Source organism: Bacillus sp. 01N45, assembly GCF_056399205.1.
This window is the reverse complement of the sequence record NZ_JBFTQW010000012.1, coordinates 57,672-113,825: the sequence shown is the minus strand read 5'-3', so window position 1 is coordinate 113,825 and position 56,154 is coordinate 57,672. Positions and strand designations below refer to the sequence as shown.

The following is a 56,154-nucleotide window of genomic DNA, read 5'->3' as shown; positions in this document are numbered from 1 at the left end:
ATAAGTATGTAACATATCCAACAATCGTTTGGTCATGTCTTGCAATAATGAGACGAGCTTCTGGTAATTTAGAAATTTCGACAATTGCTTTATATTGCTGCTCGGCAGGACGAAACGCAACTAAATCCGGATGAAATTCATACATTTCTAAGTTATGTGTAGAGACAGGACCTTCAATAATTAAAGTGCCTTTCGCTGTTTTTAAGTTTCTAGCATTATATATTTTTTTATGAATCAATGTATTACTCACCACCTTGAGGGTTTGTGAATCTATTAATATCGTACTTTATAATATATGCGATGTGAATCGAAATTTGTCATTAAAAATTTGTCTAAAAATCAACAAATATACTGAAAATTTTAAATAATATCATTATAATAGATAATAGAATACATAGGAGGGGGATGTAAAGTATGAAAGTAGAAACGCTTCCTGTCATTAAAGGAGAAAATAATTTGCCGAATTATGATGAGGCATACGCGAATTTTAACTGGGAAGAGGTTAATAAAAACTTTACTTGGAATGAAACAGGCCGAGTAAATATGGCGTATGAGGCAATTGATAAGCATGCGAAATCCGATCGTAAAAATAAAGTAGCCCTTTATTATCAAGATGGATCGCGAAAAGAGAAATATACATTTAAGGAAATGAAGGATTTTTCTAATAAAGCAGGAAACGTCCTGAAAAATTATGGCGATGTAGAAAAAGGCGATCGCGTTTTTATTTTTATGCCGCGTTCTCCAGAATTATATTTTGCACTTTTAGGTGCAGTGAAATTAGGAGCAATCGTTGGTCCGCTATTTGAAGCATTTATGGAAGGCGCAGTTCGCGATCGTTTAGAAGATAGCGAAGCGAAGGTGTTAATTACAACTCCTGAATTGTTAGAGCGCGTACCATTAAATGATTTACCTGCTTTAAAAACAGTCTTCCTTGTTGGAGATAATGTAGAAGAAGGCGGTAAAACGGTAGCGTTCAATCCTTTATTTGAACAAGCTTCAAAAGAATTACATATTGAATGGTTAGGCCGTGAAGATGGTTTAATTCTACATTACACGTCTGGTTCTACCGGTAAGCCAAAAGGTGTGCTTCATGCGCAAAATGCAATGGTGCAGCACCATCAAACGGCGAAATGGGTATTAGATTTAAAAGAAGACGATGTATATTGGTGTACAGCTGACCCAGGCTGGGTAACTGGAACAGCTTACGGTATTTTCGCACCGTGGTTAGTTGGGGCATCAAATGTTGTTTTAGGTGGCCGCTTTAGTCCAGAAGCGTGGTATGAAGCACTGCAAGATTACGGTGTAACAGTTTGGTACAGTGCGCCAACAGCGTTCCGTATGTTAATGGGAGCTGGACAAGACGCAATTAAAAAATATGATTTATCACAAGTTCGTCACGTATTAAGCGTTGGTGAACCGTTAAATCCAGAAGTAATTCGCTGGGGTATGAACGCATTTGGACTTCGTATTCATGATACGTGGTGGATGACAGAAACAGGTGGACAAGTTATTTGTAACTACCCTTGTATGGAAATCCGTCCAGGTTCAATGGGTAAACCAATTCCAGGTGTGAAAGCAGCGATTGTTGATAATGAAGGAAATGAAGTTCCTCCATACACAATGGGTAACTTAGCAATTGGTAAAGGTTGGCCAGCGATGATGCGTGGAATCTGGAATAACCAGCAAAAGTATGAATCTTACTTTATGCCGGGAGATTGGTACGTATCAGGTGACTCTGCTTATATGGATGAAGATGGATACTTCTGGTTCCAAGGGCGTATTGATGATGTAATTATGACGTCAGGTGAGCGAGTTGGTCCGTTTGAAGTAGAAAGCAAATTAATCGAGCATGCTGCTGTTGCAGAGGCTGGTGTAATTGGTATTCCTGATCCAGTGCGCGGAGAAATCATTAAAGCATTTATCGCGCTTCGAGCAGGATACGAACCATCTGATGAATTAAAAGAAGAGATTCGTCAATTTGTAAAGAAAGGCCTAGCAGCTCATGCAGCGCCAAGACAAATTGAATTTAGAGATAAATTACCGAAAACGAGAAGTGGTAAAATTATGCGCCGCGTATTAAAAGCGTGGGAATTAAACTTACCAACAGGTGACTTATCAACGATGGAAGATTAAGAGAGGAAGGTCTGAACGAAATAACGTTCAGACCTTTTTTTATGTTATTATTAACTTATATATATAAGTTAAAGGGGGTAATAAAATGAAAACAGAAAAAGAAAAGATGATACTAGGAGAAATGTACATACCAGCTGATCCAGTTTTAGTTCAAGAGAGGGAGCAAGCTCGTATATTAACGAGAAAATTAAATGAAACGCCAGAAGTACAATTAAAAGAGCGTAGCGAAATCGTAAAAGAACTATTCGGAACGACTGGAGATAACATTCATCTTGAATCTTCTTTTAGATGTGATTATGGCTATAACATTCACGTTGGCGAAAATTTTTACGCGAACTTTGACTGTACCATTTTAGACGTATGCCCGGTGACAATCGGAGTGAACTGTATGTTAGCTCCAGGAGTTCACATTTATACAGCAACACACCCGCTTGATCCAGTAGAGCGCATAAGCGGATCAGAATACGGGAAACCAGTTACAATTGGTGATAACGTATGGATTGGCGGAAGAGCGATTATTAATCCTGGTGTAACAATTGGAGATAATGCGGTGATCGCATCTGGCGCCGTTGTAACGAAAGATGTGCCGGATAATGTAGTAGTTGGCGGAAATCCTGCGAAGATTATTAAAAAAATAAAATAATATTTGAACGAAGTGCCTTCCTCGTCTGTATACATTTATGAAAGAATAGATGAGGGAGGCTTTTATATGTCTAATAAATTACTTCTTGCTTTTGCTTTAATTGGAATTATAGTCGTATTTTCTTGTGGTCTTTTCTTACCGATGCCAATCGGATTTAAAGTATCAATGATTACAGCTGGGGTCATGATGATTGTTATGTTTTCAATCATTATTCCATTTGATAGAAAACATATAGTAAGAAAAAATGGATATAAAATTGATTTTACAAAAACAAAAGTGTATTTTCGCTGGAATGTATTTGATACAATTTCGGCTTGTCTTGCAGTGTATGCATGCATATGTGTGCAAGCATTAAATATTTTAGTTTCAACCGGTCATACAATACAAAACCCGTATGTTCAATTTTTTACAAATCAATCACAAGTATGGATTATTGTCGCAAGTGTATATTTAATTTCCCGTATTTCGTTAACGTTAAAAGGAATAAAGGAGATCAAAAATCATGGCGCAGATTGGGATTGAGGAGGAGCTCATGCTTGCGTATCAAAGTGGAGATAAACAGGCGGGAGAAAAACTATATGTTTTAATCAAACCAGCGCTATACACATTTTTGTATCGATTTAACCGAGATGAACAATTAAGTATCGACCTTGTGCAAGATACGTTTTTGACGTTAGAGCGTAAGAAACATATGTATGAACTTGAAAAAGGCAAAATAAAAACGTATTTATTTCAAATTGGTTATCGTCTCATGATTAATAAATTAAATAGAAGAAAAAAGTGGCATACGCTTTTGCCATTTTTAGTGCCGATTCAGGAAAAAGAATTTTCCCACGAAGATCGGCTCACAGTAAGAGAAGCAATTTTGAAAGTTCCGGAAGAGCAGCGAGCTGTCCTTATTCTTTCTTATTATCATGATATGCAGCAAAAAGAGATTGCTGAGATATTAAACATTCCGATTGGAACAGTGAAGTCGAGACTTCATAACGGGATAAAGAAATTGAAACAATTGCTGGAGGTGGATGAAATTGAGCGAAAATCCCTTTAAAAGTGAATATAAATTAAAGCAGCATTTAGATAGTGATTATGTAGAAATACCAGATTTTCCAAAAACGGTAAGTCGCTTCGATCGATTAATCGGATTTCTTGGTTCTCCAGCGAAAGATCCTGTGGAGGCGACGATTGGGAACGATTTATCTGTTGTGTTTCATGTATCGTTATTAGTTGGAGTTCCAATTCTTTCTCTTATTACGATACTCTTTGCGACGTTGTAAAGGATTAGCAAGAAGAGAAACTCGACCTCTATTTGACACGCCTATATAAATGATGGTATAAAGAAAAGTATATGAATAATTGAGCGTGGAAAGGGAGAAGTAGTGATCATTTCCCTGTTTTAGAGAGCTGATGGCCGGTGAAAATCAGCACATAGATGATCGCGAATTACGCCCCTAGAGCATCTTTTTTCGATTGAATTGTATTCAAAAGGGAAAAGACGGTGCTAAGCCGTTATGTAAATAAGGTGGTAGGCTTTTTTTTGCCTGCAACTAGGGTGGTAACGCGATAATCAAAATCGTCCCTTATTTGAAGGGGCGATTTTTTTATGTTTTCAACCTTCACGCCAGTAATGAACTTAAAGGAGAGTATGTAGGATATGGGTATTTTACAAGATCTTGAATTTCGCGGTCTAATTAATCAGCAAACAGACGCTGAGGGACTTGAGCAATTATTAGAAAAAGAAAGCGTTAAATTATACTGTGGTTTCGATCCGACAGCGGATAGCTTACACATCGGTCATATGTTACCAGTATTAATGTTACGTCGCTTCCAATTAGCTGGTCACCAACCAATCGCACTTGTTGGCGGTGGTACTGGTATGATCGGTGACCCAAGTGGTAAAAAAGCAGAACGTACATTAAATACGAAAGATACAGTTGCTTACTACACAGAAAGCATTAAAAACCAACTTTCAAACTTCTTAGAGTTTGAAAATGTGGACAACCCAGCAACAATGGCTAACAACTATGACTGGCTTGGTAACTTAGATGTAATTTCATTCTTACGCGATATCGGTAAAAACTTCGGTTTAAACTATATGTTAGCAAAAGATACAGTAGCATCTCGTTTAGATACTGGTATTTCATTCACTGAGTTTAGTTATATGATTTTACAATCATACGACTTCTTAAACTTATACCAAAACCATAATTGCCGCTTGCAAATCGGTGGTAGTGACCAATGGGGTAACATTACAGCTGGTCTTGAATTAATCCGTAAATCAGAAGAAGATGCGAAAGCGTTTGGTTTAACAATTCCACTTGTTACAAAATCTGACGGTACGAAGTTTGGTAAAACAGAAGGCGGCGCAATTTGGTTAGACCCAGAGAAAACAACTCCTTACGAGTTCTACCAATTCTGGATTAACACAGATGACCGCGACGTTGTTAAATACTTAAAATACTTCACATTCTTATCTCATGAAGAAATTCTTGAGCTTGAAAAGCAAGTAGCTGAAGCACCAGAAAAACGTGCAGCACAAAAAGCATTAGGTGCTGAAATGACAAAACTTGTTCACGGCGAAGAAGCATTAGAGCAAGCGATTAAAATTTCAGCTGCATTATTCAGCGGTTCTGTAGCAGAATTGACTGCAAGCGAAATCGAGCAAGGATTCAAAGACGTACCATCTGTAGAACGTACTGCAGAAGATACAGTATTAATCGACTTACTTGTAGAAAGCAAAATCTCTCCATCAAAACGTCAAGCACGTGAAGATGTAACGAACGGCGCAATCTACGTAAACGGTGAACGTACACAAGCATTAGACTACGTTGTAACAGAAAACGACCGCATCGAAGGTAAATTCACAATCATTCGCCGCGGTAAAAAGAAATATTTCTTAATTCGTTACTAATCAGAAACGAATATAAAACAAATAGTACCCCGGATTGTAGGCTGAAAAGTTTATGATTCGGGGTTTTTATGTATGAATTTAGATTACCTTACGAGTTCTTGTAAATAGAATATGAAGAATTAATATGAGCATATAAAGTAAGCTACTGAGCATAACAATAAATGCTGTTGGATAAAATTTTGCTGCATATATAAAGAAATCGATTTGATAAATATCTTGGTAATTTGAAACGGTGCCTTTAAAGTAATTCGTAAACTTAGCGCTATATTTCCATTCATCAGGATCATCTATTAAATTACTCCCCTGATACCAATTAATAAGCGCGGAAGTAATAAACAACATACATGCACTACCCAATTGAACCATTTGATTTATTGTCAAAATGAATCGACCTCCTATTTAATGGTTATTATAGCGTGCATTCATATTCCTGTAACCTTTTTGTTGTAATCTCCTTTTCGAGTTCATACGGAAATCACATGTAAGCGGTATGATAAATGTATAACAAATAGAAAGGAGTGGTAAAACAACATGTCACTAGAAGCGCTCATTATTTTTTCTTTGCTAAACGCAGGTCAGCTTGCAGAGAATTCGAAGGTGGATGTACATAAAGAGCAGAAAGATGCTTATGTATATGTTCAACAAGAGGAAAATAAATAATTTTATTTTATATATAAACGAAAAAAGCCAATCCAGAGGATTGGCTTTTTGTCATTAACGAGAGTAGAACTCTACGATTAATGCTTCGTTGATTTCAGCTGCTAACTCAGAACGCTCAGCGTGACGAGTGTAAGTAGCTTCTAATTTATCAGCATCGAAAGTTAAGTATTCTGGTACGAAGTTGTTAACTTCGATCGCTTCTTTAACAACAACAAGGCTGTTAGATTTTTCGCGAACGCTGATTGTTTGACCAGGTTTTACACGGTAAGATGGGATATCTACGCGAGATCCATCAACTGTGATGTGGCCGTGGTTTACTAATTGGCGAGCTGCACGACGAGTGCGAGCTAAGCCCATACGGTAAACTAGGTTGTCAAGACGAGCTTCAAGAAGGATCATGAAGTTTTCGCCGTGCTTACCAGGCATTTTACCTGCTTGGTCAAATGTGCGACGGAATTGACGCTCAGTCATGCCGTACATGTGACGAAGTTTTTGTTTCTCTTGTAATTGTAAACCGTATTCTGAAAGTTTCTTACGTTGGTTAGGACCGTGAGGACCTGGTGCGTAAGGGCGTTTTTCTAATTCTTTTCCTGTGCCGCTTAGAGAGATTCCAAGACGACGAGACAGTTTCCAAGCTGGACCTGTATAACGAGCCATAGTTGACTCCTCCTTTAAAAATGTTTTTATTTACGTAAAATAAAAACAGACGTAATCGATATTTACGGGCATTTTGTTTTCATGTACCTTCGCTCCAGCAGCAGGGAGTTACGAGATACACCTCCGTAGAGGAACAAAATACAAACGATAAACTCACATTACAAGGCTGCCTTTTTATTTTACACAAACGCTATTATATCTTTTACCCAGAGTTTCGTCAAGCAAGTACGTTTTTGTTTTATGCATATAAATTTTGGAAATGAACAAGAAGGAATTTAAAACGATATAAAAGAAGTGATAGAAACACAAATGAAACGCTTACATAAAATGTAGTAAAAAATGTTCATTAATTTTTTGTTGATGAATATGCGGGAATAAAAACATAAAAGGGGATGTTTTTATGAAAAAGAAGCATATGGAGACAGCGTTAATTCATCACGGGTATACATCTGAGGAACATAAAGGAAGTTTAACACCACCGTTATTTCAAACGTCTACATTTACATTTGAGACTGCGCAGCAAGGAGAGGCGAGTTTTGCGGGAGTGGATCCGTCTTATATTTACTCAAGACTTGGAAATCCAACTGTAAAATTATTTGAAGAACGTATGGCGGTGTTAGAAGGAGGAGAAGAAGCACTTGCTTTCGGATCAGGAATGGCAGCTATTTCAGCAACGTTAATTGGCTTTTTAAAAGCTGGAGATCATATTATTTGTTCAAATGGATTATACGGGTGCACGTACGGTTTTTTAGAAGTGTTAGAAGAGAAATTTATGATTACGCATTCGTTTTGTGATATGGAGACAGAGGATGATGTCGAAAATAAAATCCGTCCGAATACAAAGGTTATTTTCGTTGAAACACCGATTAATCCAACGATGAAATTAATCGATTTAAAACAAGTTATTCGGGTTGCGAAGCGAAATGGCTTACTTGTCGTTGTTGATAATACGTTTTGTTCACCTTATTTACAAAGACCGCTTGAGCTTGGTTGTGATGCGGTTGTTCATAGTGCGACAAAATATATTGGTGGTCATGGCGATGTTGTGGCGGGTGTAACGATTTGTAAAACGAAAGCATTAGCTGAAAAAATTCGCCCGATGCGTAAAGATATCGGCGGCATTATGGCGCCGTTTGATGCGTGGTTATTGTTACGTGGATTAAAGACATTAGCGGTAAGGATGGACCGTCATTGTGATAATGCAGAAAAAATTGTATCGTTTCTGAAAAATCATGATGCGGTAGAAGGTGTTTGGTATCCAGAAGGGGAGTTAGCATCTCGCCAAATGAAACGGGGAGGTGGTGTGATTTCTTTTTCAATTAAAGGCGGAAAAGAAGAGACGCAAGCGTTTATCAATGACCTTCACTTTATTACAATTGCCGTAAGTTTAGGGGATACAGAAACGTTAATTCAGCACCCAGCAACGATGACACACGCTGCGATTCCAGCTGAGCTAAGACAAGAAATGGGTATTTACGATAATTTAATACGTTTATCTGTCGGTTTAGAATCATGGGAAGATATCGTTTCTGATTTAGAACAGGCACTAAAGAAAGTATCTACTGTTAGTAATCAATAAAAAAGAGTGAGCTATCGGTTTCGTACGTGATGTACGCAATCGATAACTCACTCTTTTCTTTTTTAAATATGTTTTAGGAGTGTTTCCACAAACTTTTCTAAATAGCGCTGATCTACTTCATCAAAACGATTTTTTTCAGGGCTATCAATATCAAGTACACCGATGATAGTTCCTTCTTTCACGATCGGTACGACGATTTCTGAATTAGAAGCACTGTCGCAAGCGATATGTCCTGGGAATTGGTGAACGTCTGCTACAAGTTGCGTTGTTTTTGTTTCAGCTGCAACGCCGCAAACGCCTCGTCCAAATGGAATGCGCACGCAAGCGGGCATTCCTTGGAAAGGTCCAAGAACAAGCTGATTTCCGTCTGTTACATAAAAGCCAACCCAATTCACACGATCTAAAAATTGATTTAATAATGCGGACGCATTTGATAAGTTTGCGACTACGTTCGGTTCGCCAGTTAATAATGCATCCAGTTGTTTAATTACTGTCTCGTATTGCTCTTCACGAGAACCTGCATAACTTTCTTTTGTAAACATGGAAACAACTCCCTTTTTATCGAGATGTGTAAAATATTAGCAAAATACGATGTATTTCACATGACTTTGTCGATAGAAAATTAAAGGAATTTGTCTTAAAAGTCAAGAAATTTAAACTATAGCTGTTCAGTGAGAGGAAGTGAGCGCATGAAACAGACGAAACAAAAAGTAATTGATGCGGCAATATCGTTGTTTAACACGAAAGGTTATGATGGAACGTCGGTGCGAGAAATTGCAAAGCGAGCGGATGTGAATGTAGCGAATATTTCATATTATTTTGCTGGAAAGCAAGGTTTATTAGAACAGCTTATTACTGATTTTTTAGAAGGATATATTCATGTGATTGAAATGTCGTTCGAACAGAGAGAATATTTGTCGGCTAAAGATGTGATGGTGCAAATGGTGCGCGAGATTTTACGATATCAATTTGAAAATAGGGAACTGACACGTTTCTTCTACCGAGAGCTTTCACTTGATACGACATTAATTCGCGAAGTGATGACCATTTACTTTTCTAAAGAAAGATATTATATAGAGCAAATGATTAGACAGGGACAAATGAAGCAAGAGTTTAAAAAGGTATCTTTTACAATGTTTATGACGCAATTAAAAGGCATGATGAATATGCCGTTTTTATATCCACAATATATATCAGAAGTGCTGCATTCATTTCCGTCTGAGACATTTTTCATAGAAATGTACACGAAAGAAATTGAACAATGGATGGAGCAAACATTATGTATAACGAATATATACTATGAATTGCCAAGAGCTGTTCATATGTGAAAAATCCCCACCTAACGAACTGAGGTGGGGATTTTTGTGCTTTCTTTCCTTTGCCATGCATTGTTGCATAATAGCGCAATAATTGTTAATGAGGCTCCGGAAATTTCAATTTTGTCGACTGTATAACCTCGAAAGATGGAACCGATAAGTGCAAGTACAGGAACTAAATTCATAAATAATATGCCGTTAATAGATGAAATATAGCGATTTCCTGTGTTCCAGCAAAATACAGCGATAACACCTGCAACAATCGACATATACAAGAGTTCAAAACGAACGCTCATAATGGTACGAAGTGACGGCATAGTAACGATGTTTGTGTACGTGAAGAAAGTGACGATAACGATGAGTGAAATGGAGCCGAATAAACAAGTTAACGTCGTATATCGAAGTGGTGACCAAGATTGAAAACGAGCACCACCGTTCGTGTAAATGACCCAGCAAGTAACGCCGCATAGCATAAGTATATTTGTTGAGAGGTGACTGGCAGCTCCAAATAATAAGTGAATATTTCCTTTTGAAATGACGAGCATAACACCGAGCAATGCAACGAACATACAAAGGAATGTGTAGTTTTGTGGGCGTTTGTTTTTTGTTATCCACTGCAATAATAAAGCGATGAGTGGCATAAGAGACTGAATCATCGCAGCATGAATGGCCCCAGAAGGCCCGGCAAGTTGTTGGCCGTAAAAAATGAGAAAACCATATCCAGCGAAACCGACTGTTCCGTAAAAGAATAACGAAAGTGTTCTTTTCTCTAAGCGGAGTGAAGTTTTTCCTTCAGTAATGAATAGCAAAATAAGAAAAATAATAGCTGCTGATCCGTATCGGATAGTTGTGAAGAAGAACGGATCAATAAACTGCAGGGCATTTGCCATGACAGGAAACATAAATCCCCAAGCCGTTACGGCAAGTAAGCATAGGAGGGATCCGAGTAGCATTTGTTTTTTGTCCAAGAGTATCTTTCCCCTTTACATTTCGTTATAGTAAGTTGATGAAATAAGTATAAAGAGTAATTGTTTATAGAAGGAAATATCGATTTTTTATGACAGTTATAACTTTATGTTAGAGGTGTGTACGATGGATTTGGAGGCAGTACGATCGTTTCTTGAAGTAAAGAATACGCGAAGTTTATCAAAGGCGAGTAAGCTTTTACATATTTCTCAACCGGCGCTTAGTAAACAAATTCAAAGGTTAGAAGCGGGCTTAGAGGTTACTTTACTGAAGCGTTCCGCACAAGGAGTGGAGTTAACAGAAGCTGGAGAGTTATTTATAACAAGAATGTTACCGATTTTGGAACACATATATGAAGTGAAAGCCGAAATGAAGAATTTTCAAGAGAAGCGGAAAATTTCTATAGGCATATTGCCAAGTTTAGCAGCTCATTACATATCAAAATGTAAAGATGTATTAGGTGACGGATTCGAAGTAGAATGGAAAATTGAGCATACGAAAGTACTAATGGGACTCTTTAAAGAACGGAAGATTGAAGCGATGTTCGTCGATTCAGTAGTAGAAGACGCTACGTGTATAAAAGAAATGCGAGTAGAAAAAATTGTTTGTGTCGTTTCAAATGATCATCTTTATAAAGAGAAAACAGTGATCCGAATGGAAGATTTGCAAAATGAAAAGTTAATCGTATACCCAGAAATCTGTGATGTAAGGAAAATGATTACGAATATGTTTCAGGGGATAGGTGCGAAACCAATCATTGCATTTGAAACTTCTTATGCAGAACCGATGCTTGCGATGGTCGGAGCTGGACTTGGTATTACGTTACTTCCAGAAATGTCAGTAAAGCAAGCGGTAAAGCAAGGGAATGTGCATGCGATTTCTATTGAACCACCACTTGCACGCAAAATTTATTTCGTATCCCATATGGAAGAGAACCCGTTATTGCAATCATTTGATGATGGAAGCTAATCCAAACAGAAGATTGAGAAAGATTACAATTGCATTGAAAGAAACATGAAATTTTAAAAAAAACTAGGTCAAAAACAAGCCATTACATGGTATGATTAGTACATTGTTAGTTGTTAAATATAGGGGGATTCCCTTTTTATACATAATGCCTTCCATTTCATAAACGGAACGGACAAAAAAAGAGATATAACTAGGAGGCTTTTTTGCATGGATTCTATCCTGACGATCGTTATCATTGTAGTAAGCTCTATTCTAGTGCTGCTCATGATAGAGCTTGTGATAAGAAATCGTTCATATAAAGATATTGAAGCACTGGAGCAGTGGAAACAAGAGATAAAAGATAAACCTGTGGCAGATGAACTAAAACGGGTGAAAGATTTAAACATGACGGGTCAAACAGAAGAACTGTTTGGTAAATGGCGTGAAGAATGGGATGAGATTGTATCAACAACCCTTCCGAAAGCAGACAAAGATTTAGCGCAAGCGCGAAAATTCGCCTCGCAATTCTCCTTCCGAAAAGCAAAGCATGCGATGAATGAATCCATAAGTGGTTTAGATGACGCTGATAATCGTATTACAGATATTTTAAATGAATTACAGCAATTGTTAGAAAGCCATGAAAAAAATAGCTCGGAAATTGAAGAGTTACGTGATACATATCGTAGTATGAAGAAGAGTGTTCTTGCTCATAGACATATGTATGGAGCAGCAGAGCAGAAAATCGAAGAGATGCTAGATGCTGAATCTAATAAGTTTAAAAGCTTTGAAGAGGCAACAGATAATGGTGACTATTTAAAAGCGAGAGAAATTGTTATTAGTTTAGAAGAAGGTTTGGCAAGCTTAGAAATCATTATTCATAAAATTCCGGATTTATTGGTAGAGTGTCAAGCGACGTTACCAGTTCAGCTGGAAGATTTATTACAAGGACATAATGATATGGTAAGACAAGGTTATGTATTAGAGTATTTGGAAGTCCCTAAAGAAGTTCGTGATATGACGACACAACTACACACATGTTTAATGGATATACAGGAGCTTCATATAACAGAAGCCGCTGAAAAAGTAGAAAACTTAAAAACGCGTTTAGATGGCTTCTATGATCAACTGGAACAAGAAGTACATGCGAGACATTATGTGGAGCAAAAAACACTTTCTGTTTATGAAGACTTAGAAGAAATTCGTACTGAAACGATTGAAACAAAAGCAGAAACACAACTTGTGAAACAAAGTTATCAGCTACAAGATAAGGACATTGAGTCTCAAAAAGTAATTGAAAAGCAAATGCATATTTTAACGAAACGTTTTGAAATGCTGCGATTACGAGTTGCGGAACAAGATATAGCCTTCTCTATTATTCGTGAGGAACTAGAAGAGGTTTATGAGCAATGTGAAACGTTAAAAGTACTTCATGCAGAATATAAAGAAATGCTGCAAACGATGCGTAAAGAAGAATTTGAAGCACGTGAGAAGTTACAAGAAATGCGAAATATCATTTTTGAAACGAAACGTTTTATGCAAAAGTCGAATTTGCCAGGTCTTCCAGAAAGCATTATGGAAGATTTACAAAGAGGACAAATGGCAATGCAAGCTGTATATGAACAGTTAGAAGTGAAACCGTTAAATATGAATGCTGTAAATAGCAGTTTAGAAGAAGCGTACACAACTGTTAATGGTGTAGCTGAAATGACAGAAGAGTTAATTGGACAAGCGTATTTAGTTGAAAAATTAATTCAATACGGTAATCGTTACCGCAGTCATGATGAGAACCTTGCAGAGAGCTTAAATTATGCGGAGAAATTATTCCGTGAATATCAATACGATGCAGCTTTAGAACAAGCGGCTTCTGTACTAGAGCAACTTGAACCTGGCGTTGTTCAAAAAATAGCTGAATATGTAGACAATGAACAAACCCTTTCATAAGGGTTTGTTTTTTTGTGTAATTTTGGGGACGATGTTGCTATAATGAATAGCGGAATACAGTAAGGTTATTCGTTTTAAAATATAGTGAAACTGTAGTCAGTAGGGTCATCCTCGCTAATTATCGGCCTTCACAATCGGGATAAAATGGAACCTTTGAGTAGTCTTAGCGTAATTACACGTATTTGTGATATGATTATATGATGTGATAGCGCTGAAAGGGGAAGAACGATGATCTATTTTGATAATAGTGCGACGACGAAGCCATATCCAGAAGTCCTTCAATCGTACGTAACGGTTGCTGGAAAATATTTTGGAAACCCTTCTTCTATTCATTCGCTTGGAGGAGAGGCAGAGCGTCTATTAACACAATCAAGAACGATTGCAGCGCAGCTTCTTCACGTTAAACCTTCTGAGATTATTTTCACATCAGGTGGAACGGAAGGGAATAACCTTGCGATTAAAGGAATAGCGATGAGGAATCGTTCGCGCGGTAAACATATTATTACAACAAATATTGAACACGCGTCTGTGTTTGAAGCATATAAACAATTAGAAGATCTCGGTTTTGATGTAACATATTTACCGGTTAATGAGCATGGTGTTGTATCGGTAGAGGATGTAAAACGAGCACTTCGTGAAGATACGATTCTTGTGTCAATTATTCACGTGAACAACGAGACTGGAGCAATTCAGCCTGTTGCTGAAATTGGAACGTTATTATCGAACTATCCGAAAATAAGATTCCATGTGGACCATGTACAAGGGATAGGAAAAGTACCGCTTGATTTATATGCTTCTCATATTGATCTTTGCTCAATATCTGGACATAAATTCCACAGTGTAAAAGGAACGGGTCTTCTTTATGTACGTGATGGCGTAAGATTAGATCCAATTTTATCAGGTGGTCAACAAGAGCTTAAGTATCGCTCTGGTACAGAAAACTTACCTGGCATTGTAGCGATGGTGAAAGCACTTCGCATGACAATGGAACAAGTGAAAGAAAAGATAGCTCATTTGCAAAATTTACAAACAGAGCTTGTCCGTTTCTTGAAAGAGATGGAAGATGTAACGATTAATACGTCGCTTGCATATGCAGCACCGCACATTTTAAATGTGTCATTTGTTGGTTTAAAACCAGAAGTGGTCGTTCATGCTTTAGAAGAGCACGGTGTATATGTATCGACGAAGTCTGCTTGTTCTTCAAAAGCAAATGAAGTGAGCAGAGTGTTAGTGTCAATGGGAGTACCCCATGCCGCTGCTGCAAGTGCTATTCGTATTAGTTTGGCACCAGAAAACACGATGGAAGAAGTAAAACAATTTGAAGGTATTGTGAAAGAGACGATGCCAAAATTATATGAAGTGATGAGGTAAAGGAATATGATGACATATGAATATATTTTAGTTCGTTATGGAGAGATGACGACTAAAGGTAAGAACCGCTCTAAATTTGTAAGCACATTGAAAGATAACGTAAAGTTCAAGCTGAAAAAGTTCCCAAATATTAAAATCGATGCAACGCATGACCGTATGTACATTCAATTAAATGGCGAAGACCATGAAGCAATTTCTGAAAGATTGAAAGATGTATTCGGTATTCATAAGTTTAACTTAGCGATGAAAGTACCATCAGAATTAGAAGATATTAAAAAGGGTGCATTAGCAGCTTTCTTACAAGTAAAAGATGATGTGAAAACTTTTAAAATTACAGTGCACCGTTCTGATAAGCGCTTCCCAATGAAGACGATGGAGTTACTTCCAGAAATCGGTAGACACATTTTAGAAAATACAGAGGATATCACAGTAGATGTTCATAATCCAGATGTGAATGTACGTATAGAAATTCGCAGTGGTTACAGCTATATTATGTGTGGTGAGCATATGGGAGCTGGTGGTTTACCAGTTGGTGTTGGCGGAAAAGTAATGGTACTTCTTTCTGGTGGTATCGATAGCCCAGTAGCAACGTACTTAACGATGAAACGCGGCGTGTCTGTGGAAGCAGTTCATTTCCATAGCCCACCTTTCACAAGCGAGCGTGCAAAACAAAAAGTAATCGATTTAGCACAAGAGTTAACGAAGTACTGTAAACGTGTAACGCTTCACCTTGTTCCATTTACAGAAGTGCAAAAAACGATTAATAAAGAAATTCCATCTAGCTATTCAATGACAGTTATGCGCCGTATGATGATGCGTATTACAGAGCGTATCGCAGAGGAGCGTAATGCACTTGCAATTACGACTGGTGAAAGTCTTGGACAAGTAGCAAGCCAAACGTTAGATAGTATGCATACAATCAACGAGGTAACAAACTATCCGGTTATTCGTCCACTTATTACGATGGATAAATTAGAAATTATTAAAATCGCTGAAGAAATCGGCACATATGATATTTCAATTCGTCCGTACGAAGATTGCTGTACAGTATTCACACCAGCAAGCCCATCGACGAAGCCAAAGCGTGAAAAAGCGAATCGTTTTGAAGCGAAATACGATTTCACACCATTAATCGATGAAGCTGTAGCGAACAAAGAAACAATGGTATTACAAACGGTAGAAGTAGTGGCGGAAGAAGACAAATTCGAAGAACTTTTCTAAAACCATAAATTACCATATCTAAAACGTGTATGAAGTCATGTTATTTATCACACTCTATACTCACAAGGAGGTGATATAACATGTCACGTAGCACAAATAAATTAGCGGTTCCTGGTGCTGAATCAGCATTAGACCAAATGAAATACGAAATCGCTCAAGAGTTTGGTGTTCAACTTGGAGCAGATGCAACAGCTCGCGCTAACGGTTCTGTTGGTGGTGAAATCACTAAACGTCTAGTTTCACTAGCTGAGCAACAATTAGGTGGTTACCAAAAATAATCCCATATAAGATGGCTTAGAAAGAGCGGGTTTTCCCGCTCTTTCTTTTTGTTGTTTGCATCGGTATACATTCATTTCGACATAGACATAAAAAATTTGTCAAAAGAAGAGGGTTCAAAATTAACTGAAAATTCTTTATTATATAAGGGAGGCATAGAAATGGAGGAGGATATTGTATGAAGAGAGAGGAATTGTTGGCGCCACCGTCTTATAATTTAGTTTCTGAAATAGAGAAATATACAGGTGATAAAGATAAGCTTGCTTTAATTTGGCAAGATGATAAAGGGAATAGACGAGAAGTTACATACGCTGAGCTTATGAAAGGTGCGAATAAAATTGGAAACGCTTTTATAAAGAGTGGTCTGCAAAAAGGGGACAAGCTCCTCATTATGATGCCGCGCTTAATTGAAGCGTACATGACGTATATCGCTGCGATTAAAGCAGGATTTGTCGTAATTCCGAGTTCGGAAATGTTGCGCAAAAAGGATATAGAATATCGCATTGGGCACGGGGAAGTAAAAGCAATCGTAAGTTATGAGCCGTACATTGGGCAGTTTGATGATATAGAAGCGATGGAATCTCTTCAAAAATTCGTTCTGAGCGAGCAGTCAGTAGATGGATGGATTAATTTAAAAACAGCGTTAGAAACAGAAAGTGACATGTTAGAAATGGCGAAGACTGATAAAGAAGATATGGTCTTTTTATCTTACACGTCAGGAACGACAGGAAACCCAAAAGGTGTTGTTCATACGCATGCGTGGGCATACGCTCATTTGCGCACGAGCGCTCCAAATTGGCTCGGAATTGAAGAGGATGATGTTGTATGGGCGACGGCTAGTCCAGGTTGGCAAAAGTGGATTTGGAGCCCGTTTTTAGCAACTCTCGGATCAGGAGCGACAGGATTTGTATACAACGGTAAATTTGAACCAAAAACGTATTTAAACTTATTAGGTGATAATAAGGTGAATGTGCTTTGTTGTACGCCGACTGAGTATAGATTAATGGCAAAAGTAGAAGACTTAAGTGAGTACAATTTAGAAGCGTTACATAGCGCTGTATCCGCAGGTGAGCCATTAAATAGAGAAGTCATTGAAACGTTCCAAAAGCACTTTAATATTACAGTAAGAGACGGCTACGGGCAAACGGAAAATACATTGCTTGTTGGTGTAATGAAAGGGATGGATATTAGACCGGGATCAATGGGAAAACCAACGCCAGGCAACCACGTTGATATTGTAGATGAAGAAGGTATTCCGGTACAGGTAGGAGAAGTTGGTGATATCGCAGTTCACATTGAAACGCCAGCCCTCTTTAAACAATATTATAAAGACGATGAGCGCACAGCGATGCAATTCCGCGGTGATTATTATATTACCGGTGATAAAGCGAAGAAAGATGAAGACGGCTATTTCTGGTTTGAAGGGCGCGGTGATGATATTATTATTAGCTCTGGTTATACAATTGGGCCGTTTGAAGTAGAAGATGCGCTTGTAAAACACCCTTACGTAAGAGAGTGTGCGGTTGTCGCAAGCCCTGATGAAATTCGCGGAAGTGTCGTGAAGGCATTTATCGTATTAAGAGAGAATATAGACAAGAATGAAGAAACATTAATTCCAGTACTCCAACAACACGTCAAAGAACTCACTGCACCATATAAATACCCTCGCAAAATTGAATTTGTAGATGAACTACCGAAAACGATTTCCGGAAAAATTCGCCGTATTGAACTTAGAAAACAAGAGATGGAGATTCCGTCAAAATAATTTTGAAAACAGTGAAGGAAATAGTTGAATGAAATGCCAAACAATGATAATATAAAAACGAACACAAGTTCGTTTTTTATAAACTTAAAAAAGAGGTGTCCGTATGATTTTAGGTATTAATCCGTACTTAGTTTTAGATGGTAGTGGGCAAGAGGCTGTACAGTTTTATAAAGAGGCGTTAGACGCAAAAGTAGAAATCATGCAAACTTTTGGTGACATGCCTGAAAATCCAGAATACCCGATTCCAGCTGAAGCAAAAGAGCGCGTTTTACATGCTACTTTAAAAGTTGGTAATACGGACCTTATGATTTCTGATACATTCCCAGGTCAAGGGCATGCAATCGGATCTCAAGTAACAATTGCAATTCAAATTAGTAATGCAGAAAAAGCGAAAGAAGTATTCGAAAAGTTACAAGAGGGTGGAGAAGTTATTATGCCACTTCAAGAAACGTTCTGGAGCCCAGCATACGGACAACTTAAAGATAAATTTAGCATTGAATGGCAAATCACAACGAACCCTACTGAACAAAAGTAATTTTTAGAAAAGCACCATTTTTAATCGAAATGGTGCTTTTTTTATACGCTCTAATTTCGTAGACTAAAGGGAAAAGGGGGATGAGCATATGGGAGAAATTTGGTATGGCGGCACCACTTACACGATGCGAGAAGAGAATGAAAAAGTAGAAGCTATTTATGTTGAAAAGGGCATGATTGTTGATGCTGGGAGTAAGGAAGAGCTAGAAAGTCGATATTCAGACGTGAAGTTGTATGACTTAAAAGGCAAAACGATGATCCCAGGTCTCGTTGATAGTCATATGCATCTTATTGGGCACGGGGAGAGGTTACTCCGTCTAGACTTATCAAATTGTACATCTTATAGCGATGTGTTGACTCTTGTTCAGAAGCGAGTAGAAGAAGCGCCAAAAGGTTCTTGGGTTATTGGAGAAGGCTGGAATGAAAATAATTTTACAGATACAAAACAAGTTCATGTACGTGATTTAGATGAAATCTCTAAAGAACACCCCATTTTATTAAAGCGCGTTTGTCGCCACGTTACATGGGTGAATTCATACATATTGCAAGAAGCGAACATAACAGAGACGACGCAAGACCCGAAAGGAGGAAAAGTCGGCCGGGACGCATTGAATAATTTAACAGGGCTTTTATATGAACAAGGACAAGAACTAATAAAACATGTTCAGCCTGAAATTGATGAAGCCTACTTACAAAGAGCTCTGCAAACAGCGATTAAAGATTGCTGGCAATACGGACTCGTCGGTGGGCATACGGAAGATTTAAATTATTACGGTGGTTTTAGAAAAACGCATAATGCGTTTTCTCATGTTATAAAAGAAATGCCCTTTAAAGCGCATTTGCTCGTTCACCATGAAGTGGCACATGAGCGAAAAGAATATGGAAATGAGCATTATATTGAATTTGGAGCGATGAAAATTTTTTCTGATGGCTCTTTTGGCGGAAGAACAGCTTTATTAAGTGAACCGTATGAAGATGCGCAGGAAACAAATGGAGTTGCAATCTTCTCACGTGAAGAGCTTGCGGAGTTAGTGAAAAAAGCACGGGATTTACATATGCCAGTTGCGATTCATACAATAGGTGATTTATCGCTTGAATATGTCATTGATGCACTTGAATTATATCCACCAGCAGAAGGTTTTCGCGATCGTATTATTCATTGTCAGTTAGCTCGTGAAGAATTGATTGAGAGAATGCAACACTTGCCGGCTATTATCGATATTCAGCCCGTCTTTGTGTCATCGGACTTCCCATCAGTCATTGAAAAACTAGGCGAGCATCGTCTTCGATATGCATATGCTTGGAAGACGTTACTAGAAGCGGGATTACACTGCAACGGTGGGTCTGACGCGCCAATTGAACAAGTGAATCCGTTTTTAGGCATATATAGTGCTGTTACACGTAGAAGTTTTATTGACGGCGTATGCTATATGCCAGAGGAAAGATTAACGGTATATGAAGCTATCTCTTTATTTACAACAGGAAGTGCCTATGCAATCGGAAAAGAAGCGAAGCGAGGGAAAATCGCAAAGGGATATGAAGCGGACTTTACGATAGTAGATCGAAATATATTTGAGGTAGAGGCAGAAGAAATAAAAGAAGTACAAGCAGAAATGACGGTAATTGATGGGAAGATTGTGTATAGGAAAGACGTGTGAAAATATATCGAATTACCGATAAAAAATGACAAGAATAGTGGTCGGTAGCGAGAGAAATAAATAACCGCCGAATTATGGGATCCCATAATTCGGCGGTTATTTTAATGCTATAAAAATGTTCTTTGTACTTTTTCCCAGAAGGAATTGTTTTTTAATTTAACTGTTTTAATTTGTTTATCGCTTAAGCGTACAACAGCTTTTTCCACTTGTTTAATGCTAAGCGCTTCATTATCCATACCGATAACTGGATAATCGTTACCGTCTGGTCGTAGTTTTAAAGTTAGTGTACGCTCGTGATTTAAAATGAATGGTGAACCGAGCGTACGGTATGTGTTGTTATTTAAAGATGCTAATTCGCTTACTTGGAAGCATGGGATAAGCGGATCAACAACCGCACCATGTAATGATTTATTGTAAGCTGTACTTCCTGTTGGGGTAGAAACAACTAAACCGTCCCCTCTAAATGTTTCGAAATATAGATCATCAACGTGAACATCTACAACGAATGTTTTAATAATGCTAGAGCGTAATGAGAACTCATTTAAACAATGGAAAGATGTACCGTGATCTACATCTACCTGAATTGTTGGATATTTTCGCACTTCAATTTCATTTTTTGTAATTTCTTGAAGGGCTGTATCGACGTGATCAATATGGAAATCGCAGTAGAAAGAAGTTTCATCTTTCGTAGAAATCCCTGCGTATAAACAATCTTCTCTAAAACCAGTTTGACGAACGGCTTGTAAGAAAGTTGCATCATCTCCAACACTGACGATAGCGTTTGCATTTTTTGAATGATCTAATATGGTAAAACCATTCTCTTCTAAAATACGATAGATTGGTTTCATTTTTTCAACGAGCGTTGCTTTGTCATCACCATAAAAGAAAAATAAATTGCGACGATCTGCCATTATGTATCCCTCCACTGCAGTTAAATTTTCTGTTCTTCGTGCTACATATCATCCAAATATGTTCCCCGACGATATGTTCAAATAATATATTTCGATATAAAATGTCAAAATCCCTTTTTATTTTTAGAAAAATTTTTATATTCAATTTTAAAGGATTCTGTTTAATGATGAATAAACTTGTCGATAATGGGTACGGAGTGAAAGGATGATACGTATGAAGTGGCTCGTGATTGGAATAATAATTCTTCTCCTTTTTATTTTGCTTATACTATTGTCGAAAATAAAGCTTAAAGTGACATTTTTATATTCAGAAATGGAAAAGCAATGTTTGTTTCAAGTGAAAATATGGATGATTCGATATACGTTTGACGTATTGGAAAGAATTGAAAAACAGCAGAAAAAGACAGGAGAGAAAATCGAAAAAGCTGAAGAAGAAGGCGGAATTGATAATAAAATTATGGCACAACTTGATAGTATAGGGGAACTGATAAAAAAGCTGCAAGAAGTTCATACTATCGTTAAAGATTTTCTCAAACGAGTAAAAATCAATGGTTGGAAATGGCACACCCAAATTGGAGCAGGTGATGCAGCTAGTACTGGAATTGTCACTGGATATGCATGGGGGACAAAAGGAATGGCTGCTGGAGTTGTAGGACAATATATGCATATTGTTGACGTACCAGAATTTGAAATCACCCCTGTTTTTCAAGGGAAAGGATTTGCATCAAGATGTGAGTTAACAGCATCTTTTCGTATATTTCGTGCTATAAAAACGGGTATCAAATTACTCACGTTTATGAGAAGACAAAGATCTGGTACGAATGAAAAATCAGTTCAAGCATAGGGGGGATATAAAGTGGACCATCCAATTCAAGGTTTAATGACAACCGCAATGCAGCATTTAAAACAAATGACTGATGTAAATACAATTGTTGGTGATCCGATTAAAGCGGCAGATGGAAGTGTAATTCTTACCGTTTCAAAAGTTAGTTTCGGATTCGCTGCTGGTGGAAGTGAATTTGGTAAAGTAGAACATTCAGGCCGTCATCCATTTGGCGGGGGAAGTGGTGGAGGAGTTTCTATTAATCCTGTTGCTTTTCTTGTAATAAATGGAGAAGGTGTAAAAGTGTTGCATTTAGATAAGCAAACACACGTCATCGATAAAATAATTGAATTAGCACCACAAGCTGTTGATAAAGTGAAAGAAATGATGGATAAACGAAAAGAAGACGATCCTGAATTTCAAATTTAACAAATAAAGAAGCTAATCAATGGATTAGCTTCTTTAATTTTTTTGTAAATAAAGCGATTTTATTTGCATTATCGATAGGGACAAACTATCATTTACATTGTACATATTTTGTTTAAATAAGGGAGGATTTTCAAGTGGCAAACGTAACTTTTAAAGGTAACCCAATGACTTTAGTTGGAACAGAAGTTAAAGTTGGCGATCAAGCGCCAGAATTCCAAGTATTAGCAAATGACTTATCTCCAGTAAGTTTAGAAACATACAAAGGCGAAGTAAAATTAATTAGTGTTGTACCTTCAATCGATACAGGTGTGTGTGATGCACAAACACGTCGTTTTAACCAAGATGCAGCAGGTATTGAAAACGCGAAAGTGTTAACAATTAGCGCTGACTTACCATTCGCTCAAAAACGCTGGTGTGCAGCAAACGGTTTAGAAAATGTTGTTACACTTTCTGACCACCGCGATCTTTCATTCGGTGAAGCTTACGGCTTAGTAATGAAAGAGCTTCGTTTACTTGCTCGTGCAGTATTCGTAGTAGATAGCAACGACAAAGTAGTTTACGCAGAATACGTAAGCGAAGGTACAAGCCATCCAAACTATGAAGCAGCATTAGAAGCAGCTAAAGCGGCAAAATAATGTGAAGAAATGACCTCTTATAAAGAGGTCGTTTTTTCTCATGTATTGCTGCGTAATGGTACCAATATATGAGAAAAAACGTTATATCATATATAACTTAAAGGGGAGCTCTTTGCAGGAGGTCGCTTTTTCTTTTTGGAAAAAAACACTTTGTGGTATGATATAAGTTATGTGTAAAAGAGAGAAGGAGGAATGTACGTGAGTCAGACAGTAGAAACATTATTTTCTATTTTTGATTCTTCTGCGGTAGTTTTACGTAAAGAATTAGATGTAACATATTTAGAGGCGCTTGTAGAAACAGGTGATAACTTGTTTGAAGGAGCAATTTTACAAGAGGAATTATCCGAATCAGCAATTGAAAGGCTGAATCGTGAATATAGTACGTTTAATGAAGAAACATATAAAGGTGAAGAAATTCGTAAAGCATTTCAGTTAGCCATTTTAAAAGGAATGAAAGAAGGCGTACAAGCGAATCACGAAATGACGCCTGATGCAGTTGGAATGTTCATGAGCTACTTATTCCATAAATTTATGCAAGGGCAAAACGAAATTACTGTTTTAGATCCTGCAATTGGAACAGGTAACTTAATGACTACAGTATTTAATAGCGCCAAAGAAGGACTAGCAATGAGTGGATTTGGTGTAGAAGTGGATGAAGTGTTAATTAAACTTGCTTTAGTAAATGCGAATTTACAAAAGCATGCAATCGAATTCTTCCATCAAGATGGACTAGCGCCACTTTATATCGATCCGGTTGATGCAGTCGTTTCAGACTTACCGATTGGTTACTATCCAAATGAAATCGGTGCAAGTGAATATAAGTTAAAAGCAGATCAAGGAATGTCGTATGCCCATCACCTATTTATTGAACAAAGTGTGAAACATACGAAAGAAGGCGGGTACTTATTCTTCCTAGTACCAAACTTCATTTTTGAAAGTGATCAAGCACCAAAATTACATGCATTTATTAAAGAAACATGTTTTATTCAAGGGCTATTACAGCTACCTGTTTCCATGTTTAAAAACGAGAAAAATGCAAAAAGTATATTTGTTCTCCAAAAGAAAGGTCCTAGTGTAACAATGCCAAAACAGGCGTTATTAGTGGAGTTACCTAAATTCTCCAACATGAAGGCGATGGAGAACATTATGGATCAATTAAATACTTGGTTTGCAACCCACAAATAAGGCAAGGTATATGTAACAGGATTAGTAATTCATGTAGTACAGTTTTATAGGATATGTCATATTTTTAAATATATACTAGATTAAACTGAATTTTTTTGAAATCTGTAATATATATTTTTTCTTGGTGTTACAATTTTTTCACTTGAAATATATGTCGGACGATGTTTAAATTAAAATCGTGAGTATAAAATTCACTAATGATGAAACGTTTTCATATTTAGTGAATTTGATCAGATAAAATCGAGCGGTTTGTGGACATATCCACACAACTACCAAGAGAAAAAGGGGCGAAAGACTAGATGTCAAAAATCATCGCGATTAACGCAGGAAGCTCTTCCTTAAAATTCCAATTATTTGAAATGCCAAGTGAAACAGTATTAACAAAAGGTTTAGTAGAACGTATCGGTTTAGAAGATAGTATCTTCACTATTACTGTAGATGGCGAAAAACAAAAAGAAATTACAAATATTCCAGATCATGCAGTAGCAGTAAATATGCTTCTTAAAAAATTAACTGAAAACGGAATCGTTAAGTCTCTAGATGAGATTGGCGGTATCGGTCACCGTGTTGTTCACGGCGGCGAAAAATTTGCTGACTCTGTTTTAATTACTGATGAAGTATTAGCTGATATCGAAGAGTTAAGCGATTTAGCACCACTTCATAACCCAGCAAACCTTGTTGGTATTAAAGCATTCCAAGAAGTATTACCAAACGTACCAGCAGTAGCAGTATTCGATACAGCATTCCACCAAACAATGCCGGAATCTGCATTCTTATACAGCCTACCATATGAGTACTATGAAAAATTCGGTATCCGTAAATACGGTTTCCACGGAACTTCTCATAAATACGTAACTGAGCGTGCGGCTGAATTATTAGGTCGTCCACTTGAAAGCTTAAGCTTACTTTCTTGTCACTTAGGTAATGGTGCAAGTATCGCAGCAGTAGAAGGCGGTAAATCTATCGATACTTCTATGGGCTTCACTCCACTTGCTGGTGTAACAATGGGTACACGTTCTGGTAACATTGACCCTGCTTTAATTCCATACATCATGGAAAAAACAGGCCAAACAGTAGAAGAAGTAGTTAGCGTATTAAACAAGAAGAGTGGTATGTTAGGTCTTACTGGTTACTCTAGTGACCTACGTGACATCATTGCGAAAGAAGAAGAAGGCGACCACCGTGCGAAAGTAGCACTTGATGTATTCGTAAGCCGTATCCACAAATACATCGGTTCTTACACAGCTCGTATGAAAGGCGTTGACGCTATCATCTTTACAGCTGGTGTAGGTGAAAACAGTGCGATTATTCGTGAGCGTGTATTAGAAGGCCTTGAGTACATGGGCGTATACTTCGACGTAAAACGTAATAACGTATTTGGTGAAGAAGCATTCATCAGCTTCCCACACTCTCCAGTAAAAATTATCGTAATTCCAACTGACGAAGAAGTTATGATCGCTCGTGACGTACTACGTCTTGGAGATATTGGTTAATATACTATATGAAAAAAAGACGAGATCCTATAGGGTTTCGTCTTTTTTCTATTGGATATATTTCAAGATTCCATCTGGATATAGTGCTTTCTCTTTTTGAATGAATGCAGTGAGGGAAATCCATTTTGCATATGACAGTGTTTGTTCATCTTGTATATTCAGTATTTCCATTTCATATAGTGACATGTCTAATAAGCGTAAAGAATATAGCTGAATGATTTCATGACCAATTTCTCCATCTAGATGAAAGATATTTTCTAAGCAGCCTAAATAATTGGTGATTTCCACTTCTGTGTGAAGCTCTTCTTGAAATTCGCGAATAACGGTATGTGCTGATTTTTCACCAAGTTCAATTGAACCGCCAAGAGGTCGGTAATATGTTTCATCGCCTGTATGATATTCTTGTACGAGAAGTCTACCGTGATGTATAGCAATGCCAAAAGCTTTTGCACGTGGATACATATATAATTACTCCTTATTTCTTTTGTATAAGGATGATTATAATGTGTTTTGTAATAAAAAGTATCGTGTATTTAGGACTGCGGTCTAATCGTGAGTCCATCAAATAGGTCACTCCAAAATGCTTCATTGTACTGGTATACATCCATAATAGGGCATTTTATAACGCAAATATTTTGTAATCCCCAATCTTCTTGGGCAACATTTGGTACATCTGCAGGAAGTAGTAATAGGACAGAGAATTTATGTTTAACTATTTGAGATAAAATGTGTTCCAAAGAATGCGCTTCTTCGTATGTTCCTCCAGTTCGAATAAACAATATGGATTCTGCCGTTTCAATTGTAGTTAGAAAACGATGAATTCGATGCTCATAGTTTTACTTAACTTCTGTATAAGAAGGCCAAGAAGTTGGTGTGTTTACATCTGTTTTAAAGTCGTGGCAGGATTCGATTTCATATAGGTTGTCACGGAGTCTTAATTTCGCACCATCATCCCAAAATGAGATGAAAGATAAGTTTTCGAACTGTAGAAAACGGTCAAATCGATTTTGTAATAATACATTCACTTTTTCTAATGAAGGGCTTAGCATAAAATCGATAACACCAAAAAAGGGTGATAATTCGAATTGATATAACGCCCAAGCAGGCCAGCAGTTTTGTCCTAAGCTGAATACTGCATTATATTCTTTTTTTATATTGGATAGATTCATGTGATTTATCTCATCCTTTTTGCTAATATTTTATGTCACTAAAAAATGGAATGTGAATAAAGATAGACAAGCATATTTGCAAAGAATAAGCAGAAATATGTTACAATAGAAAAAAATCGAACGAGGTGGTTGTTACGATGCGATCGAAGCGAGAACAAGCCATTTTAGACAATATAAAAGAATGGGAATCGCAATTAGTTGAGCAAGAAGCGACTGATTTTCAAAAAATTTTTGATAAATGGGTACATACGACAATTGCGAAATTACCTGAGAAAAAACGAAAAGATTTCTTTACGAAAGCAGATGGATGGCTCTTTCATTTGCATGCATTGATTCAAAGTTCACAATCACAGTTAGACGCGCGTAATCGTATTTTAGGAACGTCGAGATTATTTGATGAATCAATTGAGCAACTAGAAGATTTGAAAGCATTATCTATTGATCAGTTAACATACATAGCAGAGCAGCAAACAGCGCGACATCGCCTATATTCATTCGTACAAGGCGGAGCAACGGGTGCTGGAGGTTTATTATTATTAACGGCTGATTTTCCGGTTATGATTGCATTAAATGTGAAGGCTGTCCAACTTATTGCAACATCATTTGGACATGATGTGAACAAGCCTTATGAAATGATGCTTGCGTTAAAGGTGTTTCATGCGTCATTACTACCAGGAAGGCTTCAGCAATACGCATGGTACAATTTACTGCAAGAGCTAGAGCAAGAAGATTCGTTCTTCTATGAAGGAGACGAAGCGGTATTACAACCAGCTTCTACTGAGGTTGTGTTAAAACAAATTTTGAAAACATTTTCGATTTATGCTCTTCGTCGTAAATTATTCCAAGGTATTCCGGTAATTGGAATGGCAATCGGGTCTACAGTGAACTATCGTTTAACAAGAAATGTTACTGAATTTGCAAATAGATTTTATCAAGTGCGCCACATAGTCGAGAAGGAAAAAAGAGCGTAAAAAAAGCGAGAGGCCGAAGCCTTTCGCTTTTTTTAATTTGTTGCATGCTTTTTGGACATTGGAATAGATACTGGTTGCTTTTCTGCTTTTTTCTCTGCTTTTGGATAATAAATTAAATCCAATGTTTTTGCCTGTACAGCAATTGAAAGAATAGTAAAAGCAATTTCTGTCCAATTTAAATAATATAATGAAAGCGCAAGAACAATCGCGTCAAAGACGAAGAAAATTTGCCCAATTGTAAAACGAGTTCGTTTACTTAATACAATTGTTAAAATGTCGTCTCCGCCGGTTGCACCGCCAAATCGCAATATAAAACCGAGTCCAATACCAGCTAACGCACCGCCAACTACTGCAGCTATAAATAAATTATTTGATAAATCGACCGTAAATGGAGAATAATTTTCCATAAGAGAATAAAATACTCCGAATGAAATCGAACCTAGGAATGAATAACCAACCATTTTTTTACCTAAAAATGAAGCACATAATAAAATAATTGGGATATCCATAATTACAGTTGAAATAGATGGTGAAATATCATAAAAATTTTGGATAAATAGTGCAATTCCTACAAATCCACCTTCTGTTAAGTGGTTTTGGAAGTGAATGTGATATAGCGCTGCTGCTAAAATAAATGAACCGATTAAAACCATAAAAATTTCTTTAATAATTTGTCGACTTTGGATGTTCCTCATCGTTATTCCTTCTTTCCGTAGTTAGTAGTCCTTTTTGTGTTGTAAACTAACTACGAGCTCACATGTAGCTTCAGTTAGTTTACGAAAAAAACTAACTACGCTATATGTCGCTGAAGAAATAACGAATAATCCTCTCGTCCATCAATTCTCCCTACCTTCGTTTTAGTTTAAGTCTTAAAACGACTAAACAAAACGTGGAGTAGGATTCTTCATTTAGCAATCCTGCTCTTCTTTGTTTTGTTTAGCTAGTAACAATTAAGTCCTAAACAAAACGCTACGTGTAAGAAGAGTCTTTTTTTTGCCAAATTATCCTTCGGGCAATCATAATTTCCCCACTCTCGTATTTTTTTCGCTAGACTAAAGTATCTGAGCTGAAAAATACGCTACGTGTATGATTCGTCAATACGATGCCACATGCTCCTTCGAGCGATCATGATATCAAAATCCCTTCCTTCAAGATTTATATTATTATATCATACTTTCAAAAAATGTATGCGGATGGAAACCGACAATAAGCGGAGGAAATCTACAAAAATTGTTATGTTTAAATATTTTTGTAGAAAAGCCTAAGTTATTTTGCAGAATTGGACAGTGTTTTAATGTTTGTCCAATAAGTAAGAAAGAGATGGTGTTTATTCAGTTGTATCTTTCTGGTCACCTTTATCTTTAAAAAACGCATCCCAGCTAATCACACTTAAAAAAGTTAAAGCGATAATAATGAAAGCTCGCATAAAATTGAGACCTCCTTTTGTACATAGTATATGAATAATTCGCTTCAGAATGTGTCATTTTTTTACAAGTCTTAATTGTTATGAGATTATATCAATATAGATAGATGAAAGGGAGAGAGAAGATATGCTAAAAGACATGTTCAAAAGAAAAGAATTAGTATGCGTTTCATGTCAGAAAAAGATTCAATATGAAGAAGAGCTCGTTGCTTTTGTAAAGTTGCCAAAGGAAAGAAGTATATTAGTTGGACCGTTCGATGTGTGTTTAGCGAAAACAGCACAAGAAATATATTGTAAATCGTGTTACGACAAAAAAGCATGACCCAAAGTAATTGAGGGACATGCTTTTTTCATTGGTGTGCTTTTCCCTCAGATACATTTTGAGTGAGTCGATACCAAAGCCAAAGGTCATTAATGATGGAAGCGAGATCGGCAATTTCTGAATTAAGTTTGCAAGAAATTTCGAAGTTTTCTTCGTTATTTAAATGATGCTGTTTTGCATTAATAGAGTGCTCGAGTTCTTTTATACGATCAGGAATCTTTCCTCGAACTTGTTCCCACTTTAATAAAATAGCATGCTGTATTTTTTCGGGGATATCTTCCCAATCTTCTTGTAAATACGGAATTTCAATTCCTAGATGATCATCGTATAAGAAATATTTTTCCATAAGTTCACCCCCGTTTTCCTGCTTATATTGTACATGAAAACAGAAAGAAGCTCGACGGAATTGTTTGAAAAAATTTGAAAATGACTCTTGATACATTTTGTGAAAGGTGTTAAAGTGTGTATTATTATAAAAGAAAATGAATATTTATTCTTTAGGGGGATGCAAAATGGAGAAGAAAAAAGTGGTATTAGCATATTCTGGAGGTCTTGATACTTCCGTTGCAATTAAATGGTTACAAGAGAAGAATTATGATATTATCGCGCTTTGTTTAGACTTAGGGGAAGGTAAAGACTTAGCATTCGTAAAAGAAAAGGCACTTTCAGTAGGTGCAATTAAATCATATATGATTGATGTTCAAGAGGAATTTGCAAATGAATATGCATTGATGGCGATGCAAGCGCACACGTTATACGAAGGGAAATACCCTCTCGTTTCTGCATTATCTCGTCCACTTATCGCTAAGAAATTAGTAGAAATTGCAGAACAAGAAGGGGCGACTGCAGTTGCACACGGATGTACAGGGAAAGGGAATGATCAAGTTCGTTTTGAAGTTTCTATTCAAGCGTTAAATCCTTACTTAGAAGTGATTGCGCCTGTACGTGAATGGAAATGGTCACGTGAAGAAGAAATTGCATATGCAAAAGAAAACGATGTACCCATTCCGATTAATTTAGACAGCCCGTTTTCAATCGATCAAAACTTATGGGGACGCAGTAACGAATGTGGTATTTTAGAAGATCCATGGGCAGCGCCGCCAGAAGATGCGTATGAGATGACATTGGCATTAGAAGATACACCGAATAAACCAGAGTTTGTAGAAATCGGCTTTGAAGCAGGTGTACCGACTACTTTAAATGGCACTGCATATTCACTTTCAGAATTAATTAAAACGTTAAATGCGCTTGCTGGAAAACATGGCGTTGGACGTATCGATCACGTAGAAAATCGCCTCGTTGGTATTAAATCGCGTGAAGTATACGAATGTCCAGCGGCAATGACGTTAATCACAGCACATAAAGAGCTGGAAGATTTAACGCACGTAAAAGAAGTAGCACATTTTAAACCGGTGATTGAGCAGAAAATAACAGAACTTATTTATAACGGTTTATGGTTCTCTCCTTTAAAACAAGCGCTTCATGCTTTCTTACAAGAAACGCAAAAAAATGTAACAGGTACAGTGCGTGTGAAATTATTTAAAGGCCATGCGATTGTAGAAGGACGTAAATCTGAGTACTCTTTATATGACGAAAAATTAGCAACATATACTGCTCAGGACGAATTTAATCATGATGCAGCAGTTGGATTCATTTCATTATTCGGTTTACCGACGAAAGTATACAGCCAAGTGAATCAAAAGAAGGTGGAAGCGTGAGCAAACTTTGGGGCGGACGTTTTACAGAAGAAGCGGAAGCGTGGGTTGAAGAGTTTGGAGCATCCATCTCCTTCGATCAACAATTAGTAAATCAAGATATAAAGGGAAGTATTGCGCACGTAACGATGCTAGCAAAGCAAGGTATCGTTACGAAAGAAGAAGCAGAGAAAATAAAGATAGGGCTTCAGTATTTATTAAAAGAAGCAAAAGAGAATAAGCTTCAATTCTCAGTAGAAGCAGAAGATATTCATTTAAACATTGAAAAAATGTTAATTGAACAAATCGGTGAAGTAGGAGGGAAACTTCATACAGGACGAAGCCGTAATGATCAAGTAGCGACTGATATGCATTTATATTTGAAAGAAAAAGTAGAACATATTATAAAAGCTACAAAACAATTGCAAACTGTTCTTGTTCATCAAGCAGAAAATAATATTGAAACCATTATGCCTGGTTATACGCATTTGCAGCGTGCGCAGCCAATTTCATTTGCTCATCATATTCTCGCTTACTTTTGGATGTTAGAGCGTGATGTGAATCGTTATGAAGATTCATTAAAGCGCATTAACATTTCACCATTAGGAGCAGGAGCGTTAGCTGGGACAACATTCCCGATTGACCGAGAATATAGTGCGGAGCTTCTTGGATTTAATGGACTCTATGAAAATAGTTTAGATGCAGTAAGCGATCGTGATTTCATACTGGAGTTCCTAAGTAACTCATCTATGCTCATGATGCACTTATCACGCTTCTGCGAAGAACTTATTTTATGGAGTAGCCAAGAGTTTCAATTTATTGAAATGAGCGATCAATACGCAACGGGAAGCAGCATTATGCCACAAAAGAAAAATCCGGATATGGCGGAACTTATTCGTGGTAAAACAGGCAGAGTATATGGTAATTTATTTAGTTTACTTACAGTCATGAAAGGATTACCGCTCGCTTACAATAAAGACTTGCAAGAAGATAAAGAAGGAATGTTTGATACAGTAAAAACAGTAGAAGGCTGCCTTCATATTATGGCAGGCATGCTAGAGACGATGACTGTAAACAAAGAAAAAATGGGGCAAGCTGTGACGCAAGATTTCTCTAACGCAACAGAAATTGCTGACTACTTGGCCAGCAAAGGACTCCCATTCCGTCAAGCTCATGAAATTGTTGGGAAGCTAGTGCTACACTGCACACAAAAAGGAATTTATTTAGTAGATGTACCACTTGCAACATATAAAGAAATGAGCTCATTATTTGAAGAAGATTTGTATGAAGTTCTTTCACCATATGCAGCTGTAAAGCGTCGTAACAGTGCTGGCGGGACAGGATTTGAGCAAATTGAGAAAGCTTTGGAGAAGGCGAAGGGATTAGTTGGAGAGTTTGTTGGAAGTTGATTGATTTATAGGGCAGAAGGTACGCGAATCTTAGTAGAGAGAAGCGTACCTTTTTTGTGATTTTTATTGCTTAAAGTTAATCATACTTATGTCGATCTTCCGTAATTCGAATATACTCAATATCCATCAAATCTCTAAGTAATGCACCATTACTTAGTTCCACACCATGTTTTTCTTTAAAATGTGTACGGATTGTATCTAACATTTCGAGCTCTTTCCCGTTCACATCTAAAATAATACGTTCAGAATCATTCATATAGCATCCTCCTTTTTTAACATATATATTTTGTCCGTCTATTTCTAAAAAATGTATGTTAACCTAAAGTTAGGAAATAAGAAAGGAATGGAAAATGAGACGTATTTATTTTATAGGGATAATTTTGTACACGCTAATTGTGTTACATGTTGCATTCCCAAATATCTTTTCATTTGAGGATGTAGAAACAGTACACGTTGGGATATTTATCTTTATTCTATTTGTAGTAGATTGCTGTATTTCGATATGGCTTTCGAAAAGAAAACATGTACAAGATAAAAAAGAAATGGAACGGAAAAAGAGAAAACGTTCATTTTGGATGACGACGTATTGTTTTTCTTTAGTGATAGCTGCTGTTTTTTTTAGTGAGCATATTCCGTTAGAAAGATTAAATATTGGATTTGGAGCGTTCGTATTTGCATACTATTTTTTCGTGCACTTTCTTCCTTATATGAAAGAAAAGCGAGGAGAAGAGGAAAATCCGCTTGTAGAAGAAGCGAGAGAGCAAGAGCATAAGAGAATAGAAGAAGATATACAGAAGCTCGGGGAACAAAAATGATATTTGAAATCTAAAATTATATATGTTCTTTGCTTTATTACGCCGCCAATCGGTTATTTGTATGTATTCTTGCTTCGTAAAAAAATGACAGAAGATGCACGACAATCGTATTTAATGGTTGCGACTATCATGATGGCATTATGGTCTTTGAAGTTCTTACCGCCATATGTATTGGAAGTAGCTGTTGTAGTGGTTGTTTGTTTTGTATTTATAGTGAAGTATGTGAAATGAAGAAAAACAAGAGCCTGTGTTATTAAGCTAATAGATAGATTAAAGCAAGAAATGTTATACTATAATTTGCTTATTCAGTAATAATAGGAGGGATAATAATGGTTCAATCAATAGTTCATATCGCATTAGTAGTAAAAGACTACGATGAGGCAATAGAGTTCTATACAAAGAAACTAAATTTCACACTAGTCCAAGATATATATCAGCCAGAGCAAAACAAAAGATGGGTAGTGGTATCTCCTCCTGGTTCAGTCGGCACCACAATATTACTGGCTAGAGCATCTAAACCTGAGCAAGATTCCTTTATCGGTAACCAATCAGGCGGCAGAGTTTTTCTTTTCTTAAATACTGACGATTTTTGGAGAGATTATAATGAAATGATTTCAAGAGGAATAGAATTTGTGAGAGAGCCGAAAGAGCAAGAATATGGAATAGTTGCAGTATTCAAGGATTTGTACGGGAATTTATGGGATTTGTTACAACTAAAAGATGACCATCCAATTACTCAAAGAATTAAGTAGAATACAGTTTAAACTTGATTAGAAAATCAATTAAAAAATGAGGATTTTAAAATCCATGTAAGAGTGGAGAAAAACAGAGAAGATTTATTTTTATGAGTAAAATGAAACATCTTTATTCTTCTTACACATTCGTGAAAAAAAGGAGTGGATTACCCACTCCTTTTTTATCATTGTTGAGCAACATGTATTTATTGTTCATTCAAGCCTAAAGCTTCATTTCCCTTATCCACCAGTAAAACATGTGGACTTGGTGTTTTATTTATGAATTAAAGATCACCTTGCTCCTCATCACCACGAACAACAAGGACATCGCATTTCGCATAGCGAATAATATGTTCAGAGACGCTACCAATTAGGAAACGCTCAACAGCATTTAAACCAGTTGCACCACACATAATTAAATCTACTTTATGGTTTGGAGCGATTTCTTTTGAAATTTTAGATTTAGGATTACCAAATTCTAATACAGTTTCAATTTTTTCAAGGCCAGCTTCAAGCGCAGTTTTTTTGTAGTCTTCTAATAAGTCTTCTGCAAATAGATTTGCACGTTCAGCAATTGCGCGGCTATAAGCTTCTACTGCTGAGTATGCTTTTACATCAACGATATGAGCAATTGTTAATGTTGCATTGTTGCGTTTTGCGACTTGAATTGCTTTTTTAAAAGCTCTTTCTGCTTCTTTAGAACCATCCACCGCGATTAAAATATTTGTATATGTATTATTCATAGTAAATTCCTCCCAATCATTTTTATTACCGTTTACAACTTTATTATAAAGCAAATTTTGGTAATGTGCTTGCCAGAAACGTTACAGAATTTTGAAAACTTTGCTTTAATTCATTTTAGTTGTAATTGAGGCGAGAACTTGTTACATATGAAGTATAGCAATTTAAAAGGAGGCATGTTTGTGAGACACGCGCTCATTACAGCCGGTACGAAAGGTTTAGGAAAGCAAGTAACAGAAAAGTTATTGGCTAAAGGGTATTCAGTAACAGTAACATATCATAGCGATATAACTGCTATGGAAACGATGAAAGAAACATGTAAAAATATGGAAGAGCGTCTACAATTCGTGCAAGCGGATGTCACGAAAAAGGAAGATTTACATAAAATAGTAGAAGAAGCGATAAGCCGTTTTGGTAAAATTGACTTTTTAATTAATAATGCTGGTCCATATGTATTTGAACGAAAAAAGTTAGTCGATTATGAAGAAGACGAATGGAATGAAATGATTCAGGGTAATTTAACAGCGGTATTTCATTTATTAAAACTTGTCGTTCCGGTTATGAGAAAACAGAACTTTGGCCGTATTATTAATTACGGATTCCAAGGGGCAGATAGCGCACCGGGATGGATTTATCGTTCAGCTTTTGCAGCAGCGAAAGTAGGACTTGTTTCATTAACGAAAACAATTGCTTACGAAGAAGCAGAATATGGTATTACTGCAAATATGGTATGTCCTGGTGATATTATTGGTGAAATGAAAGAAGCGACAATTCAAGAAGCACGTCAATTGAAAGAACATAAAACACCAATTGGTAGATCTGGAACAGGTGAAGATATCGCAAGAACGATTTCGTTTTTATGTGAAGACGATTCCGATATGATTACCGGTACAATTATTGAAGTAACTGGTGCAGTAGATGTTATTCATAGACATCGATAGAGCGAAATAAGGTGAAGTTTTGAATAATTGGACAGTTTATCCTTTACGCTGAGAGGTGCGGATAATACTGTCCTTTAATGTAAGATTAAATCTATCGGAAAACTTGTATTATTTTTTGTCAAATATTGAGATATTATGTTAAAATATAAGAGCGTAGAAAGCGCTTTAAAAAATGATTCAGGGGTCATTTCATAACTCAAGGGGGAACTAATAATGCGTATCGGTATTCCAACAGAAATTAAAAACAATGAAAACCGTGTGGCGATGACGCCAGCGGGAGCTGTACATTTAGTACAAAATGGTCATGAAGTTTTTGTTCAAAAAGGAGCAGGTATAGGATCAGGCTTTACAGATGAAGAATACGTACAAGCTGGTGCGAAACTTGTTGAAACTGCTGAAGAAGCATGGAATCAAGATATGGTTATGAAGGTAAAAGAGCCAGTTGCAAGTGAATACGGCTATTTCCGCGAAGGTTTAATTTTATTCACATACTTACACTTAGCTCCAGAACCAGAATTAACGAAAGCATTAATTGATAACAAAGTTGTATCAATTGCATACGAAACAGTGCAATTAGACAATCGTTCTTTACCATTACTTGCACCTATGAGTGAAGTAGCTGGTCGTATGTCTGCACAAATCGGTGCACAATTCCTTGAGAAAAACAAAGGCGGTAAAGGTATTTTACTTGCAGGCGTTCCAGGGGTAAAACGTGGCAAAGTAACAATTATCGGCGGTGGTCAAGCTGGTACAAACGCAGCTAAGATTGCAGTAGGTTTAGGTGCAGATGTAACAATCATCGACTTAAGTGCAGAGCGTCTTCGTCAACTAGATGATATTTTCGGTAACCAAGTAAAAACGTTAATGTCTAATCCATACAACATTGCAGAAGCTGTAAAAGAATCTGACCTTGTTATTGGTGCGGTATTAATTCCAGGTGCAAAAGCGCCAAAACTTGTAACAGAAGAAATGATTCAATCAATGGAACCAGGTTCTGTCGTTGTAGATATCGCGATTGACCAAGGTGGTATTTTCGAAACAACTGACCGTATTACAACTCACGACAACCCAACTTACGAAAAACATGGCGTTGTTCATTATGCAGTTGCTAATATGCCAGGTGCGGTTCCACGTACATCAACTCTTGCATTAACAAACGTAACAGTACCATATGCAGTACAAATTGCGAACAAAGGTTACAAAGATGCTTGCTTAGGCAACACTGCATTATTAAAAGGTATTAACACATTAGACGGATATGTAACATTCGAAGCAGTTGCAGAAGCACACGGTTTACAATATGCTGATGCGAAAGAGCTTCTTGAAAAAGCTCCTGCTTTATCATAATAGAAATACATGTAAGCCCCTCCTTTTGTAAGGAGGGGCTTTTTGCTTGGATTAATTGTCTAGTTTCTTTACAATTTTCAATCCGAACATCATTGTAAAGAAAAGAATGCCGAATAAGTAATACAAGGCATACTCAACTCGTATCATCGAATTTTTGTCAGTGATATATAAAATAAATAGTATCGCAGAACCGATTAAATGAGAGAGACCAAAAATTTGCGCCATAAGTTTTAAACTCATCTTCTCGATTCTTTCATCCATCTCAGGTAATGGATATTTTTCGGGATCGCTCTTTTTTTTCTTAAAGAATATTTGTTTCACTACGAATAGTATCGAGTCTAAGAGTATAAATACGCCAGCGAATAGAAGGACAGAAGTAATTTTTTCTTCATCATTACTAGTGAAATAAAGAAAAGTTGAACCTAACAATAAAAAGGTAAGATGCGAAATGAACTTTTGATTAAAAGGGTTTTTCATTCTTTTTCCTCCCCAGTTTTATCTAATTGAAATAAATCTTCTACTTTACAGTTGAAAAACTCACATAATTTCAATGCTAATTCTAAACTCGGGTTGTATTTATTCTTCTCGATAGCGATGAGGGATTGTCTAGTGATTTGAACAGAGGAAGCTAATTGTTCTTGGGTGATGTCTCTAATGACGCGGAATTGTTTCACCTTATTTTTAATCAAATATACAAAGTCTCCTTTTTGTAAATTTGTTACATTTGTTATATCCATTTTTAGGTAATAAGTAAATAAAACTTTACAAAAAGTAAACAAAACTTTACGTGAAATATAGCTTGTTATAATGTTATTTTTTGTGATAATTTGGAATTAAATGAAAAAAGAAGTCGGAAGAGGAGATTCAATGGGGAGTAAAAAGAGGAAGAAAAGGCAAGTTAAAAGACAAAAGTATATGAAGAAAAAACAGGAACAGAACATACCTCTATCACAAAAAATAGTCATTATGATAGAGAAAACATTTCGGTATATTTGTATGGCTCTGTATGTAATTTTGTGTCTTTATTCAGCTAGGGTGTTTTACAGTTTTGGGATAACACCCAATATTATTGAGAATGTTTTTGGGTATCTCCTTGTCGCAATAGAGCTAGTCTTATTCTTTATATTATTTAATAAAGTGTGGCCTAGTTATGAAAGTAAGAACGATAAGCAAAGAAAAATGAGAAAAAAATCTTCAGATGCTTCAAGCTCATCAAGTGGATTCGGTGACTACAGTAGCAACGATTGTAGCAGCTCAAGTGATAGTGGAGGAGATTGCGGAGGTGGTGGAGACTAAGTTGTTTTTTCAGAAGAACGACTAATGAAAGGGTGGGACGAAAGATGGAAACTGTGAACTTAATAGAATTAACAAAGGACATTCAAGATCAACATAAAAACTTCGTCGTTTCAAATGTAAATAGTCATTGCTTACGAATCGCTGTATTTACTGGTGAATATGATTGGCACTATCATTCTAATTCGGATGAATTATTCATTGTGCTAGAGGGAGAATTACTTATCGATTTTGAAGATAGAGAAACAGCAGTTTTAAAGCCGAATGATTCTATCTTAATTCCAGCATGCACGATTCATAGAACGAGAGCATTAAAGAGAACAGTAAATCTTTGTTTTGAAAATATAGAAGCTGATACGATTAAAGTGGAGCAGTTATGAAAAAATTATCTGTAGCTGAGTATAGAAAAATCTTTCCGATTTTAGAAAGTCATACAAAAACGACGACGTTTGCTTATGCGGTATGTGATCAAATGATAGATGGTGAAGTTTTTACAAACGAGAAGTTAACAGCAGGGTTAATTCGTACAGCTAACGGTATCTATTATGTATTTGGTGATACGGATGATCACAATTATAACGAATATTTATTTGCGTATTTAAAAATGGCTATTGAAAAAACAGAGAAGAGATTTACATTGTTCACTTCGAGTGACGAGTGGGAAATGAAGTTAGAAGAGCGTTTTAGTAATACACTTCGGAACATCCTGCGAATGAAATTTCAACGAGAAATTTTTGAAGAGAGAAAACGAGATGCAAACAAAAATACATATGAAGTGAAGCGTATTGATAAAAGTGATATAGAACGAAGCAATGAATTTACAGAGGTGTATTATAAAGAATATTGGGGATCAACTGAAGCATTTTTAAATAATGGCTTTGGATTTTGTATAGAACAAGATGGGATGATTGTAGCTGAATGTGTTTCGATATTTAATGGGAATGGATTTGCTGAAATTGATATTGTGACGCATGAATCATATCAAGGAAAAGGATTAGCACAAGCTGTTGCAACGCGGTTTATTGAACATTGCATGCAAAATGATATTACACCGTGCTGGGATTGTTATGTAGACAATATTCCTTCGCAAAAACTAGCTAGTAAATTAAGTTTTAATCATCCAATAGAATATAGATTGTTTGTACGCAAGAAAACGGGGGAATAAAAATGAATGTAGAGTTAACGAGATTCAAAGTGAAACAAGGTAAAAGTCAGTGTGTAGATGCATGGATGCAGCTTCTTAATGACAATATGAAAGAAGTGCTTTTGACACTAAACGACGAAAAGATGTACGTTGAGACAATTTTCCGGGAAATAAGAGATGGAAAAGAATACTTATATTGGTATTCTGTGCAAGGAGAAGGCGGGGCTCTTGTCGAAAATTCTCATCATGAAATTGATAAAAAGCACTTAGAATTTTGGCATGAATGTATTGATGAAGAAGCACCATCTGTTGATATGAAAACAGAAGTCGTTATGATTCAAGATGTTGTGAAGGAAGCGATGAAATAATAGAATAGTATTTTTGAGAGAAGCACATCAAGGTAGGTGTGCTTTTTATTTTGAAAAAAAATTTGAAGAAAAGCTGTATTTAGATATCTTTAAGTGAAAATAAGGGGGGTATCAAAAGTATTTTAGGGAAAACTATAATGAGATGAAAAACTTTGTAGTAAAAGACTTATAAATATACGGTGTAGTTGTAACAGGTAAAACAGAGGATTTACAAAGTTTACAAGGAGCACCGTATATTAAGGCTGCTGTTAGAGGTGTAACAGTTGAGAAATATTGATTACAAGAGATTAATGTGAATAATCAGAAAATTTATGTTATAATATGGGAAAAGGAGGTTAATATGAGGCAAATACATGGAGCAATTTATATTTACATAACAATGTTTTTCGTGGCGATATCTTATGGATTAGGGCACGTGTATTCGCATCCTATACTAACTTTTTTAAGCGGAGCATGTATGGCGTTTGCGATTCTTGTCCACCTTTTCTCAGTTTGGATCGTGAAATTTCAATTAAATATTAGTGAAATAGAAGAAGGCACTTTTTGAGTGGCCTTCTTTTTTTAATAATATTTTGGAAGCTCTCGTAGCAATTTTTCAATTTCGCATTCGGTTTCTTCACATATAGAAAGTGTACGTAGTCTGAAAAATAAGCTGCGTAGGAAAGATTTTATATTTCCGTATAGAAACTCGTATGATTCAATATGTAGTGTTTGTTTTTGGGCTGGTAATTGAGCTACTAAGTCATGAAGGGCTAATATGAGTACGTCTTCCTTTAGACTATTTTGTAGCATTGAGACAATCGGATAAACGAGTCGCTCGTCTTCTTCATATTTGTAGTAAATAGAATGGACACAAACTTTGTTTAATAAAGTTTGTAATATTTCTTCGTAATGTAAAGTTTCCAGTTTAGGACTACGAACAAGCGCTTCAAATGTATCAGTAGCATGAGCGATACTATGTGCCCAGCCGTGGTCTTGAACATATCCACGGAAATCATGTTCATTGTTCATATATAGAATCAATTGATCTTTTACAGTTAAAATATCATTCTGTGATAAGAAATTATATTTTGTATCAGCATCAATAATGAGCGCAAGTAATAATGTCGTAAATGCGCGGGTAAATACAGCATCTTCGTCATCCGAATGAATTTTATACAATAAATATTTTTCACTCATGCTTTCTAATAATAGTTTCTCTAATTGTGTGTGTGAAATGTAGTCCTTTTTGATGAGATGAAAAAAAGTAGAGTAAATAAGTTTGTCTCTTAAATAGCTATCAGTAACACCGATATGCTCAAGCATATTGGAGCTTAAAGAATCAATGTTAAGTGTGTTATCCAATATGTAATTATTATTACGAATTTTTTCTAACTGTTGTTGTAACATATAAACCTCCTATTTTAGAAAATTCTGTATTTTAATAGTATAATAAAAGGAAGAAATAGACAATAAATAAATGCTTTTGAATGGAGGGGCATGATGAAGAGAGCATTAGTCTTTTTTATAAGTATTTTCTTTTTAGGGAGTTGTTCGATTTGGTATGTTACTTTTTCTAGCGAGAGCAAAAGTTGGACGGGGCAATATAAAGGATATATTAAGGACGACAGTGAAGATGGAATGTTTACGTTTCAGTATAAGGGCGGGGATGGGAATACAGAATTTAAAAATTTAGAGATTGCTATTAATGGATCCTTTGGCACAATGACACAAACGTCAGAAAATCATAAAGGAGCAAAGGTTGAAATGAAGTCTTCTTGTGTCAGTTGTACGCCCCTATCCAAAGATGAACCGATAGCGGTTGTGATTAAATGGGATGATAAGTATGAGGAGAAGATGGTGTTAAATTTGAAATAGTAGAGAAATAAAAAAGGCAGCAATCACGCTGCCTTTTTTATTATTTCACAAATTGTAATTCTTTCGGGAATTTCGTTAAAATTTCTGACCCGTCTTTTGTGATGTAAATATCATCTTCAATACGAACGCCACCTACGTTTGGTACGTAAATACCTGGCTCGATTGTGAAGACCATACCTTCTTTTAATGGAGACTCGTTACCAGCTTTTACATCTGGATATTCGTGTACGCTAATTCCAAGTCCGTGACCAAGGCGGTGTGGGAAGAAGTCCCCGTAACCTGCATCTGCGATAACAGAACGAGCAGCGTTGTCGATTGCGCCAAGTGTAACACCTGGTTTACATGCTTCAACTGCTTGTAGTTGTCCAGCAAGTACAGTGTTATAAATGCGAGTTTGTTCTTCAGAAATTTCACCGAATGCCACTGTACGTGTAATGTCAGAGCAATAACCTTCAATGATTACGCCTAAATCAAATAGTACGAAATCGCCGCGTTTCATTTTATTTGCACCTGGAATACCGTGTGGAAGAGCAGAGTTTGCACCTGCTAATACCATCGTATCAAATGACATTTTATGTATGCCTTTTGTTTTTAATTCGTGTTCAATAATTGCTAATACTTCTAGCTCACTACGATCTTCTTTTATTGCATTTACACCAACTTCAACAGCGTAGTCCGCCATTTTAGCTGCTTCGCGTAAAATAGAAAGTTCTTTTTCATCTTTAATTAAACGAAGTTCACGAACTTTTTCCTCAGCTGATTTGAAAGCTGCATTTGGGAATAACTTTGTTAATTCTTCGTAGCGTTCTACGTTTAAATGTTCTTTTTCAATTGCAACTGCATTTGCATTGACGCCGCGGTCTTTAATTGCTTTTGCAATCATATCCCATGGTCTGTCAGTATCAGTAAATCCGATAATTTCATGTGCCCAGCCAGCGTTACGCGCTTGACCTTCTTCCATTTTAGGGCAAATTAAAATAGGCTCTTTTTCTTGGAATACAAACATACCAAGAAGTCTTTCATGTGGTTCACAGTGGAAGTTTGTCATGTAGAAGACGTTCGGTGTAGAAGTTAAGAACGCAGCTTCTACGTTTTTTTCTTTTAGCCATTGCATTAAATTTTCTAATCTAGCATTCATCGATTGGCACCCCCGAGATATTTAATTACAAATATAACTTTACATCGGAAGAAAGCGTTATGACAAGTAAATAGATGTTAGAAAAGACAGGGAATTGAAAAATCATGTAGAATAAAAAATGAGAATGTGAATAGGGGAGGAATGTAGTAATGAAAGTATCTTATCACGGGCATTCAGTTGTAAAGATTGAAACGAATGGAAAAGTGATTTTAATTGATCCATTTTTAACTGGAAATCCGACAACGGATTTAAAGGCTGAAGATGTCAAAGTAGATGTAATTCTTTTATCGCATGGACATGGTGATCATGTTGGAGATACAGTAGAGCTTGCGAAGAAAAATAATGCAGTTGTTGTGGCACCATTTGAACTAGCGACATTTTTAAGTTGGCAAGGTGTAAATACACATCCGATGCATATTGGTGGTTCGCATGAATTTGACTTCGGAAAAGTGAAGTTTACACAAGCATTCCACGGTTCTAGTTATATTGATGAAGAAAATAAGACGATTACATATACAGGTATGCCAGCAGGTATTTTATTTACAGCAGAAGAGAAAACTGTATACCATGCAGGAGATACCGCTCTATTCTCTGATATGAAATTAATTGGGGAACTGAATAACATTGATATAGCATTCTTACCAATTGGCGATAATTTCACAATGGGGCCAGAAGATGCTGTTTTAGCAGCAAAATGGGTTCAGGCGAAAACTGTTGTGCCGATGCATTACAATACGTTCCCAGTAATTGAACAAGACCCATATCAATTTGTAGAAAAGCTACAAAATTGTACAGGAAAAGTATTAGAAGCTGGAGAAAGTATTACACTATAGAAAAGAAACCCTTCATTTGAAAAGACAAGTGAAGGGTTTTTTACGTGTGTAGGACAGCTTTTAAAGGTTGTACTTGTTTTGATGATTTTTTTCTTTTTGGAAGTGGCTGTTCAGGTGTTTCATTCAATTCCATTGCAACTTTTTTTCCATCTACGAAAGCTAAAAATACAGCACCTACAACTTCTAATAATTTTTTCATCATATATCCGCTCCTTTGTTTCATTTCTTGTCTTCATTGTATATTGAAGCGGCTGGACAAACTATCGAACGAGATGACAATACCATTACATTGTTGTAATAGAAGAAGTAGTGTAATGTAAGGCGTATTTTGTTATAAAAAAAATAGTACAGATATATAAAGAGAGAGTGTAACAGTTTTGAAAATATAGTATACTGAAAATACAACACATGAAGAATTTAGGGAAAAGAAAGTATGGTGAAACCATTTGGCTACCAAGCATAACCAAATTTTAGAACATATTAATGGCCTGCCAGTAGGGCATAAAATTTCTGTAAGGCAAATTGCGAAAGATTTGAGTGTAAGTGAAGGGACAGCTTACCGTGCAATTAAAGATGCAGAAAATAAAGGATATGTTAGTACGATTGAACGTGTCGGAACAATACGAATTGAACAAAAGAAGAAAGAGAATATTGAAAAGCTGACATATGCAGAAGTCGTTAACATTGTCGATGGTCAAGTACTTGGGGGCAGAGAGGGCCTACATAAAACGTTAAATAAATTCGTAATCGGGGCAATGAAATTAGAAGCGATGATGCGCTATACAGAAGCTGGAAACTTACTTATTATCGGTAACCGTACGAACGCACATCAATTAGCGTTAGAAGCCGGAGCTGCGGTATTAATTACGGGCGGATTTGATACGGAAGATCATGTGAAGAAATTAGCAGACGAATTAAAACTGCCGATTATTTCAAGTAGTTACGATACATTTACAGTTGCGACGTTAATTAACCGTGCAATTTACGATCAGCTTATTAAGAAAGAAATTGTCCTCGTTGAAGATATTTTAACGCCAATTGAAGAGACGTTATATTTAAAGCCGAATGATACAGTGCAGCAATGGCATGCGTACAATGAAGAAACGATGCATGGACGTTATCCAATTGTTGATGAAAATAAAAAGGTGTTAGGTATCGTAACTTCAAAAGATATGATTGGTGTCGTGAAAGAAACACCAATTGATAAAGTGATGACAAAGCATCCAATTACGGTAAACGGTAAAATGTCTGTCGCAGCTGCAGCACGTATGATGGTGTGGGAAGGTATTGAGTTACTTCCAGTTGTTGATGAAGGAAATAAACTGCAAGGAATTATTAGTCGTCAAGATGTACTTCAGGCGCTACAAATGATTCAGCGTCAACCACAAGTCGGCGAAACAATCGATGATATTGTAACGAATCAATTTATGACGCCGAAAGAAGCGAAAAATGAACATTTATATCAATTTTCAGTGACGCCGCAAATGACGAATTCAATCGGAACGTTATCTTACGGTGTATTCACAACAATTGTGACGGAAGCAACGAATCGCGTTATTCGTGCGCAAAAGAAGAGTGATTTAATTGTTGAGAACTTAACAATTTATTTCGTAAAACCAGTTCAAATTGACAATGTTGTATCGGTTCATCCGAAAGTATTAGAAATTGGACGTAAATTTGGTAAGGTTGATGTAGAAGTGCATCATGAAGGTAATGTTGTCGGGAAAGCATTACTTATGGTGCAGTTGATCGATAAGTAAAAAGATGGAGCAGACCGCTTTGGTTTGTTCCATTTTTTTATTTAAAAGGATAGAAACAAAAATAAATAGCGTATCATTTCATATGTATAATAAAAATACTGAAAAATTCGAAGATGCGGAAATGGCATAGCGATAAGGAGGAAGTGAATGGGCGGAATCATTTTCTTTTTAGTGGTCGTATGTTTCATCATTATTCATGTTTTAACGCATAGAAGAATGAATGCTATTAAAAAGAGGTTGTATTTTGTAAGTTTGACTCTTGCTAGTATAGGTGCCTTGATTCCTATATCAGGAGAAAATGAGCCGGATTTTCTTTACTTTGGTGTACCAGCTGAAACGTTTGTTTATTATGGTGTGTGGGAATGTTGGTTTAATCCATTAGGTTTTTTCTTTAACTTTATTTTGTTTTATTGGATTTTGAAGCTATTGTTTAAGTTACGTAAGAGTTCGGATAGAGAAGTGAAAAAATAGAAGGATATGTATGAGTACGGATAGAAAATTGGTTGTTAGTTGATAAGAAAGCTTACGCTACTAATCATTAAGAGATAATAATAGTGTAATTGGATAGGGAAACTACGCTTCACTATATGAACTAGGGGGAGAAGAATGGATTTTTACATTAAAGAGCAGTTATGTAAGCAATATAATTTTAATAGTTTTACGAAAGTTTCATTGTTACATGGGGGAGAAAATCAAACATATATATTAGAATCGGACAAAAATAAATTTGTAGTGAGGCAGTATAGAGAGGGACGTTATACAGCCGAGCAAATAGAAGCTGAAATACATTGGTTAATAGCGATACAAAAACAAATGTTAGTACCAGAAGTAGTTGTCAATAAATGTGGTGATTTAATCACACCTATTATGAAAGATGAAGGGAATATCCAGTATTTTGTTGTCTTTAGGTTTATAAACGGAAGTGAAATTTTAGAACCAAGGGATAGGGACTATGAAAAACTCGGATCATTAATGCGAAAGTTTCATGAAAAAACAAATGAAGTGCTCAAAAGAGTGCCGCAAACTTGGAGAGGTTATGAAAGGCCTATATATAGTGAGCAAAAGATAATCCACGAGCCTTTACAACGATTACTAAATGCTTCATTTCTATCGCATGCGGATAAGCATAAATGCATAAGAATTGCAGAAAGAATACAAGAACTCGCAAATTCAACTCAACTAGGAGAAAAACAATTTGTTCACGGTGATATGCATTTTGGAAATATTCTTGTAGACAAAGAGGATTGGTATTTACTTGATTTTGATGAATGTGGATTTGGGTATAAAGAGTTTGATATTGGTGTTCCGAGATTGCATTTAATTGCTTCGGGACAGTTAGAAGACGTATGGGAGAATTTTATGATGGGATATGGGGAAAGTATTTCAGAACCAGCCATTCGACTTGGGACTGCTTCGAGAATTTTTTATATGGCGGGAAAGATTCCATTAAGGCTTGATATCGAGCCTATTAGAAAAGATCCCGGTGCTTTTATTCGGCGATATGTTCAGTATGCTGAAGAGGAATTATGTGGTGAGACAATTGTATAACTAAAAAACAGAATATTAATTTAATTAGAATTTATACTATGTTACAATTGAATTGTAAGGAAATGGATTTTAGGAAGGTGGTATGCAATATGTCATCAGAAGTGCTCTTCTTTGGTGGAATCGCACTATTTTACTTTCTTGTGATGATACCGTTTCAATATTTATATTTACAAGGTTTACATGAAAAAAAGAAACGAACAGGATTATCTCAGCGAGAACTATATGAAAAAATGTCTTTTGAAGAAGAACAATTACATTTTCATGTACAAGGCAACCCCTTTAATATACCTTCTGCTTTTGTTGCATATATGATTTTAAAAGTTAAGGGACGTAAAAAAGCATCACAATGTTGATGCTTTTTTTGCGCTGATTCAGACAGATTTAGCTTCTTCAACTGCTAATGGTAAGAAATGTTTGTATTGGCGAAATCCATTAAATACACTTGCACTACCAAATAGAACAAATAAAACACCAACGATAATTCGAGCGGTTGAAAGTTCTAAAAAGAATTGGTTTATCCCAAAGAATAAGACGAATGAACCAAGTGCCATTGCGGATTTTCCTGAGAGCCAACCTTTCTCCATTGGGCGGTTTGTACGAAAGTATTTTGTTTTGTAGAAGAGGTACAACATAAATGAGACGATAATACAGAAGACTAATACTGGCATAATGCACGCTCCCATCGCTTTGTGAAAAATAATAGTAGAGAAAAAGAAATATCTAAACTTTCTAACTTTTATTATAAAGCAATTGTTCGCATGTATGAAATACTTTCCGTTATAATGGAGGATAAAGTGAAACTTTAATTAGTGTGAGGATGTTTCTACGCTAATGATCTGCCCGCACCAATCGGGCTTTTACTGCACGTTAAAGTGAAGAAGTTGAGTAAAAAGGAGATTATACATATGCATGAGCAAATTTTAAGAGCAATTAAAGAGTTTGATACAATTATTATTCATCGTCATGTGCGTCCAGATCCAGATGCATTAGGTTCACAGGGAGGTCTTGGTACAATTCTACAAGAATCGTTTCCAGAGAAAAATATTTATACGGTTGGGTACAATGAACCTTCACTAGAATATTTACGAGTAATGGATGATATTGAAGATAGTGTATATGAAAATGCACTTGTTATCGTATGTGATACTGCGAACCAAGAACGTGTTGACGATCAACGCTATGCAAAAGGGAAGATGTTAATTAAAATTGATCATCATCCGAATGAAGATCCGTACGGAGATATTACGTGGGTAGATACGACAGCAAGTTCTACAAGTGAAATGATTTATGAGTTTTACAGTTATGGAAAAGATAAAGGATTACAGATAACGAAAGAAGCAGCTCGTCTTATTTTAGCGGGTATTGTTGGGGATACAGGTCGTTTCTTATTCCCGAATACAACAGCGAAAACACTTCGTTATGTAAGTGAGCTTGTTGATATGGATGTGAAGTTCACAGATTTATATAATGAAATGTATAAGACGAAAGAAAAGATTGCTCGTTTAAACGGCTATATTTTACAAAACTTTACGATGGTAGAAGAAGGAGCAGCTTACATTAAATTAACGAAAGAAGTGTTAGAAAAGTTTGATGTACTTCCTTCTGAGGCATCCGGTGTTGTTGGAGCACTTGGTAATATTGATGGATTAAAGTCGTGGGTTCTATTTTTAGAGGAAGACGATGTGATTCGTGTTCGTCTTCGTTCAAAAGGACCAGTGATAAATAAATTAGCAATGCAATATAATGGCGGAGGGCATCCGATGGCTTCTGGTGCAAAAGCATCTTCTTGGGAAGAAGCGGATCGTCTTTTTGCTGATTTACGTGAGTTGTGTAGATAAGAGATTATATATGAGAACGAAAAGAAGGAGCGGCGCTAAAGCCCTCCTTCTTTATTTTTCTTTCTCTATCGTAATGCTAATTTCAAGCACTGTATCAAAAGATATCGTATCGACTTTGAAACGGTATAGCCGATCGTAATGTTTGTACGTTTTGTTTTCGATTACCTTTTTGAGTAGGTCTTTATTTTTTGCTATACTTTGAATGTTTTTCGTTAAAAGATGTTGGAGGTCATTATGGATAGACGTAGTCATATTTTCGAGTGTAAGGTTGTCTAAATCGTATTTTTCTCGATTTATAAGTTTTATTTTAATCTCTTGAATAGTTAAGAGGCGTTTATTTTCTGTATTCAATTTTTCTTGATCTTCGAGAAGGACGTGGAGCTTTGCTTCTTGTTTTTCTATAATTTCTCGTTGCTCTGCTATTTTACTAGCTTGTTCTTCTTGAAAAACACCGTATATGTACAAAAAAACAAACCAGCTCAACACGCCTCCAACAGCAGCACCAGCTAAAACTAAATACCATTTTTTTGCTGTATTGGCACTTGGTACTCTCATACATGTTCCTGCGTTAGCCATTTAATAATGGTAAGACCTGTTTGCATACCACCCGTTGCGAAAAAAATAAGGAGAATTTGTTTTACAATATCTTTCATATCTCCGCCAAAGAAACTTCTTTCAAAGCTATAAAAAGTATCAAATGTTCCGCCAATTGCTGCAACGAGTGCCCAGATTCTTAAATTTTGAGCGAATTGATTAATGTAAGTTAGAGTTGGTTTTCCGATAAGAAATGCACCAAATCCACCAATTAATGAACCACCAAGTATCACCCCAAAGGCAATAAAATAACTAATAATAAGCAGAGAGAAAAAAGTATGTTCTCTTACATCCATCGTCATTCCCCTTTCTTCTTCATATATATGGACAAAGTATAAGAAGTATGTTTTGATTTCCGCTTTCCTCATCACCTATAATAAAAGTAGTCAGATTGGTAAAGAGAGGGTACAACAGTGAAGTTTGTGCATTTACAATGTCAAACCGTTTTTAGTTTATTAAAAAGTGCTTGTAAAATTGATGAGCTTGTAGTCAGGGCGAAAGAACTTGGTTTTTCGTCACTCGCTATTACGGACGAAAATGTTATGTATGGCGTTATTCCGTTTTATAAAGCATGTAAGAAACATGGTATACAGCCTATTATCGGCTTAACAGCTTCTATTTTTAGTGAAGAAGAGGAAAAATCTTATCCGCTTGTTTTACTTGCTGAAAATGAAATGGGCTATCAAAATTTATTAAAGATTTCTAGTAGCATTATGACGAAGTCAAAAGAAGGTATTCCGAAAAAGTGGCTTGCCCATTATGCGAAAGGATTAATTGCTATTTCACCAGGTAAAGATGGGGAAATTGAACAATTATTATTAGAAGACAAAGAGAGTCAAGCTGAAGAAGTAGCTCGCATGTATCAAAGTATGTTCGATAATTTTTATATGAGTTTGCAGCATCATGCGATTCAAGATGAACTGCTCCTGCAAGAGAAATTACCTGCATTTATGAGTAGGATAAATGTTCCAGTCGTTGCAACAAACGATGTACGCTACATCAATCAAAGTGACGCACTTGTTCATGAGTGCTTATTATCTGTTGAAAGTGGAACGAAAATGACTGATCCAGATAGACCAAGGTTGAAAACTGATCAATATTATTTAAAATCATCAGATGAAATGGAAGCACTATTTTCTCACGTAGAAGAAGCGATTTATAACACAATAGAAATTGCAGAACGTTGCAGAGTAGAAATACCGTTTCATATAAATCAATTACCGAAATTTCCTGTTCCAGCTAACGAGACGAATGATATGTATTTACGCCGCGTTTGTGAAGAAGGCTTGCAGAAACGATATGGTACGCCGAAAGAAGTACATATAAAGCGTTTGAATCATGAATTAAACGTTATTTCTAGTATGGGGTTTAGTGATTATTTCCTCATCGTGTGGGATTTTATGAAGTATGCGCATGAAAATCATATTTTAACAGGACCAGGACGTGGATCGGCAGCCGGCTCACTCGTTTCTTACGTGTTAGAAATTACAGATATTGATCCGATTGAATACGATCTATTATTTGAAAGATTTTTAAATCCTGAACGTGTGACACTTCCAGATATTGATATCGATTTTCCAGATATAAGACGTGATGAGATGATTCGATATGTGAAAGATAAATATGGTCAGCTGCGTGTTGCACAAATTGTAACGTTCGGGACGCTTGCAGCGAAAGCGGCAATTAGAGATATTGCGCGTGTAATGGGGCTTCCGCCGCGAGACATTGACATATTCTCAAAACTTATCCCATCAAAGCTTGGTATAACGTTAAAAGATGCATATGAGGAATCGCAATCACTCCGTGAGTTTATACAAGGGAATCTGTTACATGAGCGTGTGTTTGAAATTGCAAAACGTGTAGAAGGCTTACCACGTCATACGTCTATTCATGCAGCTGGCGTTATTATGAGCCAAGAGCCGTTAACCGGAAGTGTTGCAATACAAGAAGGGCATAACGATGTGTATGTTACGCAATACCCAGCTGATGCATTAGAAGAACTTGGTTTGTTAAAGATGGATTTTTTAGGATTACGTAATTTAACGTTACTTGAAAATATTATAAAGTTTATCGTGAAAAAGACGGGGACACAAATTGATTTAAGAAATTTACCACTTCAAGATGAAAAGACGTTCCAATTGTTAGGTAGAGGGGATACAACAGGTGTATTCCAGCTTGAATCAGGTGGTATGCGAAATGTACTTCGCGGGTTAAAACCGAATGAATTTGAAGATATTGTCGCTGTTAACTCGTTATATAGACCAGGACCAATGGAACAGATTCCAACCTTTATTGAATCAAAGCACGGAAAAAGAAAAATTGAATATTTACATCCGGATTTAAAGCCAATTTTAGAAAGAACATACGGTGTAATTGTATACCAAGAACAAATTATGCAAATTGCGTCGAAGTTGGCGGGATTCTCGCTCGGAGAAGCAGATTTATTACGCCGAGCAGTGAGTAAAAAAAATCGTGATATTTTAGATCAGGAGCGTAAGCATTTTGTACAAGGCTGTTTACAAAATGGTTATGACGAGACATCCGCAGAGAAAATTTACAATTTAATTGTAAGATTTGCGAATTACGGTTTTAACCGAAGTCACGCTGTAGCCTACAGTATGATTGGATATCAGCTTGCTTACTTAAAAGCGAATTATACGCTGGAATTTATGACAGCATTATTATCAAGTGCAATTGGAAATGAAGATAAGATTGTGCAGTATATACGAGAAACGAAGCGGAAAGGTTTTCACGTTTTGCCGCCGTCTCTTCAGAGAAGTGGTTACAATTTCCAAATAGAAGGTAATGCGATACGTTACAGCTTACTTTCAATTCGAAACATCGGAATGGCTACAGTGACAGCATTACTCGAAGAACGAGAGAAAAAAGTATTTGAAGATTTATTTGAATTTTGTCTTCGCATGCCATCAAAGTTTGTAACAGAGCGAAATTTAGAGGCGTTCGTCTGGTCTGGGTGTTTTGACGATTTTGGTGTTTCGAGAACAAATTTATGGAAAAGCCTTAAAGGAGCGTTAGAGTACGCAAATCTTGCACGTGATTTAGGAGATGCTGTTCCAAAATCAAAATACGTGCAAGGAGAAGAGCTCTCTTTTATTGAACAGTTAAATAAAGAGAAGGAAGCACTAGGTTTTTATTTATCAAGCTATCCGACAGCGCAGTATGTGAAGTTAGCGAAAGAATTAGAAATTCCATCTCTTGCTCAGGCAATGCGACATAAGAAAAAAGTACAAAGGGCTATCGTGTATATAACAAGCGTGAGAGTGATTCGTACGAAAAAGTTGCAAAAGATGGCGTTTATTACATTTTGTGATCAAAATGATGAAATGGAAGCAGTTCTTTTCCCTGAAACATATATACATTTCTCAGATAAGTTACAAGAAGGAGCAATTGTTTTAGTTGACGGCATGATTGAGCTTAGAAATCATAAGTTGCAATGGATTGTAAATGGACTATATCCGTTAGAAGAAATGGATGTGTATGAAGAAAAGAAAGATGCATCTGTTTACGTGAAATTGTCGTCTCAGTATGAGAAAAAGCTTTTAAATCAGGTTACTAAAATATTGTTTGACTATTCAGGTTTTGCGAAAGTACTAATTTATTATGAAAAGGAACATAAAATGGTACAATTGTCTCGAAGTTTATCGATTCATCCAAGTGAAGAATGTTTAGGAGCACTTCGTGAAATTGTCGGGGAAGAAAATGTAGTTGTGAAAATATAATGGACAATTTCCCTACACTTCGATTATTATAGTAGTAGTGTTCGTGGTCAGACCACTTGGAGAAATTGATATCAGCTAGAATAATTTGAGGAGAGTGGATAGTTTGTCAACACTTCGTGAAGAAGCACTTCACATGCATAAAGTGCATCAAGGAAAATTAGAAACTGTATCAAAAGTAAAAGTAGAAAATGCAAAAGATTTAAGTCTTGCATATTCTCCAGGGGTTGCAGAACCTTGTAAGGAAATTTATGACGATAAAAGTAAGGTATATGAATATACGATGAAGGGAAATATGGTAGCAGTTGTGACAGATGGAACGGCTGTACTTGGTCTTGGTAACATTGGACCTGAAGCATCTCTTCCAGTAATGGAAGGTAAAGCTGTATTATTCAAGAGCTTTGCTGGTGTAGATGCATTCCCAATTGCCTTAAATACAAACGATGTAGATAAAATTGTTGAAACTGTAAAATTAATGGAGCCAACTTTTGGCGGCGTTAACTTAGAGGATATCGCAGCACCAAACTGCTTCATTATTGAAGAACGTTTGAAAAAAGAAACAAATATTCCTATCTTCCATGATGATCAACACGGAACAGCTATCGTAACAGTAGCAGGTCTTGTGAACGCGCTAAAATTAGTTGGAAAGAAAATGTCTGACATTAAAGTTGTCGCAAATGGCGCAGGTGCAGCAGGTATTGCAATTATTAAACTTTTATATCGCTATGGTGTACGCGACATTATTATGTGTGACCGTAAAGGCGCAATCTATGATGGTCGTCCTACAGGTATGAATCCGGTGAAGGATGAAGTTGCAAAATATACAAATAAGAATCGTATTGAAGGTTCTTTAGCTGACGTTGTACAAGGTGCGGACGTATTCATTGGTGTATCTGCAGAAGGTGCATTAACAGAAGAGATGGTTCGTACAATGAATGACGATGCAATTATTTTTGCAATGGCGAATCCAGTTCCAGAAATTATGCCAGAATTGGCAAAAGCAGCGGGCGCAGCTGTTGTTGGAACGGGTCGTTCTGACTTCGCGAACCAAGTAAATAATGTACTAGCGTTCCCTGGTATTTTCCGTGGTGCACTTGACGTACATGCGACACAAATTAACGAAGAAATGAAGATGGCAGCTGTACAGGCTATTGCTGAGCTTGTAGCAGAAGATGAGTTGAATGCAGACTATATCATTCCGGCACCGTTTGACGCGCGTGTAGCGCCTCAAGTGGCAGCTTACGTTGCGAAAGCTGCAATGGAGACAGGAGTAGCTCGCCGTCAAGTAGATCCAAATGAGATTGCTGAGAAAACAAAACAATTAGCGCTGATTGGTAAAGAATAAGCGAGGAATTTCCATTGACATCATCAAATACAAAAGTATATCTCGAAATTGTAAAAAAAATCCGTTCCATTATGGAAGAAGATGGATTGGTGGCGGGGGATCGTTTGCCGTCTGAGCGTGAGTTAAGTTCACGTTTAAACGTAGGGCGTTCCTCTGTAAGAGAAGCATTGCGTGCTTTAGAACTGGTAGGATTGATTGAAACGAGACGTGGTGAAGGGACGTTTATTCGAAACTTTTACGATAACGGTCTTGTACAATTGATTGCGCCGTTCTTGCTGCAAGATGAGAAAACAATTCGTGATTTATTACAAACAAAACGATTGCTTGAGAAAGATATGATTCGAATTGTATGTAATTTGCCGAAAGAAACGTTTTCTAAAGTGTTAAGAAAATTAAATCAAGTGCTTGAAGAAAATGAAAACTCGATTCCAATGCTTCATCAAACGTTCTTTAAAACACTCATTGAACAAGTCGATAATTATTTACTATATCGCATTTGGATGATCGTAAATGATTACGTATCAACTCTTTCTTGTGAAGTTTCAGGAGATTCTATCGATATGTATAGAAAGCTTTATGCTACTTTGGAAGAAAAACAAGAAAATGATGCACTAAAAATTTACGATGAATTAGTAGAGAATATACAGTTTCACTCGTAATGTATAAAATTTGTCGAAATGACCATGACACGTTATGACAAACATTCTATCGCGTAGCGGTTAAAGTTAAACGTAAAGAGTGAGGTTATTAGACAGATTGAGAAGATAAGGCTAACATCAAACTTTGGTGTTAGCCCAATTTTCTTCTTGCGCTAACCTTAGCTCTCAACGAAGGGGGTCAAATTGTGCTAAGAGATTTATTCGTGAAAAAGAAAAAGTACGCTGCAATACCTTCAGAACAAGTACGAAAAGATGTACCGGATGGTGTTATGACAAAATGTCCGAAATGTAAAAAAATCATGTATACGAAAGAGCTTCTAAAAAATTTAAAAGTATGTGTGAATTGTGGATATCATCATCCTATGAATGCATGGGAACGTCTTGATAGTATATTGGACGAAGGGTCATTCCGTGAGTATGAC

General features: G+C 36.5%; 64 protein-coding genes, 3 pseudogenes and 1 other annotated feature (2 of these 68 running past the window's edge). Of the genes and pseudogenes, 47 read left to right on the top strand and 20 right to left on the bottom strand.

Annotation, left to right across the window (positions count from 1 at the left end; all coding sequences use genetic code 11):
- A protein-coding gene (gene acuA, locus AC1DMU_RS23665; protein ID WP_063222474.1) for an acetoin utilization protein acetyltransferase AcuA crosses the window boundary here: on the bottom strand, positions 1-238 show its 5' portion. 395 nt of this gene lie to the left of the window's left edge; the window shows 238 of its 633 coding nt (coding positions 1-238); it begins with the start codon at positions 236-238; its stop codon lies off the left edge, out of view.
- Between the two features lie 176 nt (positions 239-414).
- Between acuA and acsA the strand changes: the two genes are divergently transcribed.
- The 6 genes from acsA (at position 415) to tyrS (ending at position 5,684) form a co-directional block, all read left to right on the top strand.
- Positions 415-2,133, top strand: coding sequence for an acetate--CoA ligase (gene acsA / locus AC1DMU_RS23660; RefSeq protein ID WP_016130337.1), 1,719 nt, complete (start codon positions 415-417; stop codon positions 2,131-2,133).
- Positions 2,134-2,218: 85 nt separating this feature from the next.
- Positions 2,219-2,776, top strand: coding sequence for a maltose acetyltransferase domain-containing protein (locus AC1DMU_RS23655; protein ID WP_000845594.1), 558 nt, complete (start codon positions 2,219-2,221; stop codon positions 2,774-2,776).
- A 66-nt stretch (positions 2,777-2,842) separates the two neighbouring features.
- On the top strand, positions 2,843-3,298 hold the full coding sequence (locus AC1DMU_RS23650) for a hypothetical protein (RefSeq protein WP_088064577.1): 456 nt from the start codon (positions 2,843-2,845) through the stop codon (positions 3,296-3,298).
- Positions 3,279-3,824 carry an RNA polymerase sigma factor gene (locus AC1DMU_RS23645; RefSeq protein WP_088064576.1) on the top strand — a complete coding sequence of 182 codons (546 nt, stop codon included), beginning with the start codon at positions 3,279-3,281 and terminating at the stop codon, positions 3,822-3,824. Before AC1DMU_RS23650 ends, AC1DMU_RS23645 begins: the two co-directional genes overlap by 20 nt.
- On the top strand, positions 3,805-4,050 hold the full coding sequence (locus tag AC1DMU_RS23640) for a hypothetical protein (RefSeq protein ID WP_088064575.1): 246 nt from the start codon (positions 3,805-3,807) through the stop codon (positions 4,048-4,050). Before AC1DMU_RS23645 ends, AC1DMU_RS23640 begins: the two co-directional genes overlap by 20 nt.
- 77 nt (positions 4,051-4,127) lie before the next feature.
- Positions 4,128-4,357, top strand: a binding site (T-box leader).
- 70 nt (positions 4,358-4,427) lie between these two features.
- Positions 4,428-5,684, top strand: coding sequence for a tyrosine--tRNA ligase (tyrS, locus tag AC1DMU_RS23635; RefSeq protein ID WP_046956195.1), 1,257 nt, complete (start codon positions 4,428-4,430; stop codon positions 5,682-5,684).
- Between the two features lie 78 nt (positions 5,685-5,762).
- Here the strand turns inward: tyrS and AC1DMU_RS23630 are convergent, their stop codons facing one another.
- The gene (locus tag AC1DMU_RS23630; protein ID WP_088064574.1) at positions 5,763-6,065 is read right to left on the bottom strand and encodes a YjdJ family protein; all 303 of its coding nucleotides are present in this window, start codon (positions 6,063-6,065) and stop codon (positions 5,763-5,765) included.
- Between the two features lie 150 nt (positions 6,066-6,215).
- On the opposite strand from AC1DMU_RS23630, the gene AC1DMU_RS23625 reads away from it, so the two are divergent.
- Positions 6,216-6,344 carry a transporter gene (locus tag AC1DMU_RS23625; RefSeq protein ID WP_087985417.1) on the top strand — a complete coding sequence of 43 codons (129 nt, stop codon included), beginning with the start codon at positions 6,216-6,218 and terminating at the stop codon, positions 6,342-6,344.
- 54 nt (positions 6,345-6,398) lie between these two features.
- On the opposite strand, the gene rpsD is transcribed toward AC1DMU_RS23625, so the two are convergent.
- Positions 6,399-7,001, bottom strand: coding sequence for a 30S ribosomal protein S4 (gene rpsD, locus AC1DMU_RS23620; protein ID WP_000135322.1), 603 nt, complete (start codon positions 6,999-7,001; stop codon positions 6,399-6,401).
- 400 nt (positions 7,002-7,401) lie between these two features.
- Here rpsD and megL point away from each other — a divergent pair, with 400 nt between their 5' ends.
- Positions 7,402-8,580, top strand: coding sequence for a methionine gamma-lyase (megL, locus tag AC1DMU_RS23615; RefSeq protein ID WP_106382691.1), 1,179 nt, complete (start codon positions 7,402-7,404; stop codon positions 8,578-8,580).
- A gap of 62 nt (positions 8,581-8,642) precedes the next feature.
- On the opposite strand, the gene AC1DMU_RS23610 is transcribed toward megL, so the two are convergent.
- Positions 8,643-9,122 (bottom strand): GAF domain-containing protein, encoded by a 480-nt coding sequence (locus AC1DMU_RS23610; RefSeq protein ID WP_048544449.1) that lies wholly within the window; start codon positions 9,120-9,122, stop codon positions 8,643-8,645.
- Between the two features lie 147 nt (positions 9,123-9,269).
- Between AC1DMU_RS23610 and refZ the strand changes: the two genes are divergently transcribed.
- Positions 9,270-9,908, top strand: a complete 639-nt coding sequence (refZ, locus tag AC1DMU_RS23605; RefSeq protein WP_088064573.1) for a forespore capture DNA-binding protein RefZ — start codon at positions 9,270-9,272, stop codon at positions 9,906-9,908.
- A gap of 11 nt (positions 9,909-9,919) precedes the next feature.
- Here refZ and AC1DMU_RS23600 read toward each other — a convergent pair whose 3' ends face one another.
- Positions 9,920-10,864, bottom strand: coding sequence for a DMT family transporter (locus AC1DMU_RS23600; RefSeq protein ID WP_088064572.1), 945 nt, complete (start codon positions 10,862-10,864; stop codon positions 9,920-9,922).
- Between the two features lie 124 nt (positions 10,865-10,988).
- Here AC1DMU_RS23600 and AC1DMU_RS23595 point away from each other — a divergent pair, with 124 nt between their 5' ends.
- The 8 genes from AC1DMU_RS23595 (at position 10,989) to AC1DMU_RS23560 (ending at position 20,576) form a co-directional block, all read left to right on the top strand.
- Positions 10,989-11,831: a LysR family transcriptional regulator gene (locus tag AC1DMU_RS23595; protein ID WP_088064571.1), complete on the top strand. Its 843-nt coding sequence runs from the start codon at positions 10,989-10,991 to the stop codon at positions 11,829-11,831.
- Between the two features lie 207 nt (positions 11,832-12,038).
- Positions 12,039-13,751 (top strand): septation ring formation regulator EzrA, encoded by a 1,713-nt coding sequence (ezrA, locus tag AC1DMU_RS23590; RefSeq protein WP_088064570.1) that lies wholly within the window; start codon positions 12,039-12,041, stop codon positions 13,749-13,751.
- A 228-nt stretch (positions 13,752-13,979) separates the two neighbouring features.
- Positions 13,980-15,122, top strand: a complete 1,143-nt coding sequence (locus tag AC1DMU_RS23585) for a cysteine desulfurase family protein (protein ID WP_088064569.1) — start codon at positions 13,980-13,982, stop codon at positions 15,120-15,122.
- A 6-nt stretch (positions 15,123-15,128) separates the two neighbouring features.
- Positions 15,129-16,343, top strand: a complete 1,215-nt coding sequence (thiI, locus tag AC1DMU_RS23580; RefSeq protein WP_088064568.1) for a tRNA uracil 4-sulfurtransferase ThiI — start codon at positions 15,129-15,131, stop codon at positions 16,341-16,343.
- 80 nt (positions 16,344-16,423) lie between these two features.
- Positions 16,424-16,621: an alpha/beta-type small acid-soluble spore protein gene (locus AC1DMU_RS23575; protein ID WP_000091640.1), complete on the top strand. Its 198-nt coding sequence runs from the start codon at positions 16,424-16,426 to the stop codon at positions 16,619-16,621.
- Between the two features lie 176 nt (positions 16,622-16,797).
- The gene (gene mbcS / locus AC1DMU_RS23570) at positions 16,798-18,384 is read left to right on the top strand and encodes an acyl-CoA synthetase MbcS (RefSeq protein ID WP_087985410.1); all 1,587 of its coding nucleotides are present in this window, start codon (positions 16,798-16,800) and stop codon (positions 18,382-18,384) included.
- Positions 18,385-18,487: 103 nt separating this feature from the next.
- Positions 18,488-18,919: a VOC family protein gene (locus tag AC1DMU_RS23565; RefSeq protein WP_048544430.1), complete on the top strand. Its 432-nt coding sequence runs from the start codon at positions 18,488-18,490 to the stop codon at positions 18,917-18,919.
- An 88-nt stretch (positions 18,920-19,007) separates the two neighbouring features.
- A complete protein-coding gene (locus tag AC1DMU_RS23560) occupies positions 19,008-20,576 on the top strand; it encodes an amidohydrolase (protein WP_088064567.1) in 1,569 nt (522 codons plus the stop codon).
- A 107-nt stretch (positions 20,577-20,683) separates the two neighbouring features.
- On the opposite strand, the gene AC1DMU_RS23555 is transcribed toward AC1DMU_RS23560, so the two are convergent.
- Entirely contained in the window at positions 20,684-21,487 is an 804-nt protein-coding gene (locus AC1DMU_RS23555) for an NAD kinase (protein ID WP_048544426.1), read from the bottom strand.
- Between the two features lie 205 nt (positions 21,488-21,692).
- Here AC1DMU_RS23555 and AC1DMU_RS23550 point away from each other — a divergent pair, with 205 nt between their 5' ends.
- The 5 genes from AC1DMU_RS23550 to ackA all read left to right on the top strand — a co-directional run bounded on the left by AC1DMU_RS23550 (position 21,693) and on the right by ackA (position 26,052).
- On the top strand, positions 21,693-22,331 hold the full coding sequence (locus AC1DMU_RS23550; protein WP_088064566.1) for a DUF2953 domain-containing protein: 639 nt from the start codon (positions 21,693-21,695) through the stop codon (positions 22,329-22,331).
- 12 nt (positions 22,332-22,343) lie between these two features.
- Positions 22,344-22,739, top strand: coding sequence for a GerW family sporulation protein (gene ytfJ / locus AC1DMU_RS23545; RefSeq protein ID WP_000350005.1), 396 nt, complete (start codon positions 22,344-22,346; stop codon positions 22,737-22,739).
- A 134-nt stretch (positions 22,740-22,873) separates the two neighbouring features.
- The gene (tpx, locus tag AC1DMU_RS23540; protein ID WP_046956210.1) at positions 22,874-23,374 is read left to right on the top strand and encodes a thiol peroxidase; all 501 of its coding nucleotides are present in this window, start codon (positions 22,874-22,876) and stop codon (positions 23,372-23,374) included.
- A gap of 198 nt (positions 23,375-23,572) precedes the next feature.
- Complete coding sequence (locus AC1DMU_RS23535) at positions 23,573-24,559, top strand: class I SAM-dependent methyltransferase (protein WP_141542729.1); 987 nt, start codon at positions 23,573-23,575, stop codon at positions 24,557-24,559.
- A 299-nt stretch (positions 24,560-24,858) separates the two neighbouring features.
- Entirely contained in the window at positions 24,859-26,052 is a 1,194-nt protein-coding gene (ackA, locus tag AC1DMU_RS23530) for an acetate kinase (RefSeq protein ID WP_000034571.1), read from the top strand.
- Between the two features lie 48 nt (positions 26,053-26,100).
- Here the strand turns inward: ackA and AC1DMU_RS23525 are convergent, their stop codons facing one another.
- Complete coding sequence (locus tag AC1DMU_RS23525; protein WP_087985406.1) at positions 26,101-26,514, bottom strand: NUDIX hydrolase; 414 nt, start codon at positions 26,512-26,514, stop codon at positions 26,101-26,103.
- Between the two features lie 71 nt (positions 26,515-26,585).
- A pseudogene (locus tag AC1DMU_RS23520) lies at positions 26,586-27,221 on the bottom strand (DUF1796 family putative cysteine peptidase).
- A 137-nt stretch (positions 27,222-27,358) separates the two neighbouring features.
- Between AC1DMU_RS23520 and AC1DMU_RS23515 the strand changes: the two are divergent.
- Complete coding sequence (locus AC1DMU_RS23515) at positions 27,359-28,192, top strand: EcsC family protein (RefSeq protein WP_001256865.1); 834 nt, start codon at positions 27,359-27,361, stop codon at positions 28,190-28,192.
- A 32-nt stretch (positions 28,193-28,224) separates the two neighbouring features.
- On the opposite strand, the gene AC1DMU_RS23510 is transcribed toward AC1DMU_RS23515, so the two are convergent.
- Positions 28,225-28,887, bottom strand: a complete 663-nt coding sequence (locus tag AC1DMU_RS23510) for a YitT family protein (RefSeq protein ID WP_048544413.1) — start codon at positions 28,885-28,887, stop codon at positions 28,225-28,227.
- Positions 28,888-29,742: 855 nt separating this feature from the next.
- Between AC1DMU_RS23510 and AC1DMU_RS23505 the strand changes: the two genes are divergently transcribed.
- Positions 29,743-29,937: a hypothetical protein gene (locus tag AC1DMU_RS23505; protein WP_000910293.1), complete on the top strand. Its 195-nt coding sequence runs from the start codon at positions 29,743-29,745 to the stop codon at positions 29,935-29,937.
- Positions 29,938-29,965: 28 nt separating this feature from the next.
- Here the strand turns inward: AC1DMU_RS23505 and AC1DMU_RS23500 are convergent, their stop codons facing one another.
- The gene (locus AC1DMU_RS23500) at positions 29,966-30,283 is read right to left on the bottom strand and encodes a radical SAM protein (protein ID WP_088064564.1); all 318 of its coding nucleotides are present in this window, start codon (positions 30,281-30,283) and stop codon (positions 29,966-29,968) included.
- A gap of 166 nt (positions 30,284-30,449) precedes the next feature.
- On the opposite strand from AC1DMU_RS23500, the gene AC1DMU_RS23495 reads away from it, so the two are divergent.
- On the top strand, positions 30,450-31,655 hold the full coding sequence (locus AC1DMU_RS23495) for an argininosuccinate synthase (protein ID WP_000412317.1): 1,206 nt from the start codon (positions 30,450-30,452) through the stop codon (positions 31,653-31,655).
- Complete coding sequence (argH, locus tag AC1DMU_RS23490) at positions 31,652-33,040, top strand: argininosuccinate lyase (protein WP_087985402.1); 1,389 nt, start codon at positions 31,652-31,654, stop codon at positions 33,038-33,040. The genes AC1DMU_RS23495 and argH overlap by 4 nt, the downstream gene beginning before the upstream one ends.
- A gap of 76 nt (positions 33,041-33,116) precedes the next feature.
- Here argH and AC1DMU_RS23485 read toward each other — a convergent pair whose 3' ends face one another.
- Positions 33,117-33,296 carry a hypothetical protein gene (locus AC1DMU_RS23485; RefSeq protein WP_046956214.1) on the bottom strand — a complete coding sequence of 60 codons (180 nt, stop codon included), beginning with the start codon at positions 33,294-33,296 and terminating at the stop codon, positions 33,117-33,119.
- Positions 33,297-33,390: 94 nt separating this feature from the next.
- Here AC1DMU_RS23485 and AC1DMU_RS23480 point away from each other — a divergent pair.
- Positions 33,391-34,086: pseudogene (locus tag AC1DMU_RS23480) on the top strand (hypothetical protein).
- A 98-nt stretch (positions 34,087-34,184) separates the two neighbouring features.
- Positions 34,185-34,607 (top strand): VOC family protein, encoded by a 423-nt coding sequence (locus AC1DMU_RS23475; RefSeq protein WP_088064563.1) that lies wholly within the window; start codon positions 34,185-34,187, stop codon positions 34,605-34,607.
- A 266-nt stretch (positions 34,608-34,873) separates the two neighbouring features.
- Here the strand turns inward: AC1DMU_RS23475 and AC1DMU_RS23470 are convergent, their stop codons facing one another.
- The gene (locus AC1DMU_RS23470; RefSeq protein ID WP_001066680.1) at positions 34,874-35,332 is read right to left on the bottom strand and encodes a universal stress protein; all 459 of its coding nucleotides are present in this window, start codon (positions 35,330-35,332) and stop codon (positions 34,874-34,876) included.
- 147 nt (positions 35,333-35,479) lie between these two features.
- On the opposite strand from AC1DMU_RS23470, the gene AC1DMU_RS23465 reads away from it, so the two are divergent.
- Both AC1DMU_RS23465 and ald read left to right on the top strand, forming a co-directional pair.
- Complete coding sequence (locus tag AC1DMU_RS23465; protein ID WP_476941584.1) at positions 35,480-36,271, top strand: SDR family oxidoreductase; 792 nt, start codon at positions 35,480-35,482, stop codon at positions 36,269-36,271.
- A gap of 213 nt (positions 36,272-36,484) precedes the next feature.
- Positions 36,485-37,618, top strand: a complete 1,134-nt coding sequence (ald, locus tag AC1DMU_RS23460; protein ID WP_001219390.1) for an alanine dehydrogenase — start codon at positions 36,485-36,487, stop codon at positions 37,616-37,618.
- 51 nt (positions 37,619-37,669) lie between these two features.
- Here the strand turns inward: ald and AC1DMU_RS23455 are convergent, their stop codons facing one another.
- Positions 37,670-38,095, bottom strand: a complete 426-nt coding sequence (locus AC1DMU_RS23455) for a hypothetical protein (RefSeq protein WP_087985399.1) — start codon at positions 38,093-38,095, stop codon at positions 37,670-37,672.
- Positions 38,092-38,355, bottom strand: coding sequence for a helix-turn-helix transcriptional regulator (locus AC1DMU_RS23450; RefSeq protein ID WP_142291820.1), 264 nt, complete (start codon positions 38,353-38,355; stop codon positions 38,092-38,094). The genes AC1DMU_RS23455 and AC1DMU_RS23450 overlap by 4 nt, the downstream gene beginning before the upstream one ends.
- A 130-nt stretch (positions 38,356-38,485) precedes the next feature.
- Between AC1DMU_RS23450 and AC1DMU_RS23445 the strand changes: the two genes are divergently transcribed.
- From AC1DMU_RS23445 to AC1DMU_RS23420, 6 genes and pseudogenes are all read left to right on the top strand, one after another.
- The gene (locus tag AC1DMU_RS23445) at positions 38,486-38,914 is read left to right on the top strand and encodes a hypothetical protein (RefSeq protein ID WP_088064561.1); all 429 of its coding nucleotides are present in this window, start codon (positions 38,486-38,488) and stop codon (positions 38,912-38,914) included.
- Positions 38,915-38,958: 44 nt separating this feature from the next.
- Entirely contained in the window at positions 38,959-39,291 is a 333-nt protein-coding gene (locus AC1DMU_RS23440; protein ID WP_044584895.1) for a cupin domain-containing protein, read from the top strand.
- Positions 39,288-40,076 (top strand): GNAT family N-acetyltransferase, encoded by a 789-nt coding sequence (locus tag AC1DMU_RS23435; RefSeq protein WP_088064560.1) that lies wholly within the window; start codon positions 39,288-39,290, stop codon positions 40,074-40,076. The genes AC1DMU_RS23440 and AC1DMU_RS23435 overlap by 4 nt, the downstream gene beginning before the upstream one ends.
- 2 nt (positions 40,077-40,078) lie before the next feature.
- Positions 40,079-40,423, top strand: a complete 345-nt coding sequence (locus tag AC1DMU_RS23430) for a DUF6176 family protein (RefSeq protein WP_088064559.1) — start codon at positions 40,079-40,081, stop codon at positions 40,421-40,423.
- A 103-nt stretch (positions 40,424-40,526) separates the two neighbouring features.
- A pseudogene (locus AC1DMU_RS23425) lies at positions 40,527-40,700 on the top strand (anti sigma factor C-terminal domain-containing protein); the annotation flags it as partial.
- 63 nt (positions 40,701-40,763) lie between these two features.
- Positions 40,764-40,970, top strand: a complete 207-nt coding sequence (locus AC1DMU_RS23420) for a hypothetical protein (protein ID WP_001248904.1) — start codon at positions 40,764-40,766, stop codon at positions 40,968-40,970.
- Positions 40,971-40,984: 14 nt separating this feature from the next.
- On the opposite strand, the gene AC1DMU_RS23415 is transcribed toward AC1DMU_RS23420, so the two are convergent.
- Positions 40,985-41,812 carry a DUF2785 domain-containing protein gene (locus tag AC1DMU_RS23415; protein WP_088064558.1) on the bottom strand — a complete coding sequence of 276 codons (828 nt, stop codon included), beginning with the start codon at positions 41,810-41,812 and terminating at the stop codon, positions 40,985-40,987.
- Positions 41,813-41,905: 93 nt separating this feature from the next.
- Here AC1DMU_RS23415 and AC1DMU_RS23410 point away from each other — a divergent pair, with 93 nt between their 5' ends.
- On the top strand, positions 41,906-42,280 hold the full coding sequence (locus tag AC1DMU_RS23410) for a hypothetical protein (protein WP_142310773.1): 375 nt from the start codon (positions 41,906-41,908) through the stop codon (positions 42,278-42,280).
- A gap of 40 nt (positions 42,281-42,320) precedes the next feature.
- Here AC1DMU_RS23410 and pepQ read toward each other — a convergent pair whose 3' ends face one another.
- On the bottom strand, positions 42,321-43,418 hold the full coding sequence (gene pepQ, locus AC1DMU_RS23405; protein WP_088064556.1) for a Xaa-Pro dipeptidase: 1,098 nt from the start codon (positions 43,416-43,418) through the stop codon (positions 42,321-42,323).
- A 149-nt stretch (positions 43,419-43,567) separates the two neighbouring features.
- On the opposite strand from pepQ, the gene AC1DMU_RS23400 reads away from it, so the two are divergent.
- Entirely contained in the window at positions 43,568-44,251 is a 684-nt protein-coding gene (locus tag AC1DMU_RS23400; RefSeq protein ID WP_060486546.1) for a metal-dependent hydrolase, read from the top strand.
- A gap of 40 nt (positions 44,252-44,291) precedes the next feature.
- On the opposite strand, the gene AC1DMU_RS23395 is transcribed toward AC1DMU_RS23400, so the two are convergent.
- On the bottom strand, positions 44,292-44,453 hold the full coding sequence (locus tag AC1DMU_RS23395) for a hypothetical protein (protein ID WP_060486545.1): 162 nt from the start codon (positions 44,451-44,453) through the stop codon (positions 44,292-44,294).
- 244 nt (positions 44,454-44,697) lie between these two features.
- Between AC1DMU_RS23395 and AC1DMU_RS23390 the strand changes: the two genes are divergently transcribed.
- The 4 genes from AC1DMU_RS23390 (at position 44,698) to AC1DMU_RS23375 (ending at position 47,912) form a co-directional block, all read left to right on the top strand.
- Complete coding sequence (locus AC1DMU_RS23390; RefSeq protein WP_000201566.1) at positions 44,698-46,011, top strand: CBS domain-containing protein; 1,314 nt, start codon at positions 44,698-44,700, stop codon at positions 46,009-46,011.
- Positions 46,012-46,158: 147 nt separating this feature from the next.
- On the top strand, positions 46,159-46,482 hold the full coding sequence (locus tag AC1DMU_RS23385) for a hypothetical protein (RefSeq protein ID WP_088064555.1): 324 nt from the start codon (positions 46,159-46,161) through the stop codon (positions 46,480-46,482).
- 135 nt (positions 46,483-46,617) lie between these two features.
- A complete protein-coding gene (locus AC1DMU_RS23380; protein ID WP_088064554.1) occupies positions 46,618-47,559 on the top strand; it encodes a phosphotransferase enzyme family protein in 942 nt (313 codons plus the stop codon).
- A gap of 89 nt (positions 47,560-47,648) precedes the next feature.
- Positions 47,649-47,912, top strand: coding sequence for a DUF3949 domain-containing protein (locus AC1DMU_RS23375; RefSeq protein ID WP_142291818.1), 264 nt, complete (start codon positions 47,649-47,651; stop codon positions 47,910-47,912).
- Positions 47,913-47,930: 18 nt separating this feature from the next.
- Here AC1DMU_RS23375 and AC1DMU_RS23370 read toward each other — a convergent pair whose 3' ends face one another.
- Positions 47,931-48,227, bottom strand: coding sequence for a YtpI family protein (locus AC1DMU_RS23370; RefSeq protein WP_088064553.1), 297 nt, complete (start codon positions 48,225-48,227; stop codon positions 47,931-47,933).
- 237 nt (positions 48,228-48,464) lie between these two features.
- Here AC1DMU_RS23370 and AC1DMU_RS23365 point away from each other — a divergent pair, with 237 nt between their 5' ends.
- Positions 48,465-49,397: a DHH family phosphoesterase gene (locus tag AC1DMU_RS23365; protein ID WP_087985387.1), complete on the top strand. Its 933-nt coding sequence runs from the start codon at positions 48,465-48,467 to the stop codon at positions 49,395-49,397.
- Between the two features lie 51 nt (positions 49,398-49,448).
- Here AC1DMU_RS23365 and ytrI read toward each other — a convergent pair whose 3' ends face one another.
- Positions 49,449-49,952: a sporulation membrane protein YtrI gene (gene ytrI / locus AC1DMU_RS23360; protein ID WP_046958744.1), complete on the bottom strand. Its 504-nt coding sequence runs from the start codon at positions 49,950-49,952 to the stop codon at positions 49,449-49,451.
- Positions 49,949-50,362: a sporulation membrane protein YtrH gene (gene ytrH, locus AC1DMU_RS23355; RefSeq protein WP_073516695.1), complete on the bottom strand. Its 414-nt coding sequence runs from the start codon at positions 50,360-50,362 to the stop codon at positions 49,949-49,951. Before ytrH ends, ytrI begins: the two co-directional genes overlap by 4 nt.
- 42 nt (positions 50,363-50,404) lie before the next feature.
- Between ytrH and dnaE the strand changes: the two genes are divergently transcribed.
- The 4 genes from dnaE to accD form a co-directional block, all read left to right on the top strand.
- The gene (gene dnaE, locus AC1DMU_RS23350) at positions 50,405-53,731 is read left to right on the top strand and encodes a DNA polymerase III subunit alpha (RefSeq protein ID WP_088064551.1); all 3,327 of its coding nucleotides are present in this window, start codon (positions 50,405-50,407) and stop codon (positions 53,729-53,731) included.
- Positions 53,732-53,864: 133 nt separating this feature from the next.
- A complete protein-coding gene (gene ystJ, locus AC1DMU_RS23345) occupies positions 53,865-55,073 on the top strand; it encodes an NADP-dependent malic enzyme (RefSeq protein WP_161796084.1) in 1,209 nt (402 codons plus the stop codon).
- A 14-nt stretch (positions 55,074-55,087) separates the two neighbouring features.
- Positions 55,088-55,732: a FadR/GntR family transcriptional regulator gene (locus tag AC1DMU_RS23340; protein ID WP_000204434.1), complete on the top strand. Its 645-nt coding sequence runs from the start codon at positions 55,088-55,090 to the stop codon at positions 55,730-55,732.
- A 185-nt stretch (positions 55,733-55,917) separates the two neighbouring features.
- Positions 55,918-56,154, top strand: the 5' end (the start) of a protein-coding gene (gene accD, locus AC1DMU_RS23335; protein ID WP_000942866.1) for an acetyl-CoA carboxylase, carboxyltransferase subunit beta. It continues 633 nt past the right edge of the window; 237 of the gene's 870 nt are visible here — the first part of the coding sequence; its start codon is at positions 55,918-55,920; its stop codon lies off the right edge, out of view.

Excerpts from the sequence above, each read along its gene's own strand:
- acsA (WP_016130337.1), top strand. The coding sequence starts at position 415 with ATGAAAGTAGAAACGCTTCCTGTCATTAAAGGAGAAAATAATTTGCCG.
- AC1DMU_RS23655 (WP_000845594.1), top strand. The coding sequence starts at position 2,219 with ATGAAAACAGAAAAAGAAAAGATGATACTAGGAGAAATGTACATACCA.
- AC1DMU_RS23650 (WP_088064577.1), top strand. The coding sequence starts at position 2,843 with ATGTCTAATAAATTACTTCTTGCTTTTGCTTTAATTGGAATTATAGTC.
- AC1DMU_RS23645 (WP_088064576.1), top strand. The coding sequence starts at position 3,279 with ATGGCGCAGATTGGGATTGAGGAGGAGCTCATGCTTGCGTATCAAAGT.
- tyrS (WP_046956195.1), top strand. The coding sequence starts at position 4,428 with ATGGGTATTTTACAAGATCTTGAATTTCGCGGTCTAATTAATCAGCAA.
- AC1DMU_RS23625 (WP_087985417.1), top strand. The coding sequence starts at position 6,216 with ATGTCACTAGAAGCGCTCATTATTTTTTCTTTGCTAAACGCAGGTCAG.
- rpsD (WP_000135322.1), bottom strand. The coding sequence starts at position 7,001 with ATGGCTCGTTATACAGGTCCAGCTTGGAAACTGTCTCGTCGTCTTGGA.
- megL (WP_106382691.1), top strand. The coding sequence starts at position 7,402 with ATGAAAAAGAAGCATATGGAGACAGCGTTAATTCATCACGGGTATACA.
- AC1DMU_RS23610 (WP_048544449.1), bottom strand. The coding sequence starts at position 9,122 with ATGTTTACAAAAGAAAGTTATGCAGGTTCTCGTGAAGAGCAATACGAG.
- refZ (WP_088064573.1), top strand. The coding sequence starts at position 9,270 with ATGAAACAGACGAAACAAAAAGTAATTGATGCGGCAATATCGTTGTTT.
- AC1DMU_RS23595 (WP_088064571.1), top strand. The coding sequence starts at position 10,989 with ATGGATTTGGAGGCAGTACGATCGTTTCTTGAAGTAAAGAATACGCGA.
- ezrA (WP_088064570.1), top strand. The coding sequence starts at position 12,039 with ATGGATTCTATCCTGACGATCGTTATCATTGTAGTAAGCTCTATTCTA.
- AC1DMU_RS23585 (WP_088064569.1), top strand. The coding sequence starts at position 13,980 with ATGATCTATTTTGATAATAGTGCGACGACGAAGCCATATCCAGAAGTC.
- thiI (WP_088064568.1), top strand. The coding sequence starts at position 15,129 with ATGATGACATATGAATATATTTTAGTTCGTTATGGAGAGATGACGACT.
- AC1DMU_RS23575 (WP_000091640.1), top strand. The coding sequence starts at position 16,424 with ATGTCACGTAGCACAAATAAATTAGCGGTTCCTGGTGCTGAATCAGCA.
- mbcS (WP_087985410.1), top strand. The coding sequence starts at position 16,798 with ATGAAGAGAGAGGAATTGTTGGCGCCACCGTCTTATAATTTAGTTTCT.
- AC1DMU_RS23565 (WP_048544430.1), top strand. The coding sequence starts at position 18,488 with ATGATTTTAGGTATTAATCCGTACTTAGTTTTAGATGGTAGTGGGCAA.
- AC1DMU_RS23560 (WP_088064567.1), top strand. The coding sequence starts at position 19,008 with ATGGGAGAAATTTGGTATGGCGGCACCACTTACACGATGCGAGAAGAG.
- AC1DMU_RS23555 (WP_048544426.1), bottom strand. The coding sequence starts at position 21,487 with ATGGCAGATCGTCGCAATTTATTTTTCTTTTATGGTGATGACAAAGCA.
- AC1DMU_RS23550 (WP_088064566.1), top strand. The coding sequence starts at position 21,693 with ATGATACGTATGAAGTGGCTCGTGATTGGAATAATAATTCTTCTCCTT.
- ackA (WP_000034571.1), top strand. The coding sequence starts at position 24,859 with ATGTCAAAAATCATCGCGATTAACGCAGGAAGCTCTTCCTTAAAATTC.
- AC1DMU_RS23525 (WP_087985406.1), bottom strand. The coding sequence starts at position 26,514 with ATGTATCCACGTGCAAAAGCTTTTGGCATTGCTATACATCACGGTAGA.
- AC1DMU_RS23515 (WP_001256865.1), top strand. The coding sequence starts at position 27,359 with ATGCGATCGAAGCGAGAACAAGCCATTTTAGACAATATAAAAGAATGG.
- AC1DMU_RS23510 (WP_048544413.1), bottom strand. The coding sequence starts at position 28,887 with ATGAGGAACATCCAAAGTCGACAAATTATTAAAGAAATTTTTATGGTT.
- AC1DMU_RS23505 (WP_000910293.1), top strand. The coding sequence starts at position 29,743 with ATGCTAAAAGACATGTTCAAAAGAAAAGAATTAGTATGCGTTTCATGT.
- AC1DMU_RS23500 (WP_088064564.1), bottom strand. The coding sequence starts at position 30,283 with ATGGAAAAATATTTCTTATACGATGATCATCTAGGAATTGAAATTCCG.
- AC1DMU_RS23495 (WP_000412317.1), top strand. The coding sequence starts at position 30,450 with ATGGAGAAGAAAAAAGTGGTATTAGCATATTCTGGAGGTCTTGATACT.
- AC1DMU_RS23485 (WP_046956214.1), bottom strand. The coding sequence starts at position 33,296 with ATGAATGATTCTGAACGTATTATTTTAGATGTGAACGGGAAAGAGCTC.
- AC1DMU_RS23475 (WP_088064563.1), top strand. The coding sequence starts at position 34,185 with ATGGTTCAATCAATAGTTCATATCGCATTAGTAGTAAAAGACTACGAT.
- AC1DMU_RS23470 (WP_001066680.1), bottom strand. The coding sequence starts at position 35,332 with ATGAATAATACATATACAAATATTTTAATCGCGGTGGATGGTTCTAAA.
- AC1DMU_RS23465 (WP_476941584.1), top strand. The coding sequence starts at position 35,480 with ATGAAGTATAGCAATTTAAAAGGAGGCATGTTTGTGAGACACGCGCTC.
- ald (WP_001219390.1), top strand. The coding sequence starts at position 36,485 with ATGCGTATCGGTATTCCAACAGAAATTAAAAACAATGAAAACCGTGTG.
- AC1DMU_RS23455 (WP_087985399.1), bottom strand. The coding sequence starts at position 38,095 with ATGAAAAACCCTTTTAATCAAAAGTTCATTTCGCATCTTACCTTTTTA.
- AC1DMU_RS23450 (WP_142291820.1), bottom strand. The coding sequence starts at position 38,355 with ATGGATATAACAAATGTAACAAATTTACAAAAAGGAGACTTTGTATAT.
- AC1DMU_RS23445 (WP_088064561.1), top strand. The coding sequence starts at position 38,486 with ATGGGGAGTAAAAAGAGGAAGAAAAGGCAAGTTAAAAGACAAAAGTAT.
- AC1DMU_RS23440 (WP_044584895.1), top strand. The coding sequence starts at position 38,959 with ATGGAAACTGTGAACTTAATAGAATTAACAAAGGACATTCAAGATCAA.
- AC1DMU_RS23435 (WP_088064560.1), top strand. The coding sequence starts at position 39,288 with ATGAAAAAATTATCTGTAGCTGAGTATAGAAAAATCTTTCCGATTTTA.
- AC1DMU_RS23430 (WP_088064559.1), top strand. The coding sequence starts at position 40,079 with ATGAATGTAGAGTTAACGAGATTCAAAGTGAAACAAGGTAAAAGTCAG.
- AC1DMU_RS23420 (WP_001248904.1), top strand. The coding sequence starts at position 40,764 with ATGAGGCAAATACATGGAGCAATTTATATTTACATAACAATGTTTTTC.
- AC1DMU_RS23415 (WP_088064558.1), bottom strand. The coding sequence starts at position 41,812 with ATGTTACAACAACAGTTAGAAAAAATTCGTAATAATAATTACATATTG.
- AC1DMU_RS23410 (WP_142310773.1), top strand. The coding sequence starts at position 41,906 with ATGAAGAGAGCATTAGTCTTTTTTATAAGTATTTTCTTTTTAGGGAGT.
- pepQ (WP_088064556.1), bottom strand. The coding sequence starts at position 43,418 with ATGAATGCTAGATTAGAAAATTTAATGCAATGGCTAAAAGAAAAAAAC.
- AC1DMU_RS23400 (WP_060486546.1), top strand. The coding sequence starts at position 43,568 with ATGAAAGTATCTTATCACGGGCATTCAGTTGTAAAGATTGAAACGAAT.
- AC1DMU_RS23395 (WP_060486545.1), bottom strand. The coding sequence starts at position 44,453 with ATGATGAAAAAATTATTAGAAGTTGTAGGTGCTGTATTTTTAGCTTTC.
- AC1DMU_RS23385 (WP_088064555.1), top strand. The coding sequence starts at position 46,159 with ATGGGCGGAATCATTTTCTTTTTAGTGGTCGTATGTTTCATCATTATT.
- AC1DMU_RS23380 (WP_088064554.1), top strand. The coding sequence starts at position 46,618 with ATGGATTTTTACATTAAAGAGCAGTTATGTAAGCAATATAATTTTAAT.
- AC1DMU_RS23375 (WP_142291818.1), top strand. The coding sequence starts at position 47,649 with ATGTCATCAGAAGTGCTCTTCTTTGGTGGAATCGCACTATTTTACTTT.
- AC1DMU_RS23370 (WP_088064553.1), bottom strand. The coding sequence starts at position 48,227 with ATGCCAGTATTAGTCTTCTGTATTATCGTCTCATTTATGTTGTACCTC.
- AC1DMU_RS23365 (WP_087985387.1), top strand. The coding sequence starts at position 48,465 with ATGCATGAGCAAATTTTAAGAGCAATTAAAGAGTTTGATACAATTATT.
- ytrI (WP_046958744.1), bottom strand. The coding sequence starts at position 49,952 with ATGAGAGTACCAAGTGCCAATACAGCAAAAAAATGGTATTTAGTTTTA.
- ystJ (WP_161796084.1), top strand. The coding sequence starts at position 53,865 with ATGCATAAAGTGCATCAAGGAAAATTAGAAACTGTATCAAAAGTAAAA.